The sequence below is a fragment of the Allosphingosinicella deserti genome, assembly GCF_003012735.1.
In the GTDB taxonomy this organism is placed as follows: domain Bacteria; phylum Pseudomonadota; class Alphaproteobacteria; order Sphingomonadales; family Sphingomonadaceae; genus Allosphingosinicella; species Allosphingosinicella deserti.
Window position 1 is genome coordinate 112463 of record NZ_PXYI01000004.1, and the last position, 52824, is coordinate 165286.

The following is a 52824-nucleotide window of genomic DNA, read 5'->3' on the forward strand; positions in this document are numbered from 1 at the left end:
CAGGCCAGCGATCGGCCGAAGCGCGGATATGGTAGCCCCGCTCGGCAATCAGCGGTGCGTAGTGTCCGGCCGTAGTCATGAGGGAGCGCGATCCGACGCCGGCGGCGACGAGCACGAGTTCGGCGGCATGGCCCTTCACGGACGCGCGGCCATTCTCGACATGAAGCGCCGCCGCGCTGCGGATGATCTCTCCGCCGGCGGTGAGGAGGGCTTCCTCCAGAACGTCGGCAAGCTGGTCGAGGTCGCTGATCTGGCCGCTGCCGTGGAACTGGATCGCGTCGGCGATGCGGCCCCCGGTCATCTCTCGGAGCATTGCCAGATCGCCCTCCTGCACGGCGTCGATCCGCGCGGAGCCGGTCTCGGCCGCCTCCCAGGCCGCGCGACCGGCCGCGGCCGAGCGCGTCGATTCCCAGGCGATGATATGGCCGTCGCAGCGCAGCAGATCCGGGCGCGCGACCGCCGTGAGCAGCCGGCTCCAGGCCGGCATCGCGTCGGCGAGCAGGCCGGCGAGTGCGTGCCGCCCGGCTTCGAAGCAGCGGGGGCTGGAGGCGCGCAGCATACGCAGGCCGAACGGCAGCCAGTGACGGATCATCGATGGAGGCAAGGCGAGCGCGCCGCCGGCGGAGAACAGCCGCTTTGGAATTGTGCGCAGAGTCGCCGGCGCGGCGAGCGGAGACACCTGTTCGACCGCGATGTGGCCCGCATTGCCCCACGATGCGGCATTGCGCACCGGCGACGCTTCGATCACCCTTACGCCATGCCCTTGGCGCGCCAGGGTCACTGCAGTGGCGAGGCCGATTACACCTCCACCGATGACAACAATTTCGCTCACGCCATTTCCTTGGTTGCACCGCGCAACTTCATATCGTATACCGTATAAGTCTTCAAGGTGAACGGATGATCGAGCATATGGCAATCGGATGGAAGGGCGTGTTCCCTGCAGTGACAACGCAGTTGCACGAGGATCTTACGATCGATTTCGAGAATACGCAGCGTGTGGTGGACGATCTCATCCGCGACGGCGTGACCGGTATCATAGCCTTGGGTACCGTCGGTGAGAACAACTCGCTCACCTATGAGGAGAAGGTCGCGACGCTTACCGCGATCGTCGACGTCGTGGCCGGCCGAGTGCCGGTCGTCACCGGCTGCTCGGAATATGATCTCCGCCGTGCGGTACGTTATGCGCAGGCTGCCGAGAGCGTTGGCGCCGATGGCCTGATGCTATTGCCGCCGATGGTCTACGTCCCGAAGCGGAACGAGCTGGTTGCTCACTTCAAGGGCGTCGCCGACGCCACCGCGCTCCCGATCATGCTGTACAACAATCCGCCGGCCTACCGGACGACCATCGATGCCGAGGTGCTGGAGGCCCTGGTCGGGGTCGAGAACATCGTCGCCGTCAAGGAATCGGCGCCGGACACGCGCCGTTTCAGCGATTTCCGGAACCGTTTCGGCGATCGTTACATCCTGTTCGCCGGGCTCGACGACGTTGCTCTCGAAGGCCTGTATCTCGGCGCGCAAGGCTGGGTATCCGGCCTTACCAATGCCTTCCCACGGGAATCGGTGGAGCTGGTTGCAGCGTTCCAGCGCGGCGACCATGCCACCGCGCTTGCAATCTACCGCTGGTTCATGCCGCTTCTCCACCTCGATGCCGAGCATGATCTGGTGCAGGCGATCAAGCTCAGCGAGCAAGTGATGGGCCGAGGCTCCGAGCGCGTTCTGCCGCCGCGGCTGGTGCTTGAAGGGGCGCGGCGGGCCGAGATCATCGCTATGGTCGAGCAGGCTGCAGCGACCCGTCCGCAAATCACGTCCGCGGCCGCCCGGGCGGCCTGACCCGGAAACGACATGCGCAACACCTTCTTCTGCATCGACGGACATACGGCAGGGAATCCGGTGCGGCTGGTCGCCGGAGGAGCGCCCTTGCTGAAGGGCGCGTCGATGTCGGAGCGCCGACAGGATTTCCTTGCGCGTTTCGATTGGATCCGCACCGGCCTGTGTTTCGAGCCGCGCGGCCACGACATGATGTCGGGCGGGTTCCTCTACCCGCCCACTGATGCCGCCAACGATATCGGTATTCTGTTCATTGAAACGTCCGGATGCCTGCCGATGTGCGGCCATGGCACGATCGGCATGGTGACGTTCGGGCTGGAGCACGGTCTTATCGTTCCTGCCAAGCCTGGCAGGTTGCGCGTCGAGGTGCCGGCGGGTCTCCTGGACATCGCCTATGCGCAGGAGGGCGACAAGATCACCTCGGTGCGGATCACCAACGTCGCTTCGTACGTCGCCGCGCGTGGCATCGAGGTCGATGTCGAGGGGATCGGGCCGCTCAGCATCGACGTTGCTTACGGCGGCAATTTCTACGCGATCATCGAGCCGCAAGGGGCGTATCAGGGGCTCGATGCGCTGGGTGCTTCCCGCCTCGTCGAGCTCAGCGGGCGAGTTCGCGAAGGGGTTCGCGCCAAGTTCGAGCCGGTGCATCCGCTGGATCCGACCATTCGCGGGGTGAGCCATGTGCTGTGGGCGGACGCGCCGCGCGGCGATGGTGCCGACGGTCGCAACGCCGTCTTCTATGGCGACCGGGCGATCGACCGCAGTCCCTGCGGGACCGGCACGTCGGCGCGGCTCGCCCATCTCGCGGGTACCGGCCGGCTGGCAACGGGCGATCGCTTCGTCCACGAAAGCTATATCGGCAGCCGCTTCGTCGGACGGGTCGAGCAGGAAACGTCGCTCGCCGATCGACCCGCGATCATACCCTCGATTGAAGGATCCGCAGTGGCGACCGGGTTCAACACGATCTGGATTGATCGCGCCGATCCTTTCTGGGAAGGCTTTCAGGTCAAGTGATCGATGCCAGATCCCGGCTCCCGGCCGTCGCGGCTCGGTCGAGCAGGAGCCTCCCGGAATGAGCATCGTCGTTCGCACCCTGTCCGAGCAGATCTTCGAGATCATCCGCGAGCGCATCGTGCTCGGCAAGCTGCCCGATCTTTTGCCAATTCGCCAGGATGCGCTCGCCAACGAGCTCGGTGTCAGCAAGATACCCTTGCGCGAGGCATTGGCCCGGTTGGAGCAGGAGGGGCTGCTCGTCAGCCAGGCAAACCGCGGATACTTCGTCCGGCCGATGTCGGCCGAATCCGCCGAAGAGATTTTTGAGCTTCGCCTCAGTCTTGAGCCCCAGGCCGCCGGCCGAGGAGCGTTGCTCGCCGACGATGCCGGTCGTGCTGCCGCGGTCGAAGCCTATGAGGCGCTCGACAGCGCCGCGCTCGACGCCGGTGTCGAAGTGGCGGTGCGCAACCGCGCTTTTCATACGGCTTTGGTGCGTCCAGGCGGGCGACTGCTGACGACGCAGCTTGTCGAGCGGCTGGCGATCCTGTCCGAGCGCTATGTGGTGACTCATCTGAAGCCCGCCGGGCGCGAGCACCGCGCCCATCTTGAGCACAAGCAATTGATCGAAGCGTGGCTGGCCCGCGACGCGGAGGGAATTTCCGGGCTGCTGGCGGCGCACATCCGCGGCACGCTCGAGGATCTGAGAGCCCAGCTGGCAAATTCGGCGGGTGAGGGAAGCTAAACCACTGCGAAGGGGAAACGATGTTCGGACCGCGTAAATCGATCGAAACAGCCGGCAGCCACGGCGCCGGGCATCGTCTCGCCAAGACCCTCAGCTGGCCGCATTTGATCGCCCTCGGAGTCGGCGCGATCGTCGGCACCGGCATCTACACGCTGACAGGCGTCGGCGCCGAACGGGCCGGGCCGGCGGTGATCCTGGCGTTCGCCATTGCGGGCGCGGTCTGTGCCTGCGCGGCGCTCGCTTATGCCGAGATGGCGACCATGGTCCCGGCCGCGGGTAGCGCCTACACGTTCAGCTACGTCGCGATGGGCGAGGGGGTCGCCTGGGTGATCGGCTGGAGCCTGGTGCTCGAATATTCGCTCGCCTGCTCGACGGTTGCCGTCGGCTGGTCGGGCTATCTGGTCGGCTGGCTACAAGCAGCGGGCGTCGAACTGCCGCAGGCGCTGCTGGTCGGGCCGCATGCCGGCGGCGTCATCAATCTGCCCGCGGTGATCGTGGCGCTGTCGATCATGGGCCTGCTGATCGCCGGCACCCGGGAAAGCGCGACCCTGAACATCATTCTGGTGATCATCAAGCTGGTCGCGCTCAGCATCTTCGTGCTGTTCGCATTGCCCGCCTTTCAAGGCGAGAATCTCCAGCCGTTCATGCCCTATGGCTTCGCCAGCACCGAGATCATGGGCGAGAAGAGGGGCGTCATGGCCGCGGCCGCCATCGTCTTCTTCGCCTTTTACGGCTTCGACGCCGTCGCCACCTCGGCCGAAGAGGCGAAGCAGCCGGGCCGTGATCTGACCATCGGCATCATCGGGTCGATGGCGGTGTGCACGCTCATCTACATGCTGGTGGCGATATCCGCGATCGGGGCCATGCCGTTCACCGCCCTCGCCAATTCGCCGGAGCCGCTCGCTCTCGTGCTGCGGACGCTCGATCATCCGCTCGCCGCCCATCTTATCGCCCTCGCCGCAGTGATCGCGCTGCCCTCCGTGATCCTGGTGATGATGTACGGTCAGAGCCGCATCTTCTTCGTGATGGCACGCGACGGGCTGCTGCCGAGACGTCTCGCTGCAGTGAGCTCGCGCACCGGCGCGCCGACCGTGATCACCTTGCTGACCGGAGTGGTCGTTGCGGCCGTCGCAGGTTTCTTCCGGCTCGACGAGATCGCCGAACTGGCGAATGCCGGCACGCTGGTAGCCTTCGTCGCGGTCGCCGCCAGCATGATGATCCTGCGGCGCACGGCGCCGAATGCGGCGCGGCTGTTCCGCTGTCCGCAAGCCTATGTGGTCGGCACCGCCGCGATCCTCGGGTGCCTCTATCTGTTCATCAGCCTGCCCGGATCGACGATCGTCCGCTTCCTGATCTGGAACCTGCTCGGGCTCGCCGTCTATCTCGCTTATGGCCGCCGCCGCAGCGCGCTGCGCCACGCCGAGCCTTCGCCGGCGGCGCAATGATCTTGCCGGCCGCGCCCGCCCAGTCGGGGCGCGGCCCGAAGCGCCGTGCTCACTGGGCAAGCAACTCGTCGGAGATCAGCTTGTGATCGCTGCGCTGCTCGACCCGCGAGCCGGAGGCCTAAATCGCGGCAAGTCGCTGCTTCCGCCGTGGCGACGCTGAAGCCATCAGCGCCATTCCTGCTTCACAATTATCGGGAACGCCGTCCAGCAAAACGGGAGGCTGAAATGCCCGCCATTGCTCGAACAAGCTCACCAGCGCCGCATAGCGGACGTCCTGGTGCAGCGGAGCGGGCGCACGCGGCACTATGGGTTGGAATGGGGTGCCAGCAGCGCGGCGGTAATGAAGGCGGGTCGCAAGTATATGTTTGTTGTGCCAAGGGGGCATCGCGCAGGCGTCCCGAGCCTATGCGCTTCCAGATCGCCCGACCGGACGCTACGGGGTGCGCGGGACGGTGTTATCCCGCGTTGAAAAGGCTTTCGGCTGTTGCCGTGATGTTTGCGTCTGCTGTGTTCGTCTGTGCCGTCGTCAGCGTCTATGACGGTGACACTCTGACCTGCGAGAGCGGGGTGAAGGTGCGGTTGCGTGCCGTCGACGCGCCGGAAATCAGGGGATGCGGGGGGCGCCGCGGCCGGGTTTGCGTGGCGGGAGACCCCGTGGCCTCGAAGCGCCATCTGCAGAAACTTGCGCTCGGCAAGACTTTGCGCTGCCGAAAAGATGGAGGCATGTCATACCGTCGCCAGAATGCCTGGTGCAGTTCCGGTGGCATCGACTTGTCTTGTGCGCAGGTTCGCGCCGGCTATGCGACGCACGACCTTCGATACGATCGCGACCGAAGGCTTTGTCGACGGCCAAGCTAGGCTCTTTGGCGGTCGCTTCGCGTTCAGCAGGAACCTGCACGGCGCGAGCAAGGCGGCGTCGTGCTATGCGGACGCCCGTGGGCAAGATGAGGAGCGCTTATGTCGCTGGACGATGAGATCATCCAAACGCCGGACGGACCAATGACCTGGGCGCAATGGAAGAAGAAGCACCCGGTTCAGATCCCGTCGCGCCGTACCAAGGGCAAGAAGCTTCCGGTGAAGGTGAAACGCTTTACCGACGGCTGAGCGGCGGGCCCGAGCGCGCTTTCGGGCCACGCGCAGGCCTCACCCACTCCTGCTTACTTCTTTGGCGTAACCCAGACCGACACCGGCACCACGAACTTGCCTGGTGCCGGCTTGCCGACGTCGATGCGCTCGGCCTTGACCAGTTCGCCACTCTCGAGGGTAAAGGAACCCCGGGGTTTGGGCATGCGGCCGAACGCCATCTTCTGAATGGGAAGGCCCGTCGACGTGTTCATGATCGTAGCAATGATACTCATCGCACGCCGGTAGCCAGCCCGCCCGAGCGCGTCCAGCCGGCGTTGCGCGGTCGTGATCGACTGCCGGCGCGCAGTCGCCGTGAGGCGAATGCTGCATTGCATCCCGGGGCATTTCTGCTCTAGACGATCGATGTGGAACCAGCATTCGCCTCGATTCTGACGCTCTCGCTGCGCGGGACCCTGCGACTTATCGGCGGCCGCCGGGACTGACGGCTGCCCGGCGGCGGCATCGCTGTCGTTTTCCATTCAACAGGCTTCAGGAGGCGCACCGATGCTGCGCGACCCATCGATCAAATACCGCCCGTTCCCCGCAGTAGATCTGCCGGATCGGATATGGCCTTCGCGAACGATCACCAACGCGCCGCGCTGGCTTTCAACCGACATGCGCGACGGCAATCAGGCGCTGATCGATCCGATGAACGCGGAGAAGAAGCAGCGCTTCTTCGATCTGCTGGTGCAGGTTGGGCTGAAGGAGATCGAGATCGGCTTTCCGTCCGCCGGCGCGACCGAATTCGACTATATACGCGGCCTCGTCACATCGGGATCGATCCCGGAAGACGTCGTCGTCCAGGTTCTGACGCAGGCGCGGGATGATCTCATCGATCGATCGTTCGAAAGTTTGGAAGGCGCGCACACGGCCGTCGTCCACCTCTACAATGCCGTGTCGCCGGCGTGGCGCCGCATCGTGTTCGGAATGGACAAGTCGGGGATCAAGGATATCGCGATCCGCGGCATGACGAGGATGCGCGAGCAGGCCGAGCGCAGGCCCGGTACCGACTGGCGCTTCGAATATAGTCCGGAGACCTTTTCGACGGCCGAACTGGATTTCAGCCTCGAGGTTTGCGAGGCGGTGATCGAGGTGATCGAGCCTACTCCTCGAAAGCCGCTCATCTTCAACCTTCCGGCGACGGTCGAGGCTTCCACGCCCAACATCTACGCCGACCAGATCGAATGGTTCTGTCGTCACATCTCGCGCCGCGACAGCGTCGTCGTTTCGGTCCACCCCCACAATGACCGGGGTACAGGTGTGGCGGCCGCCGAATTGGCGATCCTAGCCGGAGCTGACCGCGTCGAGGGCTGCCTGTTCGGCAATGGCGAGCGTACCGGCAATGTCGATCTCGTAACCCTGGCGCTCAATCTCTACACCCAGGGTATCGACCCCGGTCTCGATTTCTCCGACATCGACGCGGTGGTCAGCATCGTCCAGCATTGCAACGCGCTGCCGGTCCATCCGCGGCACCCTTATGCCGGCGAATTGGTGTTTACCGCCTTCTCCGGCAGCCATCAGGATGCGATCAAGAAGGGCTTCGCGGCGCAGGCGCAGCGCAACGACGAATTCTGGGACGTGCCCTATCTGCCGATCGATCCGGCCGATCTCGGCCGCTCCTACGAAGCGGTGATCCGGGTCAATTCGCAGTCCGGCAAGGGGGGCGCCGCCTGGGTGCTGGAACAGGACAAGAAGCTCAAATTGCCCAAGCGGATGCAGGCCGATTTCAGCCGGCATGTGCAGGCCCATGCGGATGCGCTCGGCCGCGAACTCGCGGCGCAGGATATCTGGTCGGTGTTCCAGCAGGCCTATGCGCTGACCGGCGAGCAACCGCTGGTGCTCGTCGAATATGAGGGGCGCTCGATGGGGGAGGGGGATCGCCAATTCATCGGTCAGATTCGCTTCAATGGGCGCGAAGTGCGGCTCGCAGGGCGCGGCAACGGCCTTCTGTCCGGCGTGCTGCACGCACTGCAAGATGCCTGCGGCGTGAATTTCGACATCGCCGATTACCACGAACATGCGATCGGCCATGGCAGCGACGCACAGGCGGCGGCCTATGTCGAGTGCCGGACCCCCGCTGGTGCGACTTTCTTCGGCGTGGGCCTCGATACCGACGTCGCGAGTGCATCGGTCAAGGCATTGCTCAGCGCAGCCAACCAGGCGATTGCAACAGGCTGAGGGCTGCCGAGGCAGAACATTGACCGGACGAGGATATCTGACCTAGGTCAGGTAAATGAAGCTCGAAGATCCTGCCGCGCGCTTTCGGCGCTTTGCACGCGCCGTGACTTCGGAGGTCGGGGCGCTCAACAGCTCGTTCCTTGGCCGGGGCCGCCCACTCGGGGCCGCAAGAATGCTGAACGCGATCGGGCGTGGACGAAGCGACCTGGCCGACCTCCGATCCTATCTTGGGCTGGATTCGGGCCTCGCGAGCCGCCTGCTTCGAGAGCTCGAAGGTGAGGGGCTCGTCGCCACACGTCCGGATGCCGCGGACGGGCGGCGTCGTGTGATCCGTCTGACCGAGGCGGGGTGCCGGGAGTTCGATGCCTATGAGCGGCTGTCGAACAGTCGCGCAGAGGTCGTTCTTGCCCGCAGCCCGAACGCCCCGGCCTTGCTGGCGGCAATGGATCTGGTCGCGAACACGCTCGCCTCCGATCGCCTGTGCATTGACGAAGTCCATCCCCAGAGTTCCGAAGCGCTCTATTGCCTGCGCGAATATTATGCCGAGCTCGACAGGCGCTTCGAGGGCGGTTTCGAGGTGGCCCGGTCTCGAGATCCGGACTCGGGCGACATGGTCGCGCCGCGGGGCACATTTCTCGTCGCGATGATCGACGATCTTCCTCTCGGCTGCGTCGGGCTCAAACGTACCGGCGAGAGCTGCGCCGAGGTGAAACGGCTGTGGGTCTCCGGCTCGGCGCGTGGTCTCGGCATTGCGCGGGAGCTGATGGTGTCGGTTGAAGAGGCGGCGCTTTCGTTTGGTGTGCGCAAGCTGGTATTGGATACCAATCGCGCGCTCGAGGAAGCGTTGGCGATGTACCGGGCGTGGGGCTGGAGGGAAATCGCGCGCTTCAACGACGATCCCTACGCCGACTTCTTCTTCGAGAAAATGCTCGCCGGTTGAAGAAAGAAGTGGCCGTCACGTGACGGTGCTGAGTGCGATCTCGTAGCGCCAGACGTCGAGAGCGATTGTGCCCTCGCCAGTCTCGAGCAAGCTGGTGGTTACCGCCACACGTCGCCAACCGGCCTTTTCATAAAATCGCGCAGCGCGCATGTTGCCGATCGCACAGGCGAGCCATGCGGTTCCAAACCCATCGCGCACGAAACGCGCGAGACAATCCTGCATGAGAAGCGCCGCAACTCCCGTTCCGCGCCCTTCCGCGGCGACATAGAATTGATACAGTTCGTCGCCACTCACCAATGCGAAGCCGAGCGGCTTTTCGCAGTCGACCACCACGCGCACGTCTTCCAGTGCTGCTCGCAGCCGCTGCCGAAAACTCTCCAGAGTGCGGGCCCGCGCCAGCTCGACGGGCAAAAGGGAAAGATGGGCATCGCGCCAGCCATCGAGCCAGAGCTGCGCGAGTGCATCCACCTCCTCCATCTTCGCGTTGCGGATGCTCGGTTCCGCCACGGACATCGTCAGCGGCGCAGCAGAGGATTGGGGTGCTCTGCATCGAGCCCGCCGCTGCCGTAGGGACGCGTGATCACTTCCAGGACATGGCCGTTCGGGTCGTCGAAATATACCCCGCGGCCATCGTCCCAGTGATTGATGCTCTGCGGATCACGGTGAAAAGGATCGGCCCAGAACGGGATCTCGCAGGATCTGATTCGCGACAGGATTTCGTCGAATTCCGGCTCCGAGACGAGGAAGGCGAAATGCCGTGGCGTGATCGGCTCTTCGGTCTCGATGAGATCGAGGGAGGTCTCGCCGACCTGGACGATGGTGAAGTGGCCGAGCTGGCGTTGTGCATCGAGCCCGAGCGTCTCGGTAAGGAAACGAGCCGTTTGCTTCGCATCGTGCGCGTGCACGAGAATGTGGTTCAACGTCACCGCCATCGCACCAAATCTATCGTTCCGTTGCGCCGGGTCAATGTCGCCATCTCTTCTGCTAGGGGGCGCTCAGATTTGGCCTGTTGGGAGCGACGTGGAATGCCGACCATGGTGATCATCGACGATCCCGAGGACATGCGGGTAGCGGCCTATCGCGATGTTCGCGAGCGCGATCTCGTAGGCCGCGACGGGTTGTTCATGGCGGAAGGCCTGGTCGTTCTCGAAAAGATGCTGGCGAGCTCCGCCTTTCGCCCGCTGTCTCTGCTGATCGCGGCGAAACGGATCGACGCGCTGGCGCCGATGCTCGCGCAGGTGCCGGACGATGTGCCGATCTTCGCCGCCGCCCAGCCGGTGCTCGATGCCGTCGCCGGTTTCCCGCTCCATCGCGGCATCCTGGCGATCGGTCGGCGCATCGAAACGCCGAGCGCGGATGCGCTGCTCGGCAGTCTGGAAGGGGATTCGGACGTGCTGCTGCTCTCCGCAATCGCCAACCACGACAATATGGGCGGCATCTTCCGCAACGCCGCAGCCTTCGGCGTGAAGGCAATATTGCTGGATGCGGACTGCTGCGATCCGCTCTACCGCAAGGCAATCCGTGTGTCGGTCGGCGCGGCGCTGCTCGTGCCGTTTGCCCGCATAGAGCGCGGGGAGGATCCGCTCGCCCTGCTGGCGCGTCACGGTTTCGACACCATTGCGCTCAGCCCGACGGGGGCAAGCATGCTTTCGGACTATGCGCCGAAGCGGCGCAACGCCGTCCTCTTGGGAGCGGAGGGCCCTGGGCTGGCGCCGGAATTGCTCGCCCGTGTCGCCAGCGTACGGATCGCCATGGCAAGCGGCTTCGACTCGCTCAACGTTGCCACCACCAGCGGCATCGTTCTTCATCACCTCGCATGCTCCTAGGCCGCTGCAATGATATCGATTTCGACGAGCCACTCGGTCTCGAGGGTCTCGACAACGATTGCTGTAGTCGGGGTCCGCCGCGTTCCAAACAGCCTCAGCTAGGGCCGCTCCGCGTTCGTTCCGCGCGCCAAGGCAGGCAGCAATGGCCGCATGAAGCTGCGGTCGTAGCGCAAGACGCAGCCGCTTTCGTCGCGGAGGCGATCCGCCGCGATGAACGCCGGATCCACCCCGAAACCTTTTCGATATCGCTCGTAGGCAGCAAGGCTTTCGAAGCTGAAGAGGGCAAGTGCCCGGTCGCTCGCGCCTTCGGACGGGAGGAAATAGCCGTGGTGAACGCCGCCATGTTCGGCGACCAGCGTCATCCACGCTTTGGCGAAGGCTTCGAAGGCGTCGAGCTTCGCGGGCGAGATCACATAATCGACCACGCAGGTGATCATGCCCGCAGCCTTTCCCCACTATGTTCCGAACGCGCCGCTGGGGCGCAGCCGGTCGCTGTCGGCAAGGCGGGGCAGGGCGGCTTCGGGGGCACGATCGGGCGCTCCTGCGGATCGCCAGGCTGCAGGAGATGGATGGCTGAGCCGCTCGCTCCCGCACCCAGGCCCGGCTTTAAGACCTGGCTGCCATCATAATGGCCGCCATTCTGTCGCCGGAACGGGATCGGCGTCTCGGTGAAGAGGCCCTCAAGCCGTGTCCGATACGCAGCCGCGGTATCGGTCCAACCTTCGGCGGAAAGCCGATCCGCCTCGTAGACCGTAAATGGCGGCAGCACCGCCATGCCGGGATAATAGAGAATGCCGTGCTGGATGGGCCACAACACATCGTCCAGCGCGCCGTTCACCCCACGCGTCGAATAATGCGGTTCGCGTCCACCGATGGTCAGCGAGAGCATTGCGCGGCGGCCGAGCAGCCGACCTTCGCCGAAGCGATCGCCCCAATGCTCGCCGTCATGCCTGCCGACTCCATAAGCGAAGCCGTACGCGAAAACGCGCTCGACCCAGCCCTTCAGGATCGCCGGCATGGAATACCACCACAGCGGGAACTGAAAGATCACCGCGTCGGCCCACAGCAATTTCTCCTGCTCGGCTGCGACGTCGGGTGCCTGTGTGCCGGCCAGGAAGGCCTCCTTTGAGGCTTGCCCGTAGAAGAGCCTCTTCTCGCCGTCCACGGCAGGGAAATCCCCGTGATCCGCAGTCGGCTTCCAGCTCATCGCGTAAAGATCGGAAACTTGGACCTCATGGCCTAGGCGCGTCAGCGTTTCGACGGCGACATCCCTCAGCGACCCGCTGAGCGAACGCTGCTCCGGATGAGCATGGACGATGAATACGTTCACGATCTGGTCTCCAACCTGTCGGAGTACGGCCTGGAGTTCAGGACCACTCACTTCGCTGGAGAGATGCGGCTTCCAATGATATCAGGCAAATTGCATGTTTGGATGTGTTTTATCGATATGTCGGATATCAGAGCTTTTGATCTGAATCTTCTTCGCACGTTCGATGCTTTGATCGACGAGCGCAGTGTCACGCGCGCCGCCGGCCGCCTCGCCCTCAGCCAGCCGGCGGTGAGCGCCGCTCTCGCCCGCTTGCGCAGCGCGCTCGGTGATCCGTTGTTCGTGCGTGCCCAGCGTGGCCTGCTGCCGACGCCGCGAGCGTTGAGTCTGGCCGAGCCCGTCAAGAGGTTGCTCAAGGACGTCGAGACGATCGTACGGCCGTCCGAGTTCGATCCGGCATCGGCGCATTTCAAGCTCTCGGTATCGGCGAGCGACTACACGCAGCGCGTGCTGCTGACCCCGTTTCTCGCCGTCCTGCAGAGGGAAGCGCCGGGCGCGCGGCTCGCGGTGCGAGCGCTTCAGGGTGCAAGGCTAAGCGGGCTCATCGCCCGCGGAGATCTCGATCTTGCCTTGTTGACACCGGAGGAGGCGCCGCCGACCCTTCTCGCGCGCCGGCTTTTCGTGGATCGCTATGTCTGCGCGATGCGCCGCGATCACCCGGCCGCCGGCGGGAACCTTGACCTCGATCGCTTCTGCGCGCTGGATCACGCCCTTGTCTCGCCCGATGGGGGCGGGTTTCGCGGGCCGGTCGACGCAGCACTCGAAGCACTTGGGCGAACGCGGCGCGTCGCGGTGTCGGCGCCGAGCTTTCTCGGGTTGCTGGAGGTGATCGAGCAGACGGATCTTGTCGCAGCCGTTCCGGAGCGTTTGGTTCGAAAGGCACCAAATTTAGTGGTGTCCGCATTGCCGGTCGAAGTTCCGGGTTTCACGATCATCGGCGCATGGCATGAGCGGACGCGCCACGATCCCGCGCAACGCTGGGTCCGGCGTCGGCTAGCGCTGTTCGCGGAGTCGCTGGACGGGTGACCGTCAGCCATTGAGCCTCTTCGCGCAGGATGAAGGCGCGTCGCACCAGCTCAACGCGCGTCGCTGATCGTGCAGCAACAAGCCAGCGGCTTCACGGGAATACGATCCGCATGTGGCGCCGGCCATCGAGGTTCCAGCCGATGTCGCCGCGGACGTCGCTTGAGCGGGATCGACGAGCAGGCTGCCACTGCCGTCCGGGCAGGCCTGGCCGGGTAAAAAGATTTCCGGCCGAAACCGAGATCACGGAGGCGAGATGGCGGGGTCGGAAAGGCACCCGTCCACAAGGAGCCGCAATATTCGATCCGTGGCGCGAAGCTCGAGCACCTTGCCGGCCAGAATGTCGGCCGCAGCCCGCGCATCGGTCGGAAGCGTGCCCGCAACGCCCACCTCCGGCGGAATGTCCTCGCGGGCAACGCAGGCGACTGGCACGGGCATTCGCACCGGCACGCGGCCACGGGTGCCGCAAGCGCAGAGCAAGCATGTGGCGAGGATCGCCAGTGATGCTCCGCCACTGCCTCGGCGTTCGGTGACGACCCGATCTTCTCTCGATGAAAGTTCTTTGGTCAAAGCAACGGTCCTTTCCGCCGGCCGAGGATGGCCGACACGGAGCTGCAGTGGATGCGCTACAAGCCCTTCGCGTTGCGAAGTGTCTCGCTGATCGTGCACGGGCTTCCCTGCGGGCGCGGTAGACGCGCGGATGCTCTCAGCGCTTCGGCCTGAACTTCGTGCCGGGCGTTGGCGCTCCGCGCCTCGGCAAGCGCTGCCTTGGTCTGGGCCCGCCGACGCACGCCTTCGGCGTTCAACGCTTTGATCATCGCATTCTGCTGGTCGATCGCGGCACTCGCCACGATCAGCCGCCTCTGGAGCTTGGTCGCGTGACGTTGCTCCGCCTTGAGGCATAGCCACAACACCATGGTCAAAAGTAGCAGCAGTGCGCAGAAAGCGGGCGCCGCGTGGCGCCGAATAGCGCCGGCTATGGCCAGAATGTGCATCACCGGTCTCCGCACAACTTGGTCTTGTTGAGCGCCCGCGAAAGCGTCAGGCCCGATCCGTTGCCGGCGCTGACGATCCCAACCAATTGTCCGGCTTCGTCCACGATCGGACCGCCGGACATGCCTGGGAAGACGAGACCGCGGAGCTGCGAAAGCCCGCGAAGCGCCTCATCCCGGATCTCGATGCCGTCCGTTCCGTGGAGCCGTTGAACGACCAATTTCCGGCCATGGGCAAACCCCACGGCAAAATAGGAGAAACCCGTCACAAATCCGGCGCATGTCGGGGGGACACGGATCGACGATGCCGCCGCGGTGCGGACAATGGCTATGTCGCGCGCGCCGTCTTCATGGACCAGCTCTACGGGAACATCGTCGATCGTGCAGGCACGGCCGGCGACGACATGATCGGCGGTGAGGACGAGATTGCCGTCGATCCGCACCCCGGATCCCACGACCGTCTCGCAAACGATCCGTTCGACGGTGTCGAGCTCGATGAAGAAGAGGGAGGGGATTGCCTCATTGGTCGGCGCTGGCGCCGCGCCCAGAAGCAACGCAAGGAAAGCTCGCTTCATACTTGTCTCCCGTGGCGTGATGTTTGGTTTGCAGACTTCAGCTTGGGGCGCCGGCGCGCCGCGGCGGGTGCGGAAAGGTCGGTCCGTTGGTTCGCGCCAGCCACTTCCGATATCCGCGAGGTGGCTGCGGAGGCGCGTGCTGGGGGATGTGCGGAATGTCCTGGACGCCGCAGCAGGCGGTGAAGCGCATCAGCTTCGGCGAGTGGCTCCAGCCTTGCCGGACTCCCTCAGCCACGCGGAGACGTCGAAGCTCGGACATGCCTTCGCTACCTTCGGGAAGTCCCGATGTCCGCAGATCCTCGCCTTCGGATGCTTGGCGCGCAGTTGCTCGACCAGCGTCAGCATGGCCCCCTTTTGAGCCGGCGTGCGCGTGTCCTTCGGGTTCATCTTCGCATCGACCCCGCCAGCATAGCAGATGGCGAGCGTATCGAAGTTGGGCGCGACAATGTTTTCCGCCGCCGCCGGTCTGGCTCCAGCTCGAGACCAATTTGCCCTGGCCCCCGATCGATGCCCAGAGCGCCCTGCAATGCTCGATCGCGTGGCGCTGCGGGTCATCGAACCCGGCTCCGCCCTCGGCCAGCCAGCGATCGGCGACGTTCGGGTACAGATTGCGCAGCACCTTGGTCATCTTCTGCCGGCCGCCGCCGAGCTCCCCGGACAGATCGACCACCGTCGTCTCCCGATATGTGCCATGCTGCGCGGCGAAAGCGTTGATCAACGGTTCCTGTGCCGCGGGCTTGGTCTTCCTGCGTTTGTCTTTCGTCATCTTGGCCTCCATGCCTGTTGGTGCCGGACGTCGGTCCGGCTTTGTCTCGTTTCCGCCGGTGCACGGCCAACCGCGCTGCCGCGGCGTTCGTCCGCGAAGGTTGCTCGTGCGGAGCGTCGGTTCGGCGATGCGGGTGTTTGGCTTGAGCAGCCTGGGGAGCTGCGGCGTTGGTGAAAGCCGAGCCCGATAGTGCGATAGTGCAAAAAGCATCATGAGAAAGCAAGTGCTTTTTGCACTATCGATGCTATTGCAGGCGAATGACGACACCCAATCAGCGCCTGAAGCTCGCCCGCGCCAAAAGGTTCGAGCGGGCGATCGATGCGGCCAGGGCGATGGGGGTTCCCGTTGCCACCTATAACCAGCATGAGAATGGCCTGCGCGGCTCCGGGAGCATCCCGCGGAGGGCCGCGGAGCGCTACGCCGCGTTCTTCGGCGTTTCGCTCGATTGGCTGCTCACCGGACGCGGCGCTGATCCCGCAGCGGACGATCCGCTCCCTAGTGAAGCGGAGCTGGAAAGGATGGTCGAGATTGCGATGCTGGAGCTTCCGGCCGGTGCACGGCTCGCGGACTTTCCGCATATCGTCGGCCCAGCGCTGCATGCGCAGCTAGTGCAATTTCGATCTGCTCACGGAGTGCGGTCGAGCCCGGACGCAGCGACCGTTCCCGGCACAGACGCTCGATCTCGTGCGCCCACCAGCCCAGGCGCGAGGGCAGGATAGCGCATTCCATGGGACAGGACGGACATCCTGCTTCGCAGGCGGGCTCCTGAAGGAGCAGATGGTTTCGGACGGGCACGACTCGACTCTCCTGTTCTCACTTTGTTCTATACAGAAGTCGCGAAAATCGCAAGGATTGATGCCTCCATTCTGGCGCCGATTGCACGCGGGATAGACCAGCCAACCGCTGACTTGCGGGCTTTTCGATCGGGGATGATGCGTTTCGCACTTGACTCTGAGGCGTGCATTGTGCATCAAGTTTGTCTGGTTCTTGGGAGCATAAGCGATGGCTGCACAGGAAGAGCAAGGGCCGACAGCGTTGGCGGCCGCGGACGAACATGCAGGATCGCTCTCCGCTTGGGAGGCCGCGATCGCACCCACGTCCAGTCCGTGGATCATCGAGTCCGGAGGTGACGCGACGGTCGTGCGAGCCGCTGCATCGGGGCGGAAGATTGCCGCAACGGGGATGTGCCGCCTGCCGCCCCGACGGCGGAGCGAATCGCGCGAAGCCTATCAGCGGAGATTTTGCCGGCATCGATCCGAGAACGAGGCCAATGCGCGCCTCATCGCGGCCGCTCCCGATCTGTTCGACGCCCTGCAGGCCTGCGTCACTGCTGGAGCCGCCGAGGGCGTGGCAATGAGCCCAGCCGTTGCCGCCCGGGCTCGGGCGGCCCTCGCCAGAGCCTGCGGCCGGAATTTGGACAGGGCGGGCATCGGGCCCTCCGAACCCGGCGCGCGGCGCCAGGCATGAAGTACGCAACCTTCACCAGCGATGGCCGGGCCTCTCCGCTGGCATGGGGAGAAGAGCCGGACCGCCGCAGCGATCGCGAGAAGCTCCTCGAGGCCATCGACCGCCATCTGCTCAACGCCGCATCGTTGGGGCGTCTCTGCGCCTCCGCGCAGCAGATCGACGAGGTGGCGTTTGCCGCTGCCGAGAAAGCCCGCGAGGACAGCGAGGCCCAGCTCGTCCGGCTCGTCGAAGATGTCGTGCTGGTGCCTTATGATCGGTTGCTCAAGGCTATGATGGCCTGAGCAAGGTGCCGTTCGTCGGCCTGCGCCGGCCTGCCTCTCTCGCCTTGCCGTTGCTGTCTTCGAAGCGTCGGTCTCAGGCGAGGCAGACCAGGAGATCGGCAAGTTCGCCTGCCAGAGTGTCGTCGGGCACCTCGAGCGCGCTGAAGATGCTGGCGATCGCTTCCTGTCGCTCCCGGCGGCGACTCTCGGCGGCATGGGCCAAGCCGCTCTTGTCGCCGAAGAGCTGGTCGAGATATTCGGAAGCAAGGCGTTGGTGCGCAAGCGCGGCTTCCGGACCGGCGCAGGCGGCATGCGCAGCCTCCGTCTCGGCACGCAGAAACAGGTAATCGGAGTCCGGAACGTCGGATTTGGGCACAAGTCCCATGGCTCGCCTCTTCAACACGCACACTCGGCATTTACGGATCGCTAATTTTGGTTAAGAAATAGTTAACGCCCCCCCCCCCTGTTGGGGAGGAAAAGGCGCTGGCCTGAGCGGGCGGCGGGGGAATGAGGCTGCCCGCGGACTCGCCGGAGATGAGCCCGCATCGACACGCTTCGGGCACAATCGTCTTGCGCGCCTGCACATTTTCTCCATCCTGGCCGCGTCACCTCTGCAAACCATCGTACGATCAGACCGGCTGAAACCGGCTAATGCGCCGAGAGCCGGCAGCTGCAAGGGAGATGGCACATGACGGGACAACGGAACATCGCACGGGGCGGGATCAACTGGAGGCTGATTGGTTGGACGGTCGCAGCCGCCTTGCTGCTGATGCCGGTCCTGGCCATGCAGGCCACGCCGGAAGTTGCCTGGGGGCCGGGCGACTTCGCGGCATTCGCGCTCGTTTTGGGGGGAGCGGGCCTCGCTTGCGAGTTCCTGATGCGCAAGGCCGCGAACCCGTCCTACCGCGCCGCCAGCTGTGTGGCAGCGGGCGCCGGCCTTCTTCTTCTCTGGGCGAATGCCGCCATCGGCCTGATCGGATCGGAGGGAGAGAATGCCAATCTGCTCTATTTCGGGGTGCTTGCAATTGCCGTCGTCGGCGCCGCAATCGGAGGCTTCCGTGCCCGTCGCATGGTGCACGCTTGCGTCGCTGCCGCGCTTGGGCAGGCTGCGGTACCGGTGATTGCACTGTCCGCCGGCTGGGCGTCGGTCGAGATGGTCGGATCCGCTGACGTCCTGATGGTCAGCGGCGGCTTCATTGCGCTTTGGCTCGTCGCGGCAGCCTTGTTCCGCAAGGCGGCGCAGAGCGCGCAATAGGCGGGCAGCCGCACGTCGGACGAGTCGAAGGACGCTGCTCTTCCGCGACAATGTCGAGCCAGTTCGGCCCCAACCGGCTCCTCCTCATGATGGAAATCTCGGGTGTGATCGAGAAGTGGCAGATGATGGCCGGTGCTTCGCCGCGGCACGTGCATGTGCTAAGCGCGCCTGGCACGCGGATCGCTCCGCATTGGGAAGACAGCCGATGATGGCGTTCAAGGTCCTGCTTCCGCTCCTCGGTGCCGCGCCCGTGACCGCCGACGGCGCCCTCACGGCTCCCGAGCGCATCGCGGCGGCAAAGGCGGCGGGCTTCCGTGTTCAGGGCGCGAACATCTTCAACGAATGCGATGCCACAGCCGACATGATCTCGTTCGAGCGGCAGGATCTGAATGGTGATGGCGTCGACGAGATCGTCGTTGCCGATGGCGGCGCCTGTTACGGCGCTGCGGGTGCGATGTTCGTCGTCCTTCGCAAGGTCGATACCGTTTGGCAGCCGGTCCTGACGGCACGGGGGATCATGTCGCCGCTTCCGGCACGGCACGATGGCTGGCGCGACATCGAGATCGGCGGCCCCGGCTTCGGCAAGATTCCGGTCGCGCGCTGGAACGGCGCTCGATACGTCTACTGAGCACGGCATCCAGTGCGGCCTATTCACCATCAATATGTTCAGGCTGCGCGCGAATGTGAGCTTGGAGCCGGGCGGCGGCAATGCGCACGCGGCTGAGCATATGCCTCAGGAAGCGGCGCTATCCGTCTGCCGAGGATGCGCTCGCGGCAGCGTGCCGCGATGGGCTCACGCTCAGGCCTTATCGCTGCGATCGCTGCCTGCAGTACCACCTGACGAGCCGAACCCGGGGCAAATGGTTCCCTCGCCGCGATCTTGGCCCGTCCACGCCTTCGTCGTAAATGCCCGTTGCACGGGCCCGCGCCTGGCGGAGATCGCCCCAGAGCGCCATCGCCGCTATCCGGCCCGGGAGAGGCAGCGACTATCCGCGGCCGTTCGACCTTCCGCTCGCCGGTCGGGAGGTCCGCAACCGGGCAACAACCGGTGGACTTAGGATTTCGTCGCCAATCATGTCATCGTCCCGCAGTGCTGCTGGCGATGAGCATGCCGGAAGCCTCGACGGTCCACTATTCCGACGTGGACCTTATCTGGAGGCCCGCCGGTGATCAGCAGCATCGCGACGGAACGCCCCATCGCGGTGAGCCTTGGGGGGCCGTGACCCGCGCCGACTTATCGATATGTCGTCTGTAAGGCATCCAGGGCGGCGAGGGCCGGCTCCGCCAGCGCCGCCGGCACGAACAGATGATCATGATGATAGGCGGCGATCACGTTGCACGGGATATCGCATGCCGCAAGCGCAGCCGACACGGCGGCGGTGAGGCCGACACCGTCCAGCGCCGAATGGACCCCCAGCGTGATCTGCCGCATCGGCTGCGCGCAGTCGAAGCCGAGCTCGAGAGCATCCGCCAGCGCCAGTACGAAGGAATGGCCTTCGGCTTCCATGAACATGGCGACGGCCAAGCCCCAGCACCTGTCTGCCAGCGCCGCGTCGCGCGTGCTGCAGAAGATGAACTCTCCTTCCCGCAGCAGCGGCGTCATCGCCGCGATCATCGCATCCCGGTCCCGGACGATCGATCCCAATGAGGCATCCTTTCTTGAACTCTGGACCCGAGCCTTGGCGCAATGGGTGAAGCCCACTGCCGGATTCCTAGGCGTTTGCGCCGCCGATTTCGAACTCCGCTTGCCCGCGCCTGCGGCGTTTCTATGCTGCAAGGATCGATGGGAGAAGGGGACGTGTTTCGAATGCCGCTCCGTTATGCACTCTGCGCGTTCCTGGCCTTCTCGCTCGCTGCCGCGGCACCATCTGCTGATGGGCCGGTGGTGGCAACCCGCAGCGGCCGGATCCAGGGGCTCGATCAGGGCGCCGTCCACGCATTCCTCGGCATCCCGTTCGCCGCGCCGCCGGTCGGCGAAAACCGCTGGCGTTCGCCGCAGCCCATCCGCGCGTGGTCGGGGATCCGTTCGGCCGAAGCGTTCGGCGCAAGTTGCTGGCAGGCCGTCTCGCCGGAGGGCTTCGGCCCGTGGAGCCGCGAATATGTCGTCCAGGGGAATGTCAGCGAAGACTGCCTGACGTTGAACGTCTGGAGGCCTGCGGCGGCGGTTCAGGGCCGCCGCCCGGTGCTGGTCTTCATCCACGGCGGCGGCTTCAACTCGGGCGCGGGGTCGATCCCGATCTACGAGGGGCGGGCGCTCGCGTCCCGCGGCATCCTGGTGGTGACAGTGAACTACCGGGTGAATGTCTTCGGCTTCCTGGCGCACCCCGATCTGACCCGCGAAGCCGGCCGCTCGGTGCCGACCAATTTCGGCCTGCAGGACATCATCGCCTCGCTCCGCTGGGTGCAGGACAATATCGCCAGGTTCGGAGGCGATCCCGATCGGGTGACGATCGCCGGCCAGTCCGCGGGCTCGAGCGCGGTCCACGATCTGATCGCCGCGCCCGCCGCCCGCGGTCTGTTCCACCGCGCCATCGCGCAGAGCGGTTTTCCGGGCCGACGGCCGCTGCCCACATTGGCCGAGGCGGAGAAGGATGGTCTCGCCTTCGCCGCGGACAAGAGGGCCCCGACGCTCGCGGCGCTTCGCGCGCTCCCGCCTGAGGCGTTGCAGGCTTCCCGGGGCGGCAACGTCATCCGCTTCGCTCCGGTGATCGACGGGCGGCTGCTGCCGCTCTCGCCCGATGTGGCGCTGCGCACGAAGCGTGCGACGGTGGTTCCGGTGCTGGCCGGCTTCACCGCGGACGAAGACAGCGCCCTGGCGCGTGATTACGGCTCCGCAGATGCCGCTGTCCTCGAGCAATTGATCCGGGAAACGGCCGGCGAGGCCGCCCCGGTCGCAACCTCTCTGTATCCGGCTGCGACCGAAGCCGAGCGGGCGCGATCCAACGTCCAGCTTCATCGCGATCGATGGGCCGCCTTGCTCTACAGATGGGCCGCCGACCGTGCCCGGTCCGGCAAGGCTTCGACATTCGGCTATCTGTTCAGCCGGGTCGCGCCGGGGCCGCAATCGGCCCGCTGGGGCGCCTTCCACTCGTCCGAAATCCCCTATGTGTTCGGCACCCTCGATGCCGCGCCCGAACGCGGCTTCACGGCAGCGGACCGTGCATTCTCGGATCGTGTCTCGGCCTATTGGGTGAACTTCGTCACATCGGGAGACCCCAATGGTCCGGGCCTGCCCGCCTGGCCCGTGTTACGGCTCGAGGATCCGCACATCCTGCGGCTCGGTGATCCGCTCGCCCCAGATCGGCTGCTCTCGCCCGAAAAGCTGAACTGGGTGCGCGCAAGCATTGCTCCGCAGACGAAGTGAGGCTCGCCAGCTTTGGGCACGAAACGAGGCCTTCGTGGACGGGAGGGCGGGCTGATCCTCAGCGATGCCCTCGGGGGCAAGGGAGCATGCGATGCGGGCGAACGATGATCTGAGGGCGGAATATCTGCTGATCCAGGCGCAATATGAGGCTTATGATCAGCGCGCATTGACCTTGAAGGGGTTCGCGACCCCGCTGCTCGGCGCCGGCCTGGCGGTCGGAGTCGGCGGGGAAGACAGCTTGGTTCTGCTCGGCACCGCCTTCGTAGCTGCGGCGCTCTGGCTGCTGGAGGCAATGTGGAAGAGCTTCCAATATTGCTTTGCCGCCCGGATCGAGGCGATCGAGGCCTGGTATCTCGGCGAAGGCGACGAGCATTTCCCGCCCTTTCAGATCTTCACCGAATGGGGCCGCGCGTGGAGATCGCACTATCGAACGTGGCGCGCATTGCCGCCTATCTTGCGGCTCGGCTTCGTCGCACTGCCATATGCGGTCGTGATCGCCTTCTCGCTCCTTGCCATCGCGGTGGTCGAGTTCGGTCGAATCGCTGCCTGATATTGGATCGGCCAAGGGGCCGGGTGTGGACGAACATGGGCCGCCACCTTATCTGCGCCGGATCATGAACCATCGCGTCTTCCTTTTCCGCGATCCATCGCGCGGGTCTGCGCTGTCGGCGGCACATCGATGCGGCGATATTCCGCGTGCTTGCGTCCCCGCGGCAGAGGGCACGGCGTGACCGAGGCCGCATTGCCGATCCGTGTCGTCGCACTCTACAAGTTCACGCCGCTCCGCGATCTGGATGCCATTCGGGACGCGCTCGACCGCCGTTGCCACGCGGAGGATATCAAGGGGACGTTGCTGCTCGCCGACGAGGGGATCAACGGCACGATTGCAGGAGCCGACGACGCGATCGAGCAGGTGCTCGGCGACATTCGTGGCCTGCCGGGCTGCGCGGACCTGGAGATCAAGGACTCGCGCGCGAAAGCGCCGCCCTTCCTGCGGATGAAGGTCCGGATCAAACGCGAGATCGTGACGATGGGCAAAGCCGATGTCGATCCGTTGCGCGGCACCGGCCATTATGTCGCACCGGAGGACTGGAATGCGCTGATCGACGATCCCGACACGATCGTCATCGACACGCGCAACGATTACGAAGTGGCCGTCGGCACCTTCGCCGGCGCGATCAATCCTTGCACGAGAAGCTTCCGCGACTTCCCAAGCTGGTTCGAAGCGCATCGGGAGATGCTCGAGGGGGAGGGGGGCCGCAGACCGAAAATCGCGATGTTCTGCACGGGTGGGATACGCTGCGAGAAATCGACTGCATTCCTGAAGAGCGAAGGGCTCGACGAGGTCTACCATCTGAAGGGCGGCATCCTCGCTTACCTCGAGACGATCCCGTCCGATCAGAGCCGCTGGCAGGGCGACTGCTTCGTGTTCGACGAACGCGTGACCGTCGGACATGGTCTGCAACCCGGCGACTACGTTCTTTGCCGGGCCTGCCGGATGCCGGTCGGGCCGGAGGAGCGTGCCTCTCCGTTCTATGTCAGCGGGATCAGTTGTCCCGCCTGTCACGCCGACCGGACGGACGCGCAGCGCGAACGCTATGCCGAGCGCGAGCGCCAGGTCCGGCTCGCGGAGGCGCGGGGGGAAGCGCACGTCGGCGCGGCGATTGCGGACCGTGATCCTGACTGAGCCTTTGCTCTACAGTTTCCGGCGCTGTCCCTATGCGATTCGTGCCCGGATGGCGCTTGCGGTCAGCGAGACGGCCTGTACGATCCGCGAGGTGTCGCTGAGAGACAAGCCGGCAGACCTGATTGCCGCCTCGCCCAAGGCCACCGTTCCCGTCCTCGTCCTTGCCGGCGGGAACGTGCTCGATGAAAGTCTGGACATCATGCGGTGGGCGCTGCGCCGCAACGATCCCGAGCGGTGGCTGGACGGCGACGATGCCGGGCTGATTACCGCCAACGATGGTCCCTTCAAGCACCACCTCGATCGCTACAAATATCCGGACCGCTTCGGGTCGAATCCAGCCGCGCATCGCGCTGCGGGGCTCGATATCCTCGCCGCCCTGGAAGCGCGCTTGATCGGCAGCGCCTGCCTCTGTGGGCAAACGCGATCGCTCACCGATGCCGCGATCCTGCCCTTCGTCCGTCAGTTCGCCGCAGTCGATTTCGCCTGGTTCGAAGCGCAGACGCTGCCGGCACTTCGCCGCTGGCTGAAGAGCGAGCTTGCCTCGCCGCTCTTCGTGCAGGTGATGAGTCCGGTACGATGAAAGGCCGTTCAGGGTCGGTCGTCGTGCGCGGCCGCTCGCGGCCGGTCGGCAACGGGTGAGGCGAGGCGCGCCGTCAGTCCGACGAAGACGAGAAACGCGATTTGGCTCAGCAGGAACGGATCGTTGACGACGGCATCGAGAAACCCGCGCGTATCCCGATGAGCTGACACGAACCACAGATTATGCACGACGTTCGAGGCGATGATCGCCATCGTTCCCGCAATCCCGATCCTCGGCCGGAGGAAGAGCAGAAACGCCGCGAGCGGATCGAGCAATGTCAGGCTGCTCCAATAGGCAGCCGTCGGCCAGGGCAGGTGCTCCGGCAACCACCCCTGAGCAAGAATCGAACGCACGTGGTTCATCGTCGCGCCCGCGAGGCAGGCTGCGTACAGGCTTCGAATGATGAGGCTGCGCGCGAACATCGCTTTCGCTAACCTATCGCGGTCCCCGCGACGAGCGTCGGACTGGCAGTTCGTTTCACCTCAAAAACGATAGCTGCCTGCGAATGGCACGTTAAGGAGGCCGCATGAATACGATCTTCCCCGACGGCAAGCCACGCTGCAAGTGGGCCGAATCGGCACCCGAATTCCTCGCCTACCACGACCGGGAATGGGGCTTTCCAGTCGCCGACGATCGCCGGCTGTTCGAGAAGATCTGCCTCGAAGGCTTCCAGTCGGGCCTGAGCTGGCGCACCATCCTGAACAAGCGGGAACGCTTCCGCGCCGTCTTTGCCGGATTCGATTTCGACGCGGTTGCAGGCTTCGGCGAAAAGGATGTGGAGCGGCTGCTCGCGGATCCTGGGATCGTGCGCCACCGCGGTAAGATCGAGGCGACGATCAACAATGCCCGCCAGGCGGTGGAACTGGTGCAGGACGCCGGATCGCTCGCCGCCTATTTCTGGCGCTTCGAGCCCGATCCGGCGGGTCTTGCCGCACCCCAGACCGCCTCGACCTCGGCCGTGTCGGTCGCGCTCTCGAAGGATCTGAAGCGCCGCGGCTGGCGCTTCGTCGGACCGACCACCGTCTATGCGTTCATGCAGGCGATGGGTCTGATCAACGACCATGCCGAGCACTGCGCCGTCCGGGGTGAAGCAGCGAACGCACGCATGGGTTTCGTGCGGCCGGTGTAAGCCGGGACACATCCTCCGCTCGCGGTCCTGATCCTGGTGCGCGGCTGCTCGCCGACCGCCTGCGCGACGTGGTGGCGTCTCGATGACGAGCGTCCACCAAGACCGTCTCCCGGAGGCAAGCCTGCTTCTGCTCCGGTGAGGCTCAGCGTGCCTAGGCCCGGAGCGCGGCCACGGAGCTGCCAGAGCTCTCGTCGAGCGCCTTGATCCGGCCCATGTGCAGGGCCGACAAACGCATATGGGCCTCTGCGACCGATCGGTGCTCCGCCTGATAGGCAAGGTCCATCTCGATGCGCGCGCGTTCCAGATGATAATGTTTGTCTCTGTCGGACAGCATTCTCATCGCCGCGCTTACCGCATAAAGGATGTACCTGCCCGCTGACGCGCAACTGCATCAAGAAGCTAAAGAATTTTCTCGGAACCGCCCGCCGTCGTTGACCCGGCCGGCGATCCTCGCACGTCGATCCTTTGCCTGATCTGGATCAGGCAAATATCGGCGGTCGGCTGTGCAACCGGGCCACCCGGCTACCGTTCGGCGACTCGATGCCCTTCGAAGCGGGCTGGAGGTCGGGAGGCATGGCATGCGGCTCGTGAACACGGTGATGGTCGTCCTGGCGTTGCTCACGGTGGGTGGCGCACTTTCGGGCTGCGCCGCGCCGACCCATCTTCGTGCTTCGGACGGCGCCCGCATCCAGGGCCGAACCTATGTCGTCGTCGGTGCATCGAGCGGCTTCGGGCGCGGTGTTGCGGAGCGGCTCGGTGCAAACGGTGCCAATGTCGTGCTCGCCGCCCGCCGCGCCGAATTGCTCGAGGAGGTCGCCGGCCAGGTGCGCAGCGCCGGGGGCACCGCGCTGGTGGTGCCGACCGATGTCGGTCGGCCGGAAGACGTTGCTCGGCTGGCGGAGGCGGCGCTCGCGCGCTTCGGACGCATCGACGTGTGGATGAACATCGCCGGCGTCGGCGCGATCGGCCGCTTCGAAGAGATCCCGATCGAGGATCATAGCCGCATCGTTCAGACCAATTTGAACGGTGTGATCTACGGCAGCCACGCGGCGTTGCGCCAGTTCAAGGCGCAGGGCTACGGCATTCTCGTCAACATGGGATCGGTCGAAAGTCAGGTGCCGCTCGCTTACCATTCCTCCTACGCCGCCACGAAGGCGGGGGTCTGGGCGCTCGGGCGGACCCTGAACGAGGAGTTGCGCCTCGCCGGCGTCGGCAAGACGATCAAGGTGGTGACGGTCATGCCTTGGGCGGCGGATACGCCCTTCTGGTCCCACGCCGCCAACTATTCGGGGCACAAGCCGCGCATGATCCTCATGGACGATCCGGACAAGGTTGCCGAAGCGATCGTGTGGGTTTCCCTCCATCCGCGGGAGGAACTGCCCGTCGGATGGAAAGCGCAGACCGCGTCGACCTTCCACACCATTCTGCCCGATCTCACCGAGCGCATTTCAGCCGACATCGTTCACCGAGAGATGGCCAAGGGCAGCCCGGATCCGGCCACGACCGGCGCGGTTCACCGCCCGATGGAGGAAGGCCGCGGCGTCGAAGGCGGCGTGCGCAAGCGCATGGACCGGGAGGACAAGGCGCGAAAGCAAAGCGGGCCGCGGTGACGGCGCTCGGGGCGGTGCGGCTCGGCAGATTCCTCTTTCGCGAGCGATGCTCCGGCGAGACGCTGGCCGATCAGGACGCGCGCGAAGCAGCCGTGGTGGCAAGGGTTCCGAGGCGCGCCTTCAAAGCGTCTCGATCCCCGCCGACGCGGCTGGTCACCACTACGACCGTATTCGCACCCTTCTGAACGGCCGCAACGGCGACGTCCTGAACGACGTTCGGGCTTTCCGCGCGGCTGGCGATGATCACCTGGCCGCCTGCGTCGAAAGGCTCGCGCGTGAGCTTGGTCTGCTTGAACGGGTCGACCACGCCCGCTTCGAACGTGCCGAGCTCATCGTCGACCGTGGATTCGGAAATCCGCACCTGGAACGTCCTTCCACCCGGTCCGTCACCCCAGTCGCACGCGCGGATACCCTGCTTGGCGAGGCTCTCCTCCTGGGTTGCCGCGGTCACGTCCGGGAAGGCGGCCTTTGCTTCTGCCATGGTGAGCAACGCGCACGCGCCTTCTCCGGATGTCGCATCCGCCGCCTCGGACTTCGCAGCCGCAGTTGCCGAAGCATTGCCGGCTCCGCTCTCGTTCCCCGAACCGCATGCCGTGATCAATCCGAGGCACATCACGAAGATCGTTCGCGGGTGGGGAAATGGACCGGTCCGAGTCATCATGGCCTCCAGGAGAGTGCCGTTGCGCGGCATGATCGTGGCAATGGGCGCTTGCGCTGGTCTTGAGTCAACCGCGCGATGGGCATGCCGCCTGACCATTGACACGCCGTTCGAATTACATAACAAGGTATATAACCTTGCATGAGGTGTGATATGGCGGATTTGATCGCGGAGCTCGGGCCGATCTTCCTGGGCAGTCGGCTGAAGCGGCTGGCCGAGCGCTTCCAGACCAGCGCAGCGCGGGTCATTGCGGAGGCCGGCTTGCCCGTTCAGCCGGGCCACATGCCCTTGCTGACTGCCCTCGATCGGGGGCCGATGACGGTCGGCCAACTGGTCGAGGTGATCGGATCGAGCCAGCCGGGAATCACCCGCAGCGTCGGGCAATTGGTGGCTCTCGGTCTCGTCGCGTCGGAGCGCGGTGCCGATCAGCGCGAGCGCCGGCTCTCGCTCACGCCGGCTGGCGATGCGGCGATAGCGCGGACCAGGGCGTTGATCTGGCCGCGGGTCGAAGCCGCCGTCGCCGATCTGTGCGGCAGTGTCTCCGGTTCGTTCCTGGAGCAGATCGCCGGTCTGGAGGCCGCCTTGGCGCGGCAGCCGCTGGAGGCGCGAGTCCGTGAGAGGCGAATCCCGCTGACCATCCTCGAATATACCGATGCTCTGGCCGGGGATTTCCACAACCTCAACGCGCGCTGGATCGAGGAGATGTTCTCGCTGGAGCCGACGGACAGGGACGTGCTCGAAAACCCGCGCGCGCGCATCATCGAGCCCGGCGGCACGATCCTGTTCGTCGCGGCGGAGGGGCTGGGCGTCATTGGAACCTGCGCCTTGCAGAAGACAGGCGAGGGCCGGTTCGAGCTGACCAAGATGGCGGTTCGCGACGACGCCCGCGGCCTCAAGGCGGGTGAGTTCCTGCTTGCCGCCATCCTCGAGCGTGCCGAGGCGATCGGTGCACGGGAACTCTATCTCCTCTCGAACACGCTCTGCGCTGCCGCCGTTCACCTCTACGAGAAATGCGGCTTCGAGCATGATGCGCAGATCATGGAGGCCTATGGCGCCCGCTACGAGCGGTGCAACGTCGCGATGCGCTATCGCCGTCCCGCCGAGGTGGCACGCATCGCCTGATGGCGATCGTGGATGCGCATCGGACCTGCCGGGAAGGCGCCTTTTCGCCGTGTTTTGCACCGCGCCCGGTCGGCTCTATGGGGAGGCGGACGTCGGCGCGCAGCGACACCAGCGGTGCATCGACCGACCGGAAAGAGGGACGGCGCAATGCAATTTTTCATCTTCATCCGCTGCAAGCCCGGCAAGACGACCGAGGTCGGGCTGTCGATGGTCAAGAAGCGCCTGAAGGAAGTGCAGGAGATCCATTCGATCAGCGGCGATTGGGATCTGATGGTCCGGGCTCTCGTGACCCCTCGCGGTGTCGAGGCCGATTTCGAGAGCAACGTGATGGAAACCCTGCTCGCCGATCAGTGGGACAATGTCGTCCGAACCCAGACGATCATCGGCTACCGGGTGTTCAATCCGGAGGATTCGTTCGTCGAGTAGAAAGTCTGGCGGCTCAGAAGCCGTGTCGCCGAGGCGGGAGCTCCGGTCACGTGCCGGGATCGCGGCCCTCAATCGACCGCGAGTCCCACCACTGCCGATAGGGTGAGTTCTTGACGAGCGTCCGGTTGAGATCGGGCGTCCCGTCCGTCCACCAGACGGGGCCGCGCTCCCCAAGGGCCCGCTTGGCCTGATCGACGGCTGCGCGCGCTCGCACCAGCGCCTGCGCGTCGCCGGCGGCGGCTCGGACCGCGCGCCGCGCGTTCATGAGCTGATCGACGAGCGCCTGCCGCGTCTGCTCGGGTAGATCGGGGTTGGAGGCCCGCCACAAGCGCGCGCCGCTCGTGCCTTCGACGATGAGATAGCGTCCATCGGGCGTTCTCGGCGGTGTCGTCATCTGGTGGGCAGAACCGACGGGACATCGACGCCGTTCCTGCCGGTTCGGGAGCCTCGTGCCCCGCCGCGGATTACCACAGCATGCAGCAACCCGTCTCTTCTCCCTCTGATCGTCCGGCCCGACTGTGGCGGCCGAAGCGTGTCCTCGTTACCCGGTCCGCGAGGTCGTGGGAGCATGGCCGCGCCATGGCCGATCGCGCACACGCTCTTGGGCTTGAAGTCGTGGACTTGCCGTCCGACCGCTTGATGCTCGATCGCTGGTCCGATCCGCGGCGCGCCTACGCCGAGGCCAAACAGACGCTGGCGATCGTCAACGCGCCGCCGTCGAAGCGGCGTCTGCAGCCGATTGCGCCCAGCGCCGACTGGCGCGTCGATCTTGCCGAGGGGTGCCCGGCACATTGCAGTTATTGTTATCTCGCGGGCTCGTTGAAGGGGCCGCCGGTCACGCGCGCGTACGCGAACCTGCCCGAAATCTTCGCGGCTCTTCCGGAGTATCTCGGAAAAGGTTTGGTGACCTCTCGATCGCGGCAGCGCTTCAGCGAAGGCACGACCTACGAAGCGTCGTGCTACACCGATCCACTCGCGATCGAGCATCTGACTGGCTCCCTCTCTGCCCTGGTAGCGTTCTTCGGCACCTGGGACGTGGAGGCGCAATTGCGGTTCACGACCAAATTCTCGGCGGTAGAGCCGCTTCTCTCCATTGCGCACGGCGGTCGAACGCGCGTGCGCGCCTCTCTGAACCCTCCGGTCTTCGCGCGGCACGAGGGCGGCACGAGCCCGGTTGCCGATCGCATCGCGGCCCTCCGGCGCCTTGCGGAGGCGGGATATAAGATCGGATTGACGATCGCACCGATCATCGCCGCGAGCGGGTGGCAGGAAGCCTATGGGACCCTGATCGACAGGATCGGCGAGGCGCTGCGAGGCATGCCTGTGGATCTGACCGTCGAACTGATCACGCACCGCTATACGGCAGGGTCCCGGGAGGTGCTGACCAGCTGGTATCCCGGATCCGATCTCGACATGTCCGACGGCAACCGGGTTGAGAAGCGCACCAAATTCGGCGGCGTCAAATATGTCTACGACGCACAGATCATGGGGGAGCTTCGCCGCTTCTTTCAAACCCGCATCGAGTCCGTTTTGCCCACCGCCAGGATCCTGTACTTCACCTGAGGCGAACGGATCGGCACCCAAGGCAGCAGAGCTGGGCAGATCTGTTTCCCTATCCTTTTCCTTGCGGCGCAAGGACGGTCGCCCAGGATGCAGGCATGCGGCCGAAATCGATGGAGCGATCCTTTCGACCATTGTCAAACGCGGATCGGTCGGCGACATGGAAGGGGAAGGGCGAGGGGGTTTATGCGCGGACAGGTACTTGGTGTGGATACCCGGACGGGGGATGGCATCGTGCTCGGCGACGATGGTCGTCGCTACACGTTCCGGCCCCGCGATTGGGCTGACAGAGGGGAGCCCGCGGTCGGTCTGCAGGTCGATTTCGAGACCGACCAGAGCCGGGCGCTCAGCATCTTCCCTGTGCCGGGCGCAGTGCCGGTCCGGCCTGCCGTTGCGGTCGCCCATCCCGGCGGCGCGCCTGTCGCGAACGACCGCAACAAATATATTGCGGCGTTGATCGCGTTCGCCTTCGGCCCGCTCGGCATCCACCGTTTCTATCTTGGACGCACCGGCACAGGCATCCTGATGCTCGTGCTGAGCTGCACCATCATCGGCTTGCTGCTCTCGGTGCCCTGGGCCTTCGTCGACATGATCCGCTATCTGATCATGTCCGAACGCGAGTTCGCTTCCCGCTATTCACGTATCACCGACTGATCCGGCGCGGCGAAGACGCCGCCGACCGTGTCGAAATGTCCTCCGCTAGGACCGGGGGCAACGCAACAGGTCCGGCCCCTTGCCGTCCGGGCCTTCGGCATAGCCGGCGCCGATCAGGCGGTTGCCGTCCGCGGACAGGAGCAATGTGCCGCTGGTCGGTGCCTCCTCGTCGTAATTCGCGTACATGCCCTGGTAGCGGATGCTGTTGCGGCCGGTCGCCTCCACGCGCGTGATCGCGACGCCGTCCTCATAGCGGGTGATAGCGTCGGCGGAGATCGTCATGCCTTCGACATTGTCCGCGCCTTTGGAGCTGCATTGGGCGATATCGACCGCCCATTCTCCGTGAAATGCCTCCGGAATCACGTCGCCGGATCGAGCGGGTGCTGCCGTCGCGACGGTGAACAGGACGAGAGGCAGAAGAGGCGGCATGTTTGCTCCGAGGCAGCGGACTGAGCGGCGCCTATAGCGGATCTGGTCGATTACACATCCGATTCGCCGCCGGTTGTGCACATACCGACCATCTGGTATGTATTTAGAATGCCGAGATCGACCAAGCATGCTCCGGAACGGGGCAACGCCCGAACGCGCTTGCTGGAGGCGGCGTGCGACGTCATTCGCGCCAAGGGTTTCACCGCGACGTCGATTGAAGACCTCTGCCGGGCCGCCGAAGTGACGAAGGGTGCTTTCTTCCATCACTTCCCGAGCAAGGACGCTTTGGGCGTGGCGGCTGCCGACCATTGGGCAGAGACGACGACCGCTTTTTTCGCCGCGGCACCTTATCATGCACCGAGCGATCCGCTCGACCGTCTGCTCGCGTACATCGCGTTCCGCAAATCGATCATTGTCGGAGACATTGCGGACTTCAGCTGCCTGGTGGGCACGATGGTGCAAGAGGTTCACGCGAGTGCGCCGTCCATCCGCGATGCCTGCGGCGCGAGCATGCTGGGCCACGCCGCCACGTTGGAGGCAGACATCGAAGCGGCGATGCGCGATCGGGACATCCTCGAGCCGGGGGCCGCCGCGAGTCTCGCCCGGCACATTCAGGCGGTGATCCAGGGCGCGCTCGTGCTCGCCAAGGGCGGGAACGATCCCGCGCTCGCGCGGGAAAGCCTCGATCACCTGGCACGCTATGTTCGCCTTCTCTTTCGTTCCTCGACGACGGGACCACAGGCATGACACGAAGCATCGAGCTCGCCTGCGCCTGTGGAGACGTCAGGCTGGTCGTTGAGGGGCCGCCGATTGTCAGCGCGGAGTGCCACTGCAACAGCTGTCGCGCCGCCGGAGCGAGGCTCCAGGCCTTGCCCGGCACCAGGCCAGTGCTGGAGCCAAATGGCGGGACACGCTACCTGCTGTATCGAAAGGACCGGGTCCGCTTTTCAGGCGAAGACAAGCGCTTGAAGGCGTTCCGCCTCGGACCGGAAGCCAGAACCCGCCGTGTCGTTGCCACGTGCTGCAACGCACCGGTCTTCCTCGAATTCCAGGGTGGCCATTGGCTCAGCCTCTACGCCGGATTGTGGCCGGACCGTGCCGCGCCGCTGCCGGAACTGAGGACCATGACCGGCGATCTGCCGGAAACCGCCGAACTGGACGATCGCATACCCAACGGGAAGCGGCAGTCTTTGTCCTTTTTCGCGAAGCTGCTCGGCGCCTGGATAGCCATGGGGTTCAGAAGCCCCCGGATCCAAGTCGCCGAAGGAGAGCTCGATGTCTGACACCGCTACCAGGATCATGATCGAGAATATCGTCTCGCCGGGGCATGTTCAGCGCGTCGATCGCGCGAAATACGAGGCGATGCGTGAGGCCTTGCTGGCGATCCTTCCCACCGATCCTCCGGGAATGGCGGTGGCGGATGCGAAGACCGCGCTTCTCTCGCATCTTTCCGATGCGCATTTCCCCAGCGGCGCAAAGGCCGGCTGGTGGTTGAAGGCCGTGCAGCTGGATCTTGAGGCAAAGAAGGTGATTGCCCGGGCGTTCGGAAGTCCGGTGCGCGTGTTCCGCCTTCAGCCCCATGGTGGTGCCGAGACGTTGGGCTGAGCACAGCTTCGGCGGTGAGCCTTCAGGTTCCTATCGCGTCGGGGTCGTTCCGCCGACGGCACAGCTGAACGACCTTCTGCGGTCGCGCATCCTCCGCTCCATGGCAGGCACGCAGTTCCTGAACTCGCGCGCAACCCGCTCCCGCTTCACGCGCGCCCGATCATTTGATCAGGTGAAAGCTTTTCTGCCGCCCATCGAGATAGCGGAGTGTGACTCCGTCGAAGAAGGCGTCCTCCTCCAATCGGAACGGGAGTTCCTGGCCGCCCCATTCCGGCACTTTCTGGGTGTGCGAAAGCTCGATCGACCATGCGGTGTTGGGGCGCAGCTGCCTTGCACCGCGAGGGCTCGGATTCTGATCGTCCCAGAAGCCGATCGCGGCTCCCGCGCCGTGGCCATGAAAGCCGATCGGGTGGGAATAGATGCTTGGCCGGAGCCCCGCCGCGATCGCCTTGGCGCGGGCGCGTTCGAGCATCTGATTGCCGGAAAGGCCGGTCTCGAACGAGGATGCAAGGGCATCCTGGACTCGGTTGGCATTGGCGAGACCTGCGCGAAGCCCGGCGGGCGCATCGCTCTCGCCAGGGCGGAGCACGTAGCCGAGATGCTGGGTATCGGTCGCAAGGCCGAGATGCATGATACCGAAATCGGTCCACAGCATGTCCCCGGACCGGATCACGGTGTCTCCGCTGAGCTCCTCGGCACTGCCCTGGCGAAAGATGCTGACGGACGGCTGGAACCACGTCGACAGCTTCAGCGCGGCGATCCGTTCCCGGAACCACCAGACAACATCGGCCGCGGTGGTGCGGCCAGGCTTGATGACCTTGCCGGAAAAGCCTTCGGCGATGATCGCGTGCGCGGTCCGGACGATCTCCGGATAGACCTTCATCTCGGCCGGGATGCGCGCCTCGAGCCAGCCGATTGCGAGTTCCTCGCCCGACACGACCCGCTCCGCATAATCGGTGGGCAGGGCCGCGATCAACGCGTCATGCTGGCTCTTGGTCAGTCCGTCGGCGAACGCGCTTTCGGAAGAAATGTCGAGGGCGATCTTGCGCGGCTTCTTCTCGGCGATGATTGCGCTCAGTCTCCTGAACTGGTCCGGCTCTGCCTCCGGCCGCCACGCGGGTTGGAAGAGGCCGCCCATCCCGTAACGGCTGACCGTCAGCCGCTCGACCTTCCGCCCGGCGCCCGGATCGTGGAAGACCAGGATCGTTCGCCTGCGGGCGTGCATGCTCTCGGCGTCGAGCATCGTCGCCATGACCGGGTCTTCGAGATATTCCCGCGCCACCAGCACCCACATGTCGATCCCCTGTTCGCGCATCAGCGCCGGCACGATCGTGTCGAGCCGCTCGGCAAGCCACGCATTGCGAAGCTGCGCCTGCGCCCGCAGGCTCATGATCGTGGGCAAGGCAGGGCCTGGCCGTTCCGCGTCGTCGGGCGCTTCGCCGCTCCCCCACGAAGCCGTCGCCAGCGCCGGCTCGGGGGCCCCGCCGGTTGCGGCGGCAAGCAGGGCGATCCCCAGAAGGGCGGCAGTGCGAACGGTCATAGGAGTTCCTCGGCGCGGCTGAGCGCCCACTTGAGGGAGGAGATAGCCCGAGCCGGCCCGGACGTTCAGTGTGAAGGCGCCCGCGCGTTAGTCGCGGTGCAGAGTGGCGGCGAGGCGATGCACGGCCGCACCGGCGGTGACGACGATGGTAAGCGGCTGGTCGGCCTTGAGCGCACGCAGCGCCTTGGGCAGCTCGAACACCAGATAGCTGCCGGCGGCTTCCTGCGGTCCGACCTTCGCCGGCTGGAGAACGCCGTCGATTGCGCTCAGCAGCTTGGCGCCGGGAAGTTGATCCGCGTCCTGATTGCGGTCCTGCCGCGCTGCCGCTGCGCCCGCGGCACCGGCGGGCGTGCCGCTGGCGGGAACCCCCGTCGGCACCTGGACGCCAGCACTGGACGATTGGGCGAGGTTCGAAAGATCGCCTTTCACTCGGCGATCGACGGACGCGGCGCGGCCCATCTGCCGCTCGACGAGATGCGCACCCTTGGCGAACTCGGCAACAGGCACTTCGGTCAGCACCGATCCGTCGGCGAGCTCGAGTTTCACGCTCACAGGGCCGAAATCGAACGGCGTCCGCCGAGATTCATCACCAGCACCCGCACGGTGCCGCGCTTCGTGATCGGGCTGCCCGGAGAGATCACGCGCACCGGCGTCCGCTCAGTTCGGCTGTCCGCGGCGTGGAGGCCGCCATAGCCGCGGAGCAGCTTGTGGTCCTCACCGTTCAGGTGAACCCGGAAATTGGCGGCCACCGCGGGACTGGCAAATGCCAGCGCCAGTGCTGCGAAAAGATATCGGCTCACTTAGGCCTCCCACGAACGTCCGCCGAAGGATGCCAAGCATGGCGCTGATCCGCAATGGGCAGGCCCCGACCGAAGGTTCAGAGGCGCATGTCGCTCGCGGCAACACGGTGGTGCTCGACGGATTGCGGCTTTTCGAGCAGGAATTCGTCATCTTCGGGATAGTAGCGGGCAAGATCGATCGGCGTGCCGGCAAAGGCCGCGACCGCCTCCAGTGACTCCCACCAACTGAGCGTCGTCACTTCGGTGACGCCGTCCGCCACTCGGCGCAGCAGCATCTGACATCCCAGATTGCCGGCCGTTGCACGGTAATCGCGAAGGCCGGTTGCTTCGATGTAGCGGACATAGCCGGCTTCATCGGCCGTCCTGATTCGCGAAGACCAGCGCCGCAGGATCATCGTCTCTCCGGGCATTCACTTTCTCCACTGCCGAAAGCCGATCTAGCGCGGTGCATGCCCGGGCGATAAGCAGAAGTGGGTGCCGGATGATAAGCGGAGCTTATCGGCCGCCTGTGGATCGCGCACGGAGCGCGGTCGGGCCAGGCCGGGGAAACCTGTCCCTGGGCTTGCCGTTTAGGGTGCCTCGGCTAAGGTGCGGTTCGGGAGCTGCCTTGAATGTCTAATGGTTCCAATGCGTCATGGACCGAGATTGAGCGCCTGCATGTGCTTCGAGGCTACTCGATTCTCGATACCCCGCCGGAGCCGGTCTTCGATGAAATCGTCGCGCTTGCCGCGGACGTCTGCGAAACGCCGATCGCGCTCGTCAGCCTGGTCGACGAGCTGAGGCAATGGTTCAAGGCCGAATTCGGGCTCGGCAAGCGGGAAACGCCGCGTGCGGTGGCGGTCTGCGCGCATGCGATGATGCACCCCGACATTTTCGTTGTGCCGGATCTCACCCTGGACGAGCGCTTCGCCGATAATCCCCTCGTCACCGGTGACGAAAATCTGCGCTTCTACGCCGGCGTGCAATTGGTCGGGCGTGATGGCGTTCCGCTCGGCACCCTGTCCGTGCTCGATCGCCGTCCGCGGCCGGAGGGTCTGAGCCACCGGCAAGGGCGCATGCTTCGCGGGCTCGCCAGACAGGTGATGAGCGAACTCGAGCTTCGCCGCGCCAATGCCGAACAGCGCCTGGAGCTGCGGCGCTTTCAATTGCTGTTCGAACAGGCGCCGCTCTTTTTGGCCCTGTGCAACGGGCCGAGCTTCGAATTCGAATATGCAAACCGCGCCTTCCTCGATCTCATAGGGGGCGACGACGTTGTCGGCGTTGCCGCGGCCGATGCGCTCGGCGCGTTCCTCGACGATGATCTTGTCGCCCATTTCAGGCAGGTACGCGACAGCGCGACGGCATTCAGGGGCAAGAATGTGCCGTTGCGGCGCGAGGCACAGCCAGAAGGCTCCGGGTGTCGCTATGTCGACATGATCATCGAGCCGATCCTGGGCGCGGGTGGCCGGGTCGCCGGCTTGATGTGCGCCGGTTCGGACGTGACAGAGGAGCATGAGGCGAAGGATCAGGCGGCACGGCTAAGGGCCAGGATCGAGCACGGCCGGCAACTCAGCGCGATGAGCCTGATGGCGACCACGCTCGCCCACGAGCTCAATCAGCCGCTTGCCGCGGCCGGAAATTATCTGAGCGCGATACGCTATCTGCTGCCATCGCTTGCCGGCGAGAAACTCTCCAAGATCACCGATGCCGCCGCGCTTGCCGACGAACAGATCGCCCGGGCCGGGCAGATCGTTCGAAGTGCCCGAAACCTCGTTGCGAACGGCCTCGTCAAACGCGAGACCGTCCGGATGTCGGATCTGGTCGAGCGGGTTCGGACGCTGCTGGAAACGTCGGGAGAATGCCCCGGTTTGAGCGTCCGCGCCGATCTCTCGCCACCCCACCTCGGGGTGGCGGGTGACCGCATTCAGATCGAGCAGGTGCTGCTCAATTTGATCAGGAATGCCTATCAGGCAACACGATCATCCGAAGGCTGCGAGGTCGTGGTGCATGCCCTTGGCACCGAGGACGACTGCATAGAGGTCTGCGTCCGCGATTTCGGCCCGGGAATCTCCGCCGAAGCTTTCGCGACCCTGTTCACCGCGATGAGCCCGTCGACGAGCGGCGGGCTGGGAGCAGGCCTGTCGATCTGCGCCACCATCGTTCGTGCCCATGGCGGCAGGATCTGGGCGAACAACGAGCCTGACGGAGGCGCGTCTTTCCACTTCACCCTGGCCGAACGCGACGATCTCTCCGACGCTGCCTGAAGGTAGTGTCGTCGAACCTTACTGCGCGATGTCGGCGTAGCGAGGGTCGAGGGCGATGGCCTTCTTCACGTCTTCGCTGGCACGGGCGGTAGCGCCCATCTCCTGGTAGATCCGGCTCCGATTATAATAGGCTCGTGCGCTTCGCGGGGCGTAGCGCACCGCCCGATCGAGGTCGGAAAGCGCCCGACCGAGATTGCCGCTGCGGCGATGCGCCAGCCCGCGGTTCAGATGAGCAGCCTCGGAGTTCGGCGCGGTCGCCACGGCACGGTCGAAGGCGGTGATCGCAGCCGCCAGATCGCCACTCCACGCCCGCGAGAGCCCGTCGTTGATGTGCGCGGCCGCAAGCCCCGCGCGGCCCTTGGCCGCAGCATTCAGCTGCGCGCGGCACACATCAAGGCTGCGGCTCGGATCGTCCACAGTGCAGGCATTCCAGTCGCCGCGACGGGCCCGGCCCCCGGTGACGACGATCGACGATTCCTCCGCCTCGCTGCGAACGCGCAGCGCCGGAGCGGGTGCGGCGGGCCGCGCAACGCGCGATCCGGTGACGACCACGTCCCCGGTCGAGAATTGCTCCGCCGGCCCGGGTCGACCGCGCGCAAGTTGGCCGGTGACCTCGATCGGTGCATCCGCTCGCGCAGGTGGGGGAGGGGCGACTTCGGCAAGCACCACCTGATCCGCGGGCACGGCGCTTTTTTTCGCTCCGGGCGCTTGCTCCGCTTGCGGCGCAGGGTCGACGCGGCTCTCGGATGGTGCCGGTGCCTGCCGCGTGTCCAAAGCCTCGGCGATCTGCGGTCCCGAAATCGCGGCCGTGTCCGGTGCCGCGCCCGATACAGGCTTTTGCGCGATGTCTCGGGCGGCGGGCGCGTCTTCATGCACTGGGGTCGGCGGATACAAGCCGTTCCAGGCGGCCGGTACCCCGATCAGCGCGATCAGGGCGAGGCTGGCAAGCGCACCGGCATAGCGGCGGCCGCCGCTGGCCCAGGCGGAGGTGGACCAGATCCTGGCAGGCTGGCGGACGGGGACGTCGGCTCCGTCGAAGCGCCGCAAGGCCAGGTCGATCGTCGCGGTACGTTTGCCGGGCGCTGGCCGAGGCGGCGGCGGCAGCGATCGGGCGACGTCGTCCTCGATGCTCATCCGCCTGCTCCGCGGCCGCGCCGGCGGGCACCGTGCGCACGGGCTGCGAAGCGGATGCGATCGGGTGGGAAGAAGGACATCGGGCAACCTTATAGCAAGTTGCGTCCGCCGGTCGAACGCGGGATCGCACCTCCCGCGCCGACGGGCATCCCGGTCAGCTTGGCAGCGATCGTGCCGCCTGGGCCGCGCGGATGAGCTGGAGCAATTCCGCACGATAGCCGAAATCGTCGCGGCCGCGCGCGCCGGAGACGATCTGCAGCACGTCTTCATAGCCCATCGCGCCGGTATAGCGGCCGCCGCGGAGCAGCTCGGCGAAGCCGGCGACTCCGGCGGCGAAGCGGGCATCCTCCGGCGCGTCGGCAAACCGTGCCACTTCCGATCGTCGGTCGATCGGAGTCGAGATCAGGCGGCTGGTGTCGGATTTCGGCAATTTGTAGCGGATCTTCACGAACCCGTATTCGCCCGCGGTTCCGCCGGTGCTCGGTGTCGGCGCGGACTCGCCGTAGCGGCGGGGCGCGATGACGCGGGGGCCACCCACCGGAACGATTTCGTACAATGCGGTGACGCTCTGGCCGGAGCCGACCTCGCCGGCATCGACCTTGTCGTTGTCGAAATCGTCGCGCTGCAGCAGGCGCGTCTCGTAGCCGATCAGACGGTATTCGGCGACCCTCGCCGGATTGAACTCGACCTGGATCTTCACGTCCTTGGCGATCGGGAACAGGGTCGATGTCGCTTCGTCGACCAGCGTCTTGCGGGCCTCCGCAACGGTGTCGATATAGGCGGCGGCGCCGTTCCCGTTCTGCGCCAGTGCCTGCATCAGCGCGTCGTTGTAATTGCCCATGCCGAAGCCGAGCACCGAAAGGAACACGCCCTTGCTCCGCTCCCGCTCGACAAAGCCCTTGAGCTCGTCGTGGCTGGTGATGCCGACGTTGAAATCGCCGTCGGTGGCGAGGATGACCCGGTTGACGCCCTTGGGATCGAAATTCCGTGCGGCCAGCGCATAGGCCTGGCGAATGCCTTCGGCGCCGGCGGTGCTGCCTCCCGCCCCAAGGCTGTCTATCACCGCCCGAATCCTGGCTTTCTGCCGGGCCGATGTCGGCTCGAGCGCCGTCCCGGCGGTGCCCGCATAGGTTACGATCCCAACGCTGTCGTCGGGGTGCAGGCGATCGAGCAGCATCGACAGCGCCTGGCGAACGAGCGGCAGCCTGTTCGGCGCGTTCATCGATCCGGACGTGTCGACGAGGAAGACGAGGTTTGCCCGGGGACGGGAGGCCTGCTCGACCGCATAGCCCTTGATGCCGATCCGCACGAGCTTGCGGCCGGGCGACCAAGGGCTCGGGAATACGGAGATCGCGCTGCTGAACGGCTCCGCCGCACTGCGAGGAGCGCGATAATCGTAGGGGAAATAGTTGATCATCTCCTCGGTCCGAACGGCAGCCTTCTGCGGCAGCACGTTGCCCGCCAGCGAGGCACGGACGAAGGCGTAAGACGCCGTGTCGACGTCGATCGAAAAGGTCGAGACCGGATCCTCTGACGCCACCCGGAACGGATTTTCGGGCGTGGCGGTGAAGCGATCCCGTCCTTGCGGCGGCGGTGGAGGGGCGAAGCGCTGCTCCATCAATGGCGCGTATTTCGCCGTACGCGATGGCGCCGCGACGATTCCCTGTACCGGTGCCATCTCCGCAACGGACGCATCAGGGAAGGCCATGGTGACGGGGGCTTCCACCCTCTGGCCGGTGACGGTGATGTTCTGATCCGCCGCGGCAAGAGCAGGTTCGGGCGGGGCCGAGGGCTGTTCGACTCCCGATCGCGCGCAGGCGGCAAGCGCAGCCGCGGCGATTCCGGCGGTGAGGGCGGGGTGCAAGCGAAGCATGAGACTCTCCCTGGTGACAGCGGCGCACATTCGTCCGCATGTCACTGGGACGTGCGTGCCCGGGAAATCCTTGGGAGGCGGCGCGACTTTTTGCGATCCTCAGCTTGGCTGTTCGGCAAGCAGCCGCCGTATCTCGTGCATCCGCCACGAGATGGTGGATTCGCTGACGCCGAGGATCTCGGCTGCCTCGGCATGGCTGAGCTGTTGACCGGCGACCAGCAACGCCGTTTCCCGATAGGCGGGCTTCAGCCGCGCGATCGCGCTCCTCAGCCAGATGGCGTCATGCGCGTCGCGCCCATCCGGAACCCGTGCCAGCCCGGCGAGCACGGCCAGACGCTCGGTGAAGCTTCCGAGGGATCGGCGGCGACGGCGAAGATCGCGGCACGCGTTGAACACGATGCCGCACAGCCAGGTGCTGAATTTCGCCTCGCCTCGAAAACTCCCGATCTTCTCGACCAACGCGCAGCAGACGTCCTGTGCAATGTCGTCGGCATCGGAACGGGATCCGGTCATCTGCCAGGCAAGGCCGTGGATGCGATCGTAGTGACGTTCGAGCAGCGCCGCGAAGGCGGCGCGGTCGCCCGCAACCGCTGCCGAGACGAGAGCGGCATCGGGATCATGCGCGGAAACCGCCATGTCAGGCGGTCGCCCCGGGTGAAGCTCGCGATCGCCGCATGTGTCTGTTCGCCGCCATCCCCTTTTGCAGGGAGGCTAATGCATGATCCCCGTCCGCGATAGCGCCTGAGACGGGCGCGCGCCTTGGCTTTGCGCCGCCGTCGCGTCAGCGCCTGGAGCTCTAGGCCACGTCGGGCAGGGGCTCGGTGCCGGCGGAACGGCTCACGTAGAGCACTTCCGCACAATGCTCGCTCGCCCAGGCAAGCCCTGCGCCTTCGGCATCCTCGTACGTCGCGTAGAGGTCGCCTCCGATCAGCGAGACGGATTCCGGCGCTTCGTCCTCGCCGCAGCGCGACAGCACCGATCCGCCCAGGCTGTAACGTCCGCCGGGCATCTCCTGAATCCGGATGCAGTCGCTCTCTTCGGATGCCCGCACGCCGGGCGGCAGCTTCACGATGTCCATATCACCTCCAGGCATTTGTCAGGCCTGAACGCGCGGCGCGGCACTTGTTCCGCAACCGGTACTTCGCAGGTCCGGCCGTGGCAGATCGGGCCGGTCGCAGGGCGATCCGGGTTTTCCCCGATGGATCGGGCCCGGGAGCCCGGTCGAAAGAGGGAAGCGCGCGAGTCCGTGGTGAGAGCGCCTCCTCAGGAAGGAAGAGACCGTGGCGAAGATTCTGCTCGCGGCCGGCACCGCCATCGCGCTGGTCGTCGCACCCACTGTCGCCGCGGCCCAATCCGCCGCGGCCCGGTTTCCGAAGTCGCGCCGTCCTTGGAGACGGTCGGCGGCAATGCGCTGAGCACCACCTATATTCTGGTCGGTGTCGGGGTTCTTGCCCTCATCCTCCTGCTCGTCATTTTCGGCGATGACGACGATGACGAGGATCTGCCGCCCACGCCTGAGCGCAGACCCCCGACATCAGTCTCGGACTTAAGAGAATGCCGGTTCAACGGAATTGGGTGTAATCGGGCGCGCGGCGCTGGGCGAACGCCATGAACGCCTCCCGTGCCTCCGGTGTCCCGAGGCGGGTCAGGAACTGAGCCGTCTCAACGTCCATGTGCGCAGCGATCCCTGCAGCGTCCCGCATCAGCCGCTTGGTAGCCATGATCGCGCCAAGCGGCTGGCGTGAAAGGCGCTGCGCGATGCCCTCCGCTGCGGCCTGCAGCTCCGCCGCCGGCACTGCCTGATTGGCAAGGCCCCACGCGATCGCATCCGCCGCCGAGACAGGCTCGCCCAAGGCGAGCATCGAGAAAGCGCGCAGATGGCCGATCCGCGCCGGCAGCAGCAAACTCGATGCCGCCTCCGGCACGAGCGCCAGGCTTACGAACGGCGTGCTGAGCTGCGCATCTTCGGCCAGGACGACGTGGTCGCAATGGAGCAGCATCGTGGTTCCGACGCCCACCGCGCGGCCCTGGACCGCGGCGACGAGCGGCTTTTCGTTGGCTGCAAGCGCCTTGATGAAGCGGCCGACATTTCCGAGCTCGGCGCCCCCCGCCGCCGCAGCAGCGAATTCTCCGATGTCGTTGCCGGCGGTGAACATCTCGCCTTCGCCGCGAAGCACGATGACCCGCACATCGGCATCGTTCTGCGCACCCGCGATCTGGTCCGCGAGCACCCGGTACATCGCGTCCGTCAGAGCATTCTTCTTGTCCGGCCGGTCCATCACGAGCGTCAGCACGCCCTCGGCATTTCTGATCCTGATATGTTCGCTCATCTGTCTTTCTCCCGTGGGAAGCGGTCGCGCACGGCTTCAAGCCAGCGCGCAACGGCTTCGACTTCGTTATCGGTAAAGCCTTCGATCAGGCGCGCGTTGAGCGCCCGGGCGCCCTCGATCGCCTGCACGCGCGCTTTGCGGCCGGCCTCCGTCAGGACGACGAACCAGGCGCGTCCGTCACCGGGATCGGGGCGCCGCTCGACGAGACCGGCCTTCATGCACCGATCGATTAGCCCGGAGAGGGCCGGCGCGCCGAGATCGAGCATCGGTCCGAGCTGCGCCATGGCCGCTCCTCGCTCGCCGACCGCCATCAGCAAGCCGGCGCGGGCGGCCGTGGTGCCCTCGCCTTCGCCCTGGATCGCCGCCTGCACGCGGCGCTGAGCGACGTTTAGCAGGTAGACGAGGCGGGGGCCTCTCCCGGTGGGTCGTTCGCCTTCGCTGTTCGTGACGGTCATCCCGTCGGAATAGATAGTTCGTATGCGAAGTAAAGGGGAGGCGACCAGTTCCCACTTGCAAAAGGTTGGTCTAGCTTCTGCTGGAAGACGGCCATGTCGCAGTGTTTTCCTGGAGTGCCCATCTTGTTCACCGCGCTTTTCGCCCTGATGGCTCTGGCACCTCCGGCGCCTGCTGAGCCCCTGGAACGATTCTTCATCGGCACCACCGAAGGCGCCGGAACCGTCACTGTGATCATGTCCGGAACCCACGCGATGCGCGATCGCAGTCGCGGCCGTCTCGACGCGGACGGCGCACTTCGCCTCGAACAGGTGGTGGAGGAAGACGGTAAGCCGCCCCGCCGCCGAACCTGGCGACTGGTTCGCGCCGGCGGGAATCGGGTCACCGGCACGATCAGCGACGTGCGCGGCACCGTCACCGGCGAGCTCGACGGCAACCTCCTTCATCTGCGTTACCGGATGCGGGAAGGGCCGTCGGTGGAGCAGTGGATCAGGCTGGGGTCCGGCGCCCGTACCGCCACAAACCGGATGGTCTTCCATCGCTTCGGGCTCAAGGTTGCCACTGTCGAGTCTGTGATCCGCAAGACCGACTGACTTGCGGCCGGTGCCGCGCAGCGCCAGGAAGAACCGATGCGCACCGTTTCTGCCACTGCCACCGTACGCCTTTATCATCTCGACGAAGGCGATCCGATCGCACAGACTTTGTTCTACGGTCCGCTCGAGGAGGCGCTCGCAGTCGCCCGGCAGCAGCCGGAAGCGGTGCAGGCGGGCCTCTGGCTCGCCACCGACAATGATGTCGTTGCCTATCTGGACATGGAAGAGGGCTGAGAGGCACTGGTCCGAACAGACGCGGACTGGGCTTCCGCGTGGTTGGCATCCCGCCATGGGACAAAGTCGGGTTCCACGCGCGCTATGCTTTCCACATGCGTCTCGACTTAGATCCGAAACGGACTAATATCCCTCTCGGCGACCGTCCTTCAGCGCCTCTTGCCGGCTCTCCTCAACCACGGGGGGCGAGCCCGGTGCCCCTTCGTGGCGCCGAGAGGACGGTCGCCAACCCACGGAGTCCGAGGCCATTGCAGCGGCAGGCACCTGCTGCCACGTTGCTGCGAACGGGCGACAGGGAGGCCAAACGATGCGGCGCGCGGACCGGCTGTTCCAGATCGTGCAGATCCTCCGGCGCAGTGGTCGCCCGGTCACCGCAGACGCGATGGCAGCGGAACTCGAAGTCTCGAAGCGCAGCGTCTATCGTGACATCGCGGCGCTGATCGGCCAGCGCACTCCGATTCGCGGTGAGGCCGGCATCGGCTATGTGCTCGACGGCGCGTTCGACATGCCGCCGTTGATGCTGACGCCTGAGGAAATCGAGGCGGCGGTGCTCGGCGCCCAATGGGTCGCCCGGCACGGCGATCCCGTGCTTGCCCGCGCCGCCGATGATCTCGTGGCGAAGATCGCGGCGACGGTGCCGGAGCATCTTCGGTCTTTCGTGCTCGAACCGGTGTCGGCGACGCCGCCCGGCTTCGCCCACGCCGAGGACCGGATCGACATTGCGGCGGCGCGGGCGGCGATCCGCGCGCAGCGCAAGATTGCGCTTCATTATTGCGATGCCGAAGGTGCGGTGAGCCGGCGGACGATCTGGCCGATTGCGATCGGCTATCTTCACCACGCGCGGGTTCTGGTCGGCTGGTGCGAGACCCGCGAGGATTTTCGCACCTTTCGCAGCGACCGCGTCGTCGATGCCGAGTTTCTGGAAGAACGCTATCGCCCCCGTGCTGCCACCCTTCGCCGGGAATGGCGGCGGCAGATGGCGGAATCGGCGCCGCCGACGGAGCTCACTCCAAAGGCAGAAGCGCGATCTTCCTGAACGAAATCGGGTGGCCCTCGCTCTGCAGGTACAGGTAACCGCCGGAAAGCGCGAGGACCCCGCCGGCGCGGTGGATCACGGCGCGCGCGTCGGAGTCGGCAGGATCGAGCTGCGGCGCGGAATAGGTGAGCACCGGCTTGCCTTCGATCCAGTGGGTGATCGTCCCGTTCTTGCGGACCTCCAGCTCCGCCTTGATCCAGCGGCCGTTCGGCAGGGTCGGCCCCCCCGATTTTATGCAATGCTCGGTCTCGAGCTTGCCGCCGATCACGACATTGGTGCCCGGCGTGCACAGATTGCCGCTGGGCCGCGGCTTCGGGCCGTCCGCGCCGTTCAACTGGAACTCCAGGCTGACCGGAAATTGCTGGTCGCGAGTCATCGTGCTCGGCGCTTGGCCGTGGAACATGATGCCGCTGTTGCTGTGCTGCCAGGGTTCGACGTCCGGCAGATAGGCACCGTCGAATCGGTATTCGAAGCGCAGCCGATAGGCCGAGAACGGAAGGCGGTAGGCGAGATGCCCGAAGCGCCCTGCGAATCGCTCGTAGCGGTCATAGGAGACCCGGATCGCCCCGCCCTCGACACGGAAGGTGCCAAGGGGGTCGTTGCCGACATCCTCGCCGGTGATCTTGGCGGTCCAGCCGGCAAGCGACTTGCCGTCGAACAGCGGCTTCCACGCCTCTCGCGCTGTAGCGGGACCGGCGGCCGCGATCGCAGCGGCCGCCAATGTCAGGGCGCAGGCGCGCCTCAGAGCTCGCGGATCCAGATGTTGCGGAAGCTGATCGGCGCGCTCGGATCGCCGTGGTCCTGCAGCTTGATCGGAGACGGGCCGTGCGCCTTGTACTGGGGCTGGCCGACATAGGTCGTCTCGCCACGAAGCACGACATTGTCCTGGATCAGCACCCCGTTGTGGAAGGCGGTGAGTCGCGCCGGGCTCTTGAGGGCACCGTCCGCGCCGAAGGTCGGCGCGGTCCAGACGATATCGTAGCTCTGCCACTCGCCGGGCTTGCGCATGGCATTGGCGAGCGGCGCGAGCTGCTTGTAGACGCTGCCGGCCTGGCCGTTGACGTAGGTCTCGTTCTCGTAGCTATCGAGAATCTGGAGCTCGTAGCCGGCATCTCCGCCGCCGGTGGAGGCGACGAACAGACCGCTATTTCCGCGCGCCTGGCCGGAGCCGGTGATTCCTGTCGGGATCCGCCATTCGAGATGGAGCTGATAATTGGTGAAGCTGCGCTTCGTCTGGATGTTTCCGGTGCCCTTCTTCACCGTCATGACGCCCTTGTCGAACAGCCACTGCGCCGCCGTTCCGTCCTTCACCGATGCCCATTCGCCGAGGCCGGCGCTGCCGAGCAGCACGATTGCGTCCGAAGGCGGCGCGATCTCGACGGCGGGGCCGGGGCGCACCGTTTCGGGTACCGGCTTCCACTGTTCGGTGTCCTCCGGGCGGGGCTTTGCGGGGTCTGCGGCGGGAGCCGAGGCGGCGGGGGCCTGCGCGAGCAGGACGAGGGCGGCTGCGATGATCATGGCGCCCTCGTAACATTGTCCGACGCTGTCAGTACAGACTTGCTCTCAAGGGTCGCGCTCGTCCACATGAGCGCAAAGCAGAAAGAGGGAGTGGGTCTATGGACGGATCGGATCACAAGGCGGCGCAGGCGACCACCCGGCGCACATTCATTGCCGGATCGGTCGCTGCGGCGGGCCTCGCCGCGATTCCGGGCGGTGCCTCGGCCGCGACTCGCAAGATTGCCGCGAGCGACAAGGTCAATGTCGCGGTGATCGGCGCCGGCGGCATGGGCGCCAGCAACATGTCGAAGCTCACCAGTCAGAATATCGTCGCCATGGCCGACGTGGATCTCGAACATGTCGCGCAATCCTTCCGGCCGGGCAGCGACGGCGTGGTGTCGCCCGAGCGAATCGCCCTCAAGGCGGCCTACGACAAGGCCGCGAAATTTGCCGACTACCGCCGGATGCTCGATCGCCGGAAGGACATCGACGCCGTATTGATCGCGACTCCCGACCATCATCACGCGCTCGCGGCCAAGGCGGCGATGGAGCGGGGCCTCCACGTCTACGTGCAGAAGCCGCTGACCTACAGCGTCCGCGAAGGCCGGATGCTGCTCGATCTCGCGCGGAAGAATCCGAAGCTGGTCACGCAGATGGGCAATCAGGGCCATTCCGGCGACGACGGCCGCCGCGTCGTGGAGCTGGTCCGCGGCGGGCTGCTCGGTGCGGTGCGCGAGGTCCATGTGTGGACCAACAGGCCGGTCTGGCCGCAAGGGGATGCACGGCCCGCCGCGGTCCCGGCGCCGCCGAGCCTCGATTGGGACCTGTGGGTCGGGCCGGCGAATGTCGATTGGGGCTATCACCCCGATTACGGCCACTTCAACTGGCGCGGCTGGGCACCGTTCGGCGTCGGCGCGCTCGGCGACATGGGCGCTCATCTGCTCGATTTCCCGGTGTGGGCGCTCGAGACCGGGCTTCCGACTCGCATCGAGACCCGCCACAGCCGCTGGGGCGGCGACACCAACGGCTGGGACGGCAAGCCGCCCGAGGAGATCACGTCCTATCCGCTCGCAAGCGTCACCCATTACGAATTCGGCAAGGCCAAGAGCGGGCCGGTGCACATCACCTGGTATGACGGTGGGCTGATGCCGGCGACACCGCTCGGCCTCCCGGCCGGCAAGAAGATGGATCCGGGCGGCGGCGTGCTCTTCGTCGGCGAACGCGGCATGCTGATGCACGAGACCTACGGATCCAATCCCACCCTGATCGGCGAGGGGCTGGACGAGCGTGCTGCTGCGATCCCGCAGTCGCTGCCGCGGATTCGCGAGGGCATGGGCGGCCACGAGATGAACTGGATCCGTGCGATTCGTGGGGAGGAGAAGATCTCCAATCCGTTCGCCGAAGCCGGTCTGCTCAACGAAACCATGCTGCTCGGGGTGGTCGCGCTGCGGGCCGAACAGCCGATTGAATATGACGGCGTTGCCGGCCGCGTCACCAATGTGCCCGAGGCCAATGCCTTCCTGGACCGGCAATATCGCCAGGGCTGGGAGATCTGATCTTCGATGGGTGGGCAGGGCGGTGCATCTTCCTGCCCGCTTGCGTGTTCGGACCCGGGATGCGGCACATCTCGTTCGACTGAATCATGTGGGTTTACGGGGATCATGAGCGGGCGGTGACACGCGCCGCTCTGCTGGAGGAGGTGCGCGCGGCCGCGGCAGTGCTCGACTCCGCCGAACCGGGCCTAACCTGGCATAGCGCCTGCGTCGCCTTGTTCCTCTCGCTTTCCGAACTCCTGCAGGGCATTGCCGACGAAGCACTTCGGGAAACGGGAGTGGACGCGCCGTCGCCTGCGCAGGATGCGGTGACGGCGGCGTCGATCGCCGCCGCAACGGCCATCGACCGATCCTGGCGCAGTGCGTTCGAAGACCAGCAGGTGCCCGATCTCGCCACGCTCTCCGCACTTGATGAGAACGGGGCGCTCACCCTCCGGCGGTGCGAGGGCTATGCCTTCTACGCCGTCTACCCCGAACTGTACCTGGAGGCTGCGCGTGCACTGCCGCCGGGCGCGCTCGTCATCGGCCTGAGGAGCATCGGCGGCGGCCTTGCCGCCCTCGCGGCGGCGGCATCGAAGGCAAAGGCCGTGCTCACCGTCCGGCCTGGCGGGGCCTTTTTCGACCGCCGGATCGCGGCAGGCCCGGCGCTGGAGTCTCGCATCGCAGAGAGTGGCGACGCGCCGGTGGCAATCGTCGACGAAGGGCCGGGACTGTCGGGAAGCTCGTTCGGCGGGACGGCCGACTGGCTCGAAGAGCAGGGGGTCGCACCCGATCGGATCCTGTTCATGCCGAGCCACGCCGGCGATCTCGGCCCGCAGGCGCGCGAGGACCATCGCACCCGCTGGAACGCACGGCCGCGGCTCGTCGCCGCGTTCGACGATGTGCTCCTTGCCGGGCCGATGCCGCTGGCGCGCTGGTTCGAGGATCTGACCGGCCCCGCAACCGAGCCGCTGGACGATCTTTCCGGCGGGGCATGGCGTACGCGGTCGCCCTGGCACGACGCACCCGCCGATCCCGGCCGCGAATCGCGCAAATATCTCCTGCAGACAGATCAGGGCCGCTTCCTCCTCAAGTTCGTCGGCCTTGATGCGCTCTCCACGGCGAAGTTTGGTCGTGCGCGTCGCCTGTTCGAAGCCGGCTTCGCTCCCGAGCCGCTGGCGCTTCGCCACGGCTTCCTGCTCGAACGCTGGGTGCACGGACGGCAGGTCACGCCGCCTGTCTCCTGTCTGGCAGCCTATCTGTCCTTCCGCGCCAGCCACTTTCCCGCGGAGACCAGCGGTGCGCCGCTTCGTCAGCTCGTCGACATGGCGCGCCACAATCTTCGGGAGGGGCTCGGAGAAGAGGCAACCGGCCTGCTTGATCCCTGGACGGACGATCGCGTCGAAGCGCTGCAACCCGCCGTGCAGCCGGTCCATGTCGACGCGCGGCTGCATCGCTGGGAATGGCTCGAGACCCCGCAGGGCGTTCTCAAGACCGATGCCGTCGATCATGCGCAGGCGCACGATCTCATCGGCTGCCAGGATATCGCCTGGGACATAGCGGGTGCCGCGATCGAGTTCGATCTTGCGCCGGAGGAGATCATCCGACTCGCAGAGGCGGTGATGTCGAGTCGCCCGGTTGCGCTGATCGATCTCCTGCTGGCCTGCTACCTTGCCTTTCAGCTCGGATGGTGGACCTTTGCCGGCGAGGCCGGTGTCAGTCAGCGCGATGTCTATGCGCGCAAGATCGGACAGCGTCTCCGCGACGCATCTTCTTCAAGGAACGCCTGAGCGCTGCCGGCGTTGGCGCGAAACCCAATTCGAGGAATTCCTGCATGTTCCAGGTAACGCCCGCGGCGGCGTCGGAAGACGGCGTCACGCAAGACGAGCGGGCGGCCGAAGCGCATGCGGCGCTCGGGCCGACCGTCGCCCGGCTGTGCGACGCGGCCGAGACCGGCGACGTGATCGCTATTCTGTCGAACGAACAGCGTGGCGAGGCGGTCGCTCGGGCCTGTGCGGCGCTCTCGGACGCACAGGTGATCTGGCTGCCCGCACCCGATGGCTTGCCAGGCGAGGGTTCGTCCCCGGCCATTGCCGGCCGGCGGGTTGCCGCCATGGCAGCGCTTCGTGCCCGCGGCGAACGCCGGATTCTGCTGGTCACCGACGCGGCCTCCGCGGCACACCGGGTTCCGCCTTCGGACGGGTTCGGCGCGGAGCGGCTGGATCTCGGCCTGAGTGATACGCTCGACGGCGAGGCGTTTGCCGCGCGGCTCGAATCGCTCGGCTACTTCAGCGACGACCGGGTCGACGAGCCCGGCGAATATGCGGTCCGTGGCGCAACGATCGACATCTTCCCTGCCGACCGCGAAGAACCGGTCCGGATCCACCTCGCCGACGGCAAAATCGACGAGATCCTCCCTTATGATCCGGTGACCCAACTCGGCCGCGATGCACCGCTCGAGCAACTCGTCCTTCTTCCCGCGTCGGAATCGGCCCCCGGCGACGATGCCGGCACGATCTTCGATCATGTTCCCGGCGCCGCGGCGGCGCTGGATCCGGACGCGCGCGAGCGACGGGACCTGATGCTCGATCTTGCGCGCGAGGGCGGGGCGTCGGCCCGGCTCGCTTTGGTCGAGCGCGGCGATTGGCAGAAAGCGCTCGTCGGCCGCAAGCGGATCGATCTTGCCGCAGGGGATGAGCAAGCGGGACTGCGCTTCGTCGAGCAACGGCGTCCGGAACAGGGATTTCTCTCCGCCGCACGCAAGGCGCGCGAGGCTGGCGACACGATCGTCGTGGTAGGATCCGAGCGGGACGTCCGCTTCCTTTCCCGACGCATGGTCCGCGCGACCGGCGAAACTCCCGAGCGGGTCGCGACCTTTGCCGAGGTGCGCCGCGCCGGTGGCGGATCCCTGCTGGCGCTCGTGGCCGACGTCGACCGCGGCTGGAGCGAGGCGGGGCTTACCGTGATCGCCGCCGCCGATCTGCTCGGCAGCCGGGCGGCCGCATCGGGGTCGGCATCGAACGCAAACCTGCTTCTCCAGGAAAATGCCGAATTCCACGTCGGCGACGCGGTGATTCACGAAGATCACGGCCTTGGCATCCTCCGCGGGCTCGAGACCATCGAAGCGGCCGAGGCGGAGAGCGATGCCTTTCGTCTCGAATATGCCGCGGGGGCGACGCGCCTGGTCCCCGTCGAGGACGGTGCGAGGATGTGGCGCTACGGCGCCGATGCCGACGCCGTGACGCTGGACCGGCTCGACGGATCGAGCTGGGAGAAAAGGCGCGGCGACATCGACAAGACGATCGCCGCAACCGCTCGGCAGCTGATCGCCATTGCCGCCGAGCGGGAGAGCAAGACGGCAACCGTGCTCGATCCGCCTTCGGCGGACTATGAACGCTTTTCCGCCGGCTTTCCCTACAGCGAGACCGCTGATCAGCTCCGCGCGATCGAGGCGGTGCAGGCCGATCTCGCGTCCGGGAAGCCGATGGACCGGCTGGTCGTCGGCGACGTGGGCTACGGCAAGACCGAGGTCGCGCTCCGCGCCGCCGCCATCGCCGCGCTCGCCGGAAAGCAGGTGGCAGTCGTCGCGCCGACGACGGTTCTCGTCCGCCAGCATGTCGAAAGCTTCCGCCGCCGCTTCGCCCGGATCGGCGTAGAAGTGGCCGGGCTCTCGCGCCTGTCCTCGGCATCGGAGGCGAAGGCGGTGAAAGCCGGCCTGTCCGACGGATCGATCCGAATCGTCGTCGGTACCAAGATGATCGCCGGCAAGACCGTCTCGTACGCCGATCTCGGCCTCGTCGTCATCGACGAGGAGCAGCGTTTCGGCGCCGCGGACAAGGCCAAGCTGCGCGCCTTGGCCGAGGGCGGCCATGTCCTGACCCTCACTGCAACGCCGATCCCGCGGACGCTGCAATCCGCGCTGGTCGGTCTGCAGGATCTGTCGCTGATCGCGACTCCCCCCGCGCGGCGGCTCGCCACCCGCACCGAGGTTGTC

At 65.9% G+C, this 52824-nt stretch carries 63 protein-coding genes (2 of these 63 only partly in view); 34 read left to right on the forward strand and 29 right to left on the reverse strand.

Annotated elements, in window-relative coordinates:
• Window positions 1–832: the 5' portion of an NAD(P)/FAD-dependent oxidoreductase gene (locus C7I55_RS12580; RefSeq protein WP_106513340.1), read on the reverse strand. Its footprint begins 404 nt before the window's first position; the window shows 832 of its 1236 coding nt (coding positions 1–832); the start codon lies at window positions 830–832; the stop codon falls past the left edge of the window.
• 77 nt (window positions 833–909) lie between these two features.
• On the opposite strand from C7I55_RS12580, the gene C7I55_RS12585 reads away from it, so the two are divergent.
• The 5 genes from C7I55_RS12585 (at window position 910) to C7I55_RS28500 (ending at window position 6111) form a co-directional block, all read left to right on the forward strand.
• A complete protein-coding gene (locus tag C7I55_RS12585) occupies window positions 910–1830 on the forward strand; it encodes a dihydrodipicolinate synthase family protein (protein ID WP_106513341.1) in 921 nt (306 codons plus the stop codon).
• Window positions 1831–1842: 12 nt separating this feature from the next.
• Window positions 1843–2841, forward strand: coding sequence for a 4-hydroxyproline epimerase (locus C7I55_RS12590; protein ID WP_106513342.1), 999 nt, complete (start codon window positions 1843–1845; stop codon window positions 2839–2841).
• A gap of 58 nt (window positions 2842–2899) precedes the next feature.
• Window positions 2900–3562 carry a GntR family transcriptional regulator gene (locus C7I55_RS12595; RefSeq protein WP_106513343.1) on the forward strand — a complete coding sequence of 221 codons (663 nt, stop codon included), beginning with the start codon at window positions 2900–2902 and terminating at the stop codon, window positions 3560–3562.
• Window positions 3563–3582: 20 nt separating this feature from the next.
• On the forward strand, window positions 3583–5007 hold the full coding sequence (locus C7I55_RS12600) for an amino acid permease (RefSeq protein WP_106513344.1): 1425 nt from the start codon (window positions 3583–3585) through the stop codon (window positions 5005–5007).
• Between the two features lie 957 nt (window positions 5008–5964).
• On the forward strand, window positions 5965–6111 hold the full coding sequence (locus C7I55_RS28500) for a hypothetical protein (RefSeq protein WP_199192814.1): 147 nt from the start codon (window positions 5965–5967) through the stop codon (window positions 6109–6111).
• Window positions 6112–6164: 53 nt separating this feature from the next.
• Here the strand turns inward: C7I55_RS28500 and C7I55_RS12610 are convergent, their stop codons facing one another.
• A complete protein-coding gene (locus C7I55_RS12610) occupies window positions 6165–6365 on the reverse strand; it encodes a hypothetical protein (RefSeq protein ID WP_106513863.1) in 201 nt (66 codons plus the stop codon).
• Window positions 6366–6636: 271 nt separating this feature from the next.
• On the opposite strand from C7I55_RS12610, the gene leuA reads away from it, so the two are divergent.
• Window positions 6637–8310 (forward strand): 2-isopropylmalate synthase, encoded by a 1674-nt coding sequence (gene leuA / locus C7I55_RS12615; RefSeq protein WP_106513346.1) that lies wholly within the window; start codon window positions 6637–6639, stop codon window positions 8308–8310.
• A 172-nt stretch (window positions 8311–8482) separates the two neighbouring features.
• Entirely contained in the window at window positions 8483–9250 is a 768-nt protein-coding gene (locus C7I55_RS12620) for a bifunctional helix-turn-helix transcriptional regulator/GNAT family N-acetyltransferase (protein ID WP_199192815.1), read from the forward strand.
• Between the two features lie 15 nt (window positions 9251–9265).
• On the opposite strand, the gene C7I55_RS12625 is transcribed toward C7I55_RS12620, so the two are convergent.
• Complete coding sequence (locus tag C7I55_RS12625) at window positions 9266–9757, reverse strand: GNAT family N-acetyltransferase (RefSeq protein ID WP_199192816.1); 492 nt, start codon at window positions 9755–9757, stop codon at window positions 9266–9268.
• A gap of 8 nt (window positions 9758–9765) precedes the next feature.
• On the reverse strand, window positions 9766–10182 hold the full coding sequence (locus tag C7I55_RS12630) for a VOC family protein (RefSeq protein ID WP_106513348.1): 417 nt from the start codon (window positions 10180–10182) through the stop codon (window positions 9766–9768).
• A 93-nt stretch (window positions 10183–10275) separates the two neighbouring features.
• Between C7I55_RS12630 and C7I55_RS12635 the strand changes: the two genes are divergently transcribed.
• Complete coding sequence (locus C7I55_RS12635; protein WP_106513349.1) at window positions 10276–11076, forward strand: TrmH family RNA methyltransferase; 801 nt, start codon at window positions 10276–10278, stop codon at window positions 11074–11076.
• Between the two features lie 98 nt (window positions 11077–11174).
• Here C7I55_RS12635 and C7I55_RS12645 read toward each other — a convergent pair whose 3' ends face one another.
• Complete coding sequence (locus C7I55_RS12645) at window positions 11175–11513, reverse strand: NIPSNAP family protein (protein WP_106513350.1); 339 nt, start codon at window positions 11511–11513, stop codon at window positions 11175–11177.
• Window positions 11510–12406: an NAD(P)H-dependent oxidoreductase gene (locus C7I55_RS12650; RefSeq protein ID WP_106513351.1), complete on the reverse strand. Its 897-nt coding sequence runs from the start codon at window positions 12404–12406 to the stop codon at window positions 11510–11512. Before C7I55_RS12650 ends, C7I55_RS12645 begins: the two co-directional genes overlap by 4 nt.
• On the opposite strand from C7I55_RS12650, the gene C7I55_RS12655 reads away from it, so the two are divergent.
• Window positions 12380–13429 carry a LysR family transcriptional regulator gene (locus C7I55_RS12655; protein WP_233222192.1) on the forward strand — a complete coding sequence of 350 codons (1050 nt, stop codon included), beginning with the start codon at window positions 12380–12382 and terminating at the stop codon, window positions 13427–13429. The genes C7I55_RS12650 and C7I55_RS12655 overlap by 27 nt on opposite strands.
• A 240-nt stretch (window positions 13430–13669) precedes the next feature.
• On the opposite strand, the gene C7I55_RS12660 is transcribed toward C7I55_RS12655, so the two are convergent.
• From C7I55_RS12660 to C7I55_RS28850, 4 genes are all read right to left on the reverse strand, one after another.
• Window positions 13670–13858 (reverse strand): hypothetical protein, encoded by a 189-nt coding sequence (locus C7I55_RS12660; RefSeq protein ID WP_146151011.1) that lies wholly within the window; start codon window positions 13856–13858, stop codon window positions 13670–13672.
• 194 nt (window positions 13859–14052) lie between these two features.
• Window positions 14053–14421: a hypothetical protein gene (locus tag C7I55_RS12665; protein WP_106513354.1), complete on the reverse strand. Its 369-nt coding sequence runs from the start codon at window positions 14419–14421 to the stop codon at window positions 14053–14055.
• Entirely contained in the window at window positions 14421–14993 is a 573-nt protein-coding gene (locus C7I55_RS12670; RefSeq protein ID WP_106513355.1) for a S1 family peptidase, read from the reverse strand. Before C7I55_RS12670 ends, C7I55_RS12665 begins: the two co-directional genes overlap by 1 nt.
• Window positions 14994–15030: 37 nt before the next feature.
• Window positions 15031–16026, reverse strand: a complete 996-nt coding sequence (locus C7I55_RS28850) for a hypothetical protein (protein ID WP_233222193.1) — start codon at window positions 16024–16026, stop codon at window positions 15031–15033.
• Here C7I55_RS28850 and C7I55_RS12680 point away from each other — a divergent pair.
• Window positions 16017–16478 (forward strand): helix-turn-helix domain-containing protein, encoded by a 462-nt coding sequence (locus C7I55_RS12680; protein ID WP_106513357.1) that lies wholly within the window; start codon window positions 16017–16019, stop codon window positions 16476–16478. The genes C7I55_RS28850 and C7I55_RS12680 overlap by 10 nt on opposite strands.
• A gap of 744 nt (window positions 16479–17222) precedes the next feature.
• A complete protein-coding gene (locus tag C7I55_RS12690) occupies window positions 17223–17507 on the forward strand; it encodes a hypothetical protein (RefSeq protein ID WP_106513359.1) in 285 nt (94 codons plus the stop codon).
• A gap of 73 nt (window positions 17508–17580) precedes the next feature.
• Here the strand turns inward: C7I55_RS12690 and C7I55_RS12695 are convergent, their stop codons facing one another.
• A complete protein-coding gene (locus tag C7I55_RS12695) occupies window positions 17581–17871 on the reverse strand; it encodes a hypothetical protein (RefSeq protein WP_106513360.1) in 291 nt (96 codons plus the stop codon).
• 303 nt (window positions 17872–18174) lie between these two features.
• Here C7I55_RS12695 and C7I55_RS12700 point away from each other — a divergent pair, with 303 nt between their 5' ends.
• On the forward strand, window positions 18175–18741 hold the full coding sequence (locus tag C7I55_RS12700; protein WP_106513361.1) for a hypothetical protein: 567 nt from the start codon (window positions 18175–18177) through the stop codon (window positions 18739–18741).
• A 205-nt stretch (window positions 18742–18946) separates the two neighbouring features.
• Window positions 18947–19369, forward strand: a complete 423-nt coding sequence (locus C7I55_RS12705; protein ID WP_106513362.1) for a hypothetical protein — start codon at window positions 18947–18949, stop codon at window positions 19367–19369.
• A gap of 606 nt (window positions 19370–19975) precedes the next feature.
• Here C7I55_RS12705 and C7I55_RS12715 read toward each other — a convergent pair.
• Window positions 19976–20386, reverse strand: a complete 411-nt coding sequence (locus C7I55_RS12715; RefSeq protein WP_233222194.1) for an ACT domain-containing protein — start codon at window positions 20384–20386, stop codon at window positions 19976–19978.
• 162 nt (window positions 20387–20548) lie between these two features.
• On the opposite strand from C7I55_RS12715, the gene C7I55_RS12720 reads away from it, so the two are divergent.
• The 4 genes from C7I55_RS12720 to C7I55_RS12735 all read left to right on the forward strand — a co-directional run bounded on the left by C7I55_RS12720 (window position 20549) and on the right by C7I55_RS12735 (window position 24372).
• Window positions 20549–22105, forward strand: coding sequence for a carboxylesterase/lipase family protein (locus C7I55_RS12720; RefSeq protein ID WP_158266405.1), 1557 nt, complete (start codon window positions 20549–20551; stop codon window positions 22103–22105).
• A 91-nt stretch (window positions 22106–22196) separates the two neighbouring features.
• Window positions 22197–22655, forward strand: coding sequence for a hypothetical protein (locus C7I55_RS12725; protein ID WP_106513365.1), 459 nt, complete (start codon window positions 22197–22199; stop codon window positions 22653–22655).
• A 177-nt stretch (window positions 22656–22832) separates the two neighbouring features.
• On the forward strand, window positions 22833–23792 hold the full coding sequence (trhO, locus tag C7I55_RS12730) for an oxygen-dependent tRNA uridine(34) hydroxylase TrhO (RefSeq protein ID WP_233222195.1): 960 nt from the start codon (window positions 22833–22835) through the stop codon (window positions 23790–23792).
• Window positions 23782–24372 (forward strand): glutathione S-transferase, encoded by a 591-nt coding sequence (locus C7I55_RS12735; protein WP_106513866.1) that lies wholly within the window; start codon window positions 23782–23784, stop codon window positions 24370–24372. The genes trhO and C7I55_RS12735 overlap by 11 nt, the downstream gene beginning before the upstream one ends.
• Before the next feature lie 8 nt (window positions 24373–24380).
• Here C7I55_RS12735 and C7I55_RS28140 read toward each other — a convergent pair whose 3' ends face one another.
• On the reverse strand, window positions 24381–24794 hold the full coding sequence (locus tag C7I55_RS28140) for a hypothetical protein (protein WP_106513367.1): 414 nt from the start codon (window positions 24792–24794) through the stop codon (window positions 24381–24383).
• Between the two features lie 104 nt (window positions 24795–24898).
• Here C7I55_RS28140 and C7I55_RS12745 point away from each other — a divergent pair, with 104 nt between their 5' ends.
• Window positions 24899–25501: a DNA-3-methyladenine glycosylase I gene (locus tag C7I55_RS12745; RefSeq protein WP_106513368.1), complete on the forward strand. Its 603-nt coding sequence runs from the start codon at window positions 24899–24901 to the stop codon at window positions 25499–25501.
• Window positions 25502–25652: 151 nt separating this feature from the next.
• Here C7I55_RS12745 and C7I55_RS12750 read toward each other — a convergent pair whose 3' ends face one another.
• The gene (locus C7I55_RS12750) at window positions 25653–25835 is read right to left on the reverse strand and encodes a hypothetical protein (RefSeq protein WP_106513369.1); all 183 of its coding nucleotides are present in this window, start codon (window positions 25833–25835) and stop codon (window positions 25653–25655) included.
• 244 nt (window positions 25836–26079) lie between these two features.
• On the opposite strand from C7I55_RS12750, the gene C7I55_RS12755 reads away from it, so the two are divergent.
• A complete protein-coding gene (locus C7I55_RS12755) occupies window positions 26080–27111 on the forward strand; it encodes an SDR family NAD(P)-dependent oxidoreductase (RefSeq protein WP_106513370.1) in 1032 nt (343 codons plus the stop codon).
• Between the two features lie 70 nt (window positions 27112–27181).
• Here C7I55_RS12755 and C7I55_RS12760 read toward each other — a convergent pair whose 3' ends face one another.
• Complete coding sequence (locus C7I55_RS12760) at window positions 27182–27601, reverse strand: hypothetical protein (protein ID WP_158266406.1); 420 nt, start codon at window positions 27599–27601, stop codon at window positions 27182–27184.
• 321 nt (window positions 27602–27922) lie between these two features.
• On the opposite strand from C7I55_RS12760, the gene C7I55_RS12765 reads away from it, so the two are divergent.
• Window positions 27923–28891, forward strand: coding sequence for a bifunctional helix-turn-helix transcriptional regulator/GNAT family N-acetyltransferase (locus tag C7I55_RS12765; RefSeq protein WP_106513372.1), 969 nt, complete (start codon window positions 27923–27925; stop codon window positions 28889–28891).
• A 147-nt stretch (window positions 28892–29038) separates the two neighbouring features.
• Window positions 29039–29317 (forward strand): Lrp/AsnC ligand binding domain-containing protein, encoded by a 279-nt coding sequence (locus C7I55_RS12770; protein ID WP_106513373.1) that lies wholly within the window; start codon window positions 29039–29041, stop codon window positions 29315–29317.
• A gap of 46 nt (window positions 29318–29363) precedes the next feature.
• Here the strand turns inward: C7I55_RS12770 and C7I55_RS12775 are convergent, their stop codons facing one another.
• The gene (locus C7I55_RS12775) at window positions 29364–29711 is read right to left on the reverse strand and encodes a hypothetical protein (RefSeq protein ID WP_106513374.1); all 348 of its coding nucleotides are present in this window, start codon (window positions 29709–29711) and stop codon (window positions 29364–29366) included.
• A gap of 80 nt (window positions 29712–29791) precedes the next feature.
• Between C7I55_RS12775 and C7I55_RS12780 the strand changes: the two genes are divergently transcribed.
• Both C7I55_RS12780 and C7I55_RS12785 read left to right on the forward strand, forming a co-directional pair.
• Window positions 29792–30880 carry a spore photoproduct lyase family protein gene (locus C7I55_RS12780; protein WP_106513375.1) on the forward strand — a complete coding sequence of 363 codons (1089 nt, stop codon included), beginning with the start codon at window positions 29792–29794 and terminating at the stop codon, window positions 30878–30880.
• A gap of 183 nt (window positions 30881–31063) precedes the next feature.
• Window positions 31064–31531: a TM2 domain-containing protein gene (locus C7I55_RS12785; RefSeq protein ID WP_106513376.1), complete on the forward strand. Its 468-nt coding sequence runs from the start codon at window positions 31064–31066 to the stop codon at window positions 31529–31531.
• A gap of 45 nt (window positions 31532–31576) precedes the next feature.
• Here C7I55_RS12785 and C7I55_RS12790 read toward each other — a convergent pair whose 3' ends face one another.
• A complete protein-coding gene (locus C7I55_RS12790) occupies window positions 31577–31960 on the reverse strand; it encodes a hypothetical protein (RefSeq protein ID WP_106513377.1) in 384 nt (127 codons plus the stop codon).
• A 108-nt stretch (window positions 31961–32068) separates the two neighbouring features.
• Here C7I55_RS12790 and C7I55_RS12795 point away from each other — a divergent pair, with 108 nt between their 5' ends.
• The 3 genes from C7I55_RS12795 to C7I55_RS12805 are packed head-to-tail and all read left to right on the forward strand — an operon-like array spanning window position 32069 to window position 33565.
• Entirely contained in the window at window positions 32069–32707 is a 639-nt protein-coding gene (locus C7I55_RS12795; protein ID WP_106513378.1) for a TetR/AcrR family transcriptional regulator, read from the forward strand.
• Complete coding sequence (locus C7I55_RS12800; protein ID WP_106513379.1) at window positions 32704–33243, forward strand: GFA family protein; 540 nt, start codon at window positions 32704–32706, stop codon at window positions 33241–33243. The genes C7I55_RS12795 and C7I55_RS12800 overlap by 4 nt, the downstream gene beginning before the upstream one ends.
• A complete protein-coding gene (locus C7I55_RS12805; RefSeq protein ID WP_106513380.1) occupies window positions 33236–33565 on the forward strand; it encodes a DUF6958 family protein in 330 nt (109 codons plus the stop codon). Before C7I55_RS12800 ends, C7I55_RS12805 begins: the two co-directional genes overlap by 8 nt.
• 160 nt (window positions 33566–33725) lie before the next feature.
• Here the strand turns inward: C7I55_RS12805 and C7I55_RS12810 are convergent, their stop codons facing one another.
• The 4 genes from C7I55_RS12810 to C7I55_RS12825 all read right to left on the reverse strand — a co-directional run bounded on the left by C7I55_RS12810 (window position 33726) and on the right by C7I55_RS12825 (window position 36315).
• A complete protein-coding gene (locus C7I55_RS12810; protein ID WP_106513381.1) occupies window positions 33726–35105 on the reverse strand; it encodes a M24 family metallopeptidase in 1380 nt (459 codons plus the stop codon).
• An 87-nt stretch (window positions 35106–35192) separates the two neighbouring features.
• Complete coding sequence (locus tag C7I55_RS12815) at window positions 35193–35657, reverse strand: hypothetical protein (RefSeq protein WP_106513382.1); 465 nt, start codon at window positions 35655–35657, stop codon at window positions 35193–35195.
• Window positions 35654–35905 carry a hypothetical protein gene (locus C7I55_RS12820; protein WP_106513383.1) on the reverse strand — a complete coding sequence of 84 codons (252 nt, stop codon included), beginning with the start codon at window positions 35903–35905 and terminating at the stop codon, window positions 35654–35656. Before C7I55_RS12820 ends, C7I55_RS12815 begins: the two co-directional genes overlap by 4 nt.
• Window positions 35906–35982: 77 nt before the next feature.
• Window positions 35983–36315 carry a hypothetical protein gene (locus C7I55_RS12825; protein ID WP_199192817.1) on the reverse strand — a complete coding sequence of 111 codons (333 nt, stop codon included), beginning with the start codon at window positions 36313–36315 and terminating at the stop codon, window positions 35983–35985.
• A 201-nt stretch (window positions 36316–36516) separates the two neighbouring features.
• Between C7I55_RS12825 and C7I55_RS12830 the strand changes: the two genes are divergently transcribed.
• On the forward strand, window positions 36517–38148 hold the full coding sequence (locus C7I55_RS12830; RefSeq protein ID WP_106513384.1) for an ATP-binding protein: 1632 nt from the start codon (window positions 36517–36519) through the stop codon (window positions 38146–38148).
• A gap of 18 nt (window positions 38149–38166) precedes the next feature.
• Here C7I55_RS12830 and C7I55_RS12835 read toward each other — a convergent pair whose 3' ends face one another.
• The 4 genes from C7I55_RS12835 to C7I55_RS12850 form a co-directional block, all read right to left on the reverse strand.
• Entirely contained in the window at window positions 38167–39282 is a 1116-nt protein-coding gene (locus C7I55_RS12835) for a tetratricopeptide repeat protein (protein WP_158266407.1), read from the reverse strand.
• Between the two features lie 154 nt (window positions 39283–39436).
• Window positions 39437–41155: a vWA domain-containing protein gene (locus C7I55_RS12840; protein WP_106513386.1), complete on the reverse strand. Its 1719-nt coding sequence runs from the start codon at window positions 41153–41155 to the stop codon at window positions 39437–39439.
• 99 nt (window positions 41156–41254) lie between these two features.
• On the reverse strand, window positions 41255–41791 hold the full coding sequence (locus C7I55_RS12845) for an RNA polymerase sigma factor (protein ID WP_106513387.1): 537 nt from the start codon (window positions 41789–41791) through the stop codon (window positions 41255–41257).
• Window positions 41792–41951: 160 nt separating this feature from the next.
• Window positions 41952–42233, reverse strand: coding sequence for a hypothetical protein (locus C7I55_RS12850; RefSeq protein WP_106513388.1), 282 nt, complete (start codon window positions 42231–42233; stop codon window positions 41952–41954).
• Window positions 42234–42435: 202 nt separating this feature from the next.
• On the opposite strand from C7I55_RS12850, the gene C7I55_RS29220 reads away from it, so the two are divergent.
• Complete coding sequence (locus C7I55_RS29220; RefSeq protein WP_269845211.1) at window positions 42436–42570, forward strand: hypothetical protein; 135 nt, start codon at window positions 42436–42438, stop codon at window positions 42568–42570.
• Between the two features lie 147 nt (window positions 42571–42717).
• On the opposite strand, the gene C7I55_RS12855 is transcribed toward C7I55_RS29220, so the two are convergent.
• Window positions 42718–43485 carry an enoyl-CoA hydratase gene (locus C7I55_RS12855; protein WP_106513389.1) on the reverse strand — a complete coding sequence of 256 codons (768 nt, stop codon included), beginning with the start codon at window positions 43483–43485 and terminating at the stop codon, window positions 42718–42720.
• Window positions 43482–43940: a MarR family winged helix-turn-helix transcriptional regulator gene (locus C7I55_RS12860; protein WP_106513390.1), complete on the reverse strand. Its 459-nt coding sequence runs from the start codon at window positions 43938–43940 to the stop codon at window positions 43482–43484. Before C7I55_RS12860 ends, C7I55_RS12855 begins: the two co-directional genes overlap by 4 nt.
• Window positions 43941–44063: 123 nt before the next feature.
• Here C7I55_RS12860 and C7I55_RS12865 point away from each other — a divergent pair, with 123 nt between their 5' ends.
• From C7I55_RS12865 to C7I55_RS12875, 3 genes are all read left to right on the forward strand, one after another.
• Window positions 44064–44531 carry a DUF3833 family protein gene (locus tag C7I55_RS12865; protein WP_158266408.1) on the forward strand — a complete coding sequence of 156 codons (468 nt, stop codon included), beginning with the start codon at window positions 44064–44066 and terminating at the stop codon, window positions 44529–44531.
• Between the two features lie 36 nt (window positions 44532–44567).
• Window positions 44568–44765, forward strand: a complete 198-nt coding sequence (locus C7I55_RS12870) for a hypothetical protein (RefSeq protein ID WP_106513392.1) — start codon at window positions 44568–44570, stop codon at window positions 44763–44765.
• A gap of 307 nt (window positions 44766–45072) precedes the next feature.
• Window positions 45073–45801, forward strand: coding sequence for a helix-turn-helix transcriptional regulator (locus C7I55_RS12875; protein ID WP_106513393.1), 729 nt, complete (start codon window positions 45073–45075; stop codon window positions 45799–45801).
• On the opposite strand, the gene C7I55_RS12880 is transcribed toward C7I55_RS12875, so the two are convergent.
• The gene (locus C7I55_RS12880) at window positions 45770–46522 is read right to left on the reverse strand and encodes a 3-keto-disaccharide hydrolase (RefSeq protein WP_199192818.1); all 753 of its coding nucleotides are present in this window, start codon (window positions 46520–46522) and stop codon (window positions 45770–45772) included. The genes C7I55_RS12875 and C7I55_RS12880 overlap by 32 nt on opposite strands.
• Window positions 46523–46542: 20 nt before the next feature.
• Complete coding sequence (locus tag C7I55_RS12885) at window positions 46543–47319, reverse strand: 3-keto-disaccharide hydrolase (RefSeq protein ID WP_106513394.1); 777 nt, start codon at window positions 47317–47319, stop codon at window positions 46543–46545.
• 98 nt (window positions 47320–47417) lie between these two features.
• Between C7I55_RS12885 and C7I55_RS12890 the strand changes: the two genes are divergently transcribed.
• From C7I55_RS12890 to C7I55_RS12900, 3 genes are all read left to right on the forward strand, one after another.
• Window positions 47418–48854 (forward strand): Gfo/Idh/MocA family protein, encoded by a 1437-nt coding sequence (locus C7I55_RS12890; RefSeq protein WP_106513395.1) that lies wholly within the window; start codon window positions 47418–47420, stop codon window positions 48852–48854.
• A gap of 116 nt (window positions 48855–48970) precedes the next feature.
• A complete protein-coding gene (locus tag C7I55_RS12895; RefSeq protein ID WP_158266409.1) occupies window positions 48971–50620 on the forward strand; it encodes a hypothetical protein in 1650 nt (549 codons plus the stop codon).
• Between the two features lie 44 nt (window positions 50621–50664).
• Window positions 50665–52824: the 5' portion of a DEAD/DEAH box helicase gene (locus tag C7I55_RS12900; RefSeq protein WP_106513397.1), read on the forward strand. 1023 nt of this gene lie beyond the right edge of the window; only the first 2160 of its 3183 coding nucleotides appear in the window; its start codon is at window positions 50665–50667; its stop codon lies beyond the right edge, outside the window.

Excerpts from the sequence above, each read along its gene's own strand:
- C7I55_RS12585 (WP_106513341.1), top strand. The coding sequence starts at position 910 with ATGGCAATCGGATGGAAGGGCGTGTTCCCTGCAGTGACAACGCAGTTG.
- C7I55_RS12590 (WP_106513342.1), top strand. The coding sequence starts at position 1,843 with ATGCGCAACACCTTCTTCTGCATCGACGGACATACGGCAGGGAATCCG.
- C7I55_RS12595 (WP_106513343.1), top strand. The coding sequence starts at position 2,900 with ATGAGCATCGTCGTTCGCACCCTGTCCGAGCAGATCTTCGAGATCATC.
- C7I55_RS12600 (WP_106513344.1), top strand. The coding sequence starts at position 3,583 with ATGTTCGGACCGCGTAAATCGATCGAAACAGCCGGCAGCCACGGCGCC.
- C7I55_RS28500 (WP_199192814.1), top strand. The coding sequence starts at position 5,965 with ATGTCGCTGGACGATGAGATCATCCAAACGCCGGACGGACCAATGACC.
- C7I55_RS12610 (WP_106513863.1), bottom strand. The coding sequence starts at position 6,365 with ATGAGTATCATTGCTACGATCATGAACACGTCGACGGGCCTTCCCATT.
- leuA (WP_106513346.1), top strand. The coding sequence starts at position 6,637 with ATGCTGCGCGACCCATCGATCAAATACCGCCCGTTCCCCGCAGTAGAT.
- C7I55_RS12620 (WP_199192815.1), top strand. The coding sequence starts at position 8,483 with ATGCTGAACGCGATCGGGCGTGGACGAAGCGACCTGGCCGACCTCCGA.
- C7I55_RS12630 (WP_106513348.1), bottom strand. The coding sequence starts at position 10,182 with ATGGCGGTGACGTTGAACCACATTCTCGTGCACGCGCACGATGCGAAG.
- C7I55_RS12635 (WP_106513349.1), top strand. The coding sequence starts at position 10,276 with ATGCCGACCATGGTGATCATCGACGATCCCGAGGACATGCGGGTAGCG.
- C7I55_RS12645 (WP_106513350.1), bottom strand. The coding sequence starts at position 11,513 with ATGATCACCTGCGTGGTCGATTATGTGATCTCGCCCGCGAAGCTCGAC.
- C7I55_RS12655 (WP_233222192.1), top strand. The coding sequence starts at position 12,380 with ATGAGCATGGACGATGAATACGTTCACGATCTGGTCTCCAACCTGTCG.
- C7I55_RS12665 (WP_106513354.1), bottom strand. The coding sequence starts at position 14,421 with ATGCACATTCTGGCCATAGCCGGCGCTATTCGGCGCCACGCGGCGCCC.
- C7I55_RS12670 (WP_106513355.1), bottom strand. The coding sequence starts at position 14,993 with ATGAAGCGAGCTTTCCTTGCGTTGCTTCTGGGCGCGGCGCCAGCGCCG.
- C7I55_RS12680 (WP_106513357.1), top strand. The coding sequence starts at position 16,017 with ATGACGACACCCAATCAGCGCCTGAAGCTCGCCCGCGCCAAAAGGTTC.
- C7I55_RS12690 (WP_106513359.1), top strand. The coding sequence starts at position 17,223 with ATGAAGTACGCAACCTTCACCAGCGATGGCCGGGCCTCTCCGCTGGCA.
- C7I55_RS12695 (WP_106513360.1), bottom strand. The coding sequence starts at position 17,871 with ATGGGACTTGTGCCCAAATCCGACGTTCCGGACTCCGATTACCTGTTT.
- C7I55_RS12700 (WP_106513361.1), top strand. The coding sequence starts at position 18,175 with ATGACGGGACAACGGAACATCGCACGGGGCGGGATCAACTGGAGGCTG.
- C7I55_RS12705 (WP_106513362.1), top strand. The coding sequence starts at position 18,947 with ATGATGGCGTTCAAGGTCCTGCTTCCGCTCCTCGGTGCCGCGCCCGTG.
- C7I55_RS12720 (WP_158266405.1), top strand. The coding sequence starts at position 20,549 with ATGCCGCTCCGTTATGCACTCTGCGCGTTCCTGGCCTTCTCGCTCGCT.
- C7I55_RS12725 (WP_106513365.1), top strand. The coding sequence starts at position 22,197 with ATGCGGGCGAACGATGATCTGAGGGCGGAATATCTGCTGATCCAGGCG.
- C7I55_RS28140 (WP_106513367.1), bottom strand. The coding sequence starts at position 24,794 with ATGTTCGCGCGCAGCCTCATCATTCGAAGCCTGTACGCAGCCTGCCTC.
- C7I55_RS12745 (WP_106513368.1), top strand. The coding sequence starts at position 24,899 with ATGAATACGATCTTCCCCGACGGCAAGCCACGCTGCAAGTGGGCCGAA.
- C7I55_RS12750 (WP_106513369.1), bottom strand. The coding sequence starts at position 25,835 with ATGCTGTCCGACAGAGACAAACATTATCATCTGGAACGCGCGCGCATC.
- C7I55_RS12755 (WP_106513370.1), top strand. The coding sequence starts at position 26,080 with ATGCGGCTCGTGAACACGGTGATGGTCGTCCTGGCGTTGCTCACGGTG.
- C7I55_RS12765 (WP_106513372.1), top strand. The coding sequence starts at position 27,923 with ATGGCGGATTTGATCGCGGAGCTCGGGCCGATCTTCCTGGGCAGTCGG.
- C7I55_RS12770 (WP_106513373.1), top strand. The coding sequence starts at position 29,039 with ATGCAATTTTTCATCTTCATCCGCTGCAAGCCCGGCAAGACGACCGAG.
- C7I55_RS12775 (WP_106513374.1), bottom strand. The coding sequence starts at position 29,711 with ATGACGACACCGCCGAGAACGCCCGATGGACGCTATCTCATCGTCGAA.
- C7I55_RS12780 (WP_106513375.1), top strand. The coding sequence starts at position 29,792 with ATGCAGCAACCCGTCTCTTCTCCCTCTGATCGTCCGGCCCGACTGTGG.
- C7I55_RS12785 (WP_106513376.1), top strand. The coding sequence starts at position 31,064 with ATGCGCGGACAGGTACTTGGTGTGGATACCCGGACGGGGGATGGCATC.
- C7I55_RS12790 (WP_106513377.1), bottom strand. The coding sequence starts at position 31,960 with ATGCCGCCTCTTCTGCCTCTCGTCCTGTTCACCGTCGCGACGGCAGCA.
- C7I55_RS12795 (WP_106513378.1), top strand. The coding sequence starts at position 32,069 with ATGCCGAGATCGACCAAGCATGCTCCGGAACGGGGCAACGCCCGAACG.
- C7I55_RS12800 (WP_106513379.1), top strand. The coding sequence starts at position 32,704 with ATGACACGAAGCATCGAGCTCGCCTGCGCCTGTGGAGACGTCAGGCTG.
- C7I55_RS12805 (WP_106513380.1), top strand. The coding sequence starts at position 33,236 with ATGTCTGACACCGCTACCAGGATCATGATCGAGAATATCGTCTCGCCG.
- C7I55_RS12810 (WP_106513381.1), bottom strand. The coding sequence starts at position 35,105 with ATGACCGTTCGCACTGCCGCCCTTCTGGGGATCGCCCTGCTTGCCGCC.
- C7I55_RS12825 (WP_199192817.1), bottom strand. The coding sequence starts at position 36,315 with ATGCCCGGAGAGACGATGATCCTGCGGCGCTGGTCTTCGCGAATCAGG.
- C7I55_RS12830 (WP_106513384.1), top strand. The coding sequence starts at position 36,517 with ATGTCTAATGGTTCCAATGCGTCATGGACCGAGATTGAGCGCCTGCAT.
- C7I55_RS12835 (WP_158266407.1), bottom strand. The coding sequence starts at position 39,282 with ATGAGCATCGAGGACGACGTCGCCCGATCGCTGCCGCCGCCGCCTCGG.
- C7I55_RS12840 (WP_106513386.1), bottom strand. The coding sequence starts at position 41,155 with ATGCTTCGCTTGCACCCCGCCCTCACCGCCGGAATCGCCGCGGCTGCG.
- C7I55_RS12845 (WP_106513387.1), bottom strand. The coding sequence starts at position 41,791 with ATGGCGGTTTCCGCGCATGATCCCGATGCCGCTCTCGTCTCGGCAGCG.
- C7I55_RS12850 (WP_106513388.1), bottom strand. The coding sequence starts at position 42,233 with ATGGACATCGTGAAGCTGCCGCCCGGCGTGCGGGCATCCGAAGAGAGC.
- C7I55_RS12855 (WP_106513389.1), bottom strand. The coding sequence starts at position 43,485 with ATGAGCGAACATATCAGGATCAGAAATGCCGAGGGCGTGCTGACGCTC.
- C7I55_RS12860 (WP_106513390.1), bottom strand. The coding sequence starts at position 43,940 with ATGACCGTCACGAACAGCGAAGGCGAACGACCCACCGGGAGAGGCCCC.
- C7I55_RS12870 (WP_106513392.1), top strand. The coding sequence starts at position 44,568 with ATGCGCACCGTTTCTGCCACTGCCACCGTACGCCTTTATCATCTCGAC.
- C7I55_RS12875 (WP_106513393.1), top strand. The coding sequence starts at position 45,073 with ATGCGGCGCGCGGACCGGCTGTTCCAGATCGTGCAGATCCTCCGGCGC.
- C7I55_RS12885 (WP_106513394.1), bottom strand. The coding sequence starts at position 47,319 with ATGATCATCGCAGCCGCCCTCGTCCTGCTCGCGCAGGCCCCCGCCGCC.
- C7I55_RS12890 (WP_106513395.1), top strand. The coding sequence starts at position 47,418 with ATGGACGGATCGGATCACAAGGCGGCGCAGGCGACCACCCGGCGCACA.